This is a genomic window from Micromonospora sp. NPDC047187 (genome assembly GCF_040643355.1).
In the GTDB taxonomy this organism is placed as follows: Bacteria; Actinomycetota; Actinomycetes; order Mycobacteriales; family Micromonosporaceae; genus Micromonospora; species Micromonospora salmantinae.
In genome coordinates, this window is record NZ_JBEYUF010000003.1 from 55,093 (window position 1) to 111,486 (window position 56,394).

A 56,394-nucleotide genomic window follows, 5' to 3' on the forward strand; every position below is an offset into this window, starting at 1 on the left:
GGAGTGGGGCCGGCTGGCGGCAGCGACCGTCGGCTTGAGCCCGATACGGTCTGCGACACGACGACAGGCTGCAAGTTGGCGAAAGCGGCGACTGATGCAAAGAGTTCCACCGATCGAGGTGGCCGGCCGAATCATCGACGAGCCCCTGAACCCGTTCATCGCCTACTGTCAGCAGAATGGCGGCACCATCCGCAACTACGACTGGCTCGCTGGCACGAGTTCGGCCCTGACGCCCCAGCTGATCAAAGCGACTCGATCACCATGGATGGGCAGTCGGATCAGCCGTGAGCAGGAGCTGCACCTCCTCCGCCTCAGCGAGACCGCCCCCTGGTCGGATATCGCCGTCGACGCCCACCTGAAGGACGCCGACCCGCTAGGCCCCGATGATTTGTACGCCCGCGCGGAACGTCTGTTCCAACACTTCTCCCACCCTCCGGTGAGCGGCATCGCCGTTGCCAAGGTGAGCAAGTCGCTGTATCTCATGCGTCCTGCGCTGTTCCCCATCCTCGACAGTCGCCTCCTGAAGCTCTATCGACAGTCAGCCGAGCAGGCGCGACGAGACCTCGGATGGTTGCCTGAGAGCCAGACTTCGCCGCGGCGGGCTTACTGGGCGGCATACCGGCGGGACCTGGTCCAGGCCAGCGACAAGCTAACGGTCCTTCGTCAGGTTGCCGGCCAACACCCGGATCAGCTCGTCGCCGAGGCAGCCAACCGCCTCACCGACGTACGCATCATCGATGTTCTCGCGTGGTCCCTCGACCAGCCACGGTTCGCGTAGGAGCGCTCACTCATCACTGGTGACACCGTCGGACAGGTGGACGCGCGCGGCGGGGACGCCGAGGATACGCAGACGTGACCGCGCAGCGGCCATCATCCCGGGGGGTCCGCAGACGTATATCTCCCGGTCGTGACGGTGATGGCGGAGGGCGATGGTCAGGGCGTTGCCCCGCTCGGCCGGCTCGGCGCAGGGGTCGTCGGAGAGGGCCGGCACGATGGTCAGCCAGTCGTGGGCGCACTGCAGCTTGTCGAGGGCGATCGCGTCGTACAGGTCGGTGAAGGTTCGCGCGCCGACGATCAGCGTCACCCGCCGACCGTCGGGTGCGGCGGCGACCTGCTCGACCAGGGCGCGCAGCGGCGCCAGGCCGGTGCCACCGGCGACAAGGAGCAGACCGCTCGTGCTCGCCGAATCGAGGGTCAGCCCGGTGTCGGCGGGTGGGCCGAGCCAGAGCAGCTCGCCGGGGCGTACCTCGTGGACCAGGCGGTGGGAGACGGTGCCGGCGGCTACGGCGCGGACGTGCAGCTCGACGGTGCCGTCCGCGCGTGGGGCGTTGGCCGGTGAGAGCCAGCGCCAGTGCCCAGGGAAGCTCGGCGTGCAGACCGGGACGGCCTGACCTGGCTGGAAGGGCAGGCGCCGCCAGGGACGTACCGTCAGGATGGCGATGTCGGGCGATGGCCGATCGTGGCCGATCACCTCGACGTGCCACCAGGCCCGGCCGTCGCCGGCCTGCGCGGCGGCGCGGCGGATGGCGTGCGTGGCGCGGCACAGGGCGCGTTCGGCGGCGATGGTGAGCTGCGGCGTCCACAGTGGGCGCGCGTGACGGGCAACGGTGGCGAGCAGCGCGTCGCCGATGGTGGTGGCGTGCGGAAGCAGGTCGAAGTGACGGTACGCGTGGCCGAGCACCCGGAGCAGCGCAGCCTGATTCGCCGGATTATCGCCGCCGACCAGGAGGCGGCCCAGCGCGGTGAAGAACAGCGGCGCGTCGCGCTGTGGGAGCAGCCCGGGTCGGCGGTCTTCGAGGGCGCACCAGAAGTCGGCGGCGGCCCGCACGTCGACCGACTCCCAGGCGGCGGCCAGGCCCGCACCAGCTGGATGGTCGTCGTTCACTGTGGGCATGCCGGCTCCAAGTCGTTGAGTCATGGGCTGGCACCGGGGCGGGCGGGAAGAGCTGCGCCGTTGAGGGCCGGCGCAACTCCGGGACAAGGCACCCGCCCCGGGCCATGCATTCAGCTTCGAGGCGAGGCCTATCTGGAACTACAGCGTCGGAGCAGCCGAAATGGCGCATCAAAGAGGCACGTGCGTACCCGCTCCGTGGCCACTTGGTTACTAGAGTGACGACAAGCGGAGGGAGCATCGATGTGGCCTTGAAGCGGCACCGGCTCTGCCATCGGCGGAAGGCACTCGGGTTCAGTCAAGAGAGGTTGGCCGAGATCCTCGGCGTCGAACGGTCCACCATCGTTCGGTGGGAGGGCGCCGAGACGGATCCCCAGCCATGGCATCGGAGCCGGATCGCCGACGCATTGCGAGTTACGCTCGAACAGCTTGACGAGATGCTCGTGGATGTGTCGGTGGCAACGCGCAGGGGGCGGATCATGGGAGAGGAAACCCGCGATTCCGCAGCCGGGGTGGTTCCCTCAGACCTCCTGGCCGGGCTACGTACGTTCCTGACCAGCTACATGCCTGACCGACCCGCTGGGCCGATCCGGCCACTCGTCGACGTGCGGCGCAGCGTCGGCAGAGTTCACAGCTTGTACCAGCGAGCAAGCTACAGCTCCGCAGCCCGACTACTGCCCGACGTACTTGCGCAGGCCACAGGTCTGGCAACGCACGCGCCCGAGAAGCAACGAGTCCGCGCGTTTCAGCTGCTTGCCGCTGCCTACATCGCGGCGTCGAAGCTCGCCGTCAAGGTCGGCGATGGTGAGAGCGCCTTGGTGACCGCCGACCGCGCGTCGACCGCCGCAGGGCTCGCCGACGATCGCGCACTGCAGGCAGTCGGCGCCTATCAGGCAGCATGCGGACTTCTTCGGTTGCCAGGACGGACGGACCAAACAGCCGAGATCTTGGAAGACAGCATTGGCCGGCTGTCGTCAGAGAGACGGCTGACTGATCCTGAACTCATCTCTGTCCAGGGAGCGCTGCTTCTCTTGGCCGCTGTGGTGGCAGCGGGCAATGGCGAGCAAAAGCGAGCCGGCGGCCTTCTCAGTCGAGCCGATGGGTTGGCCACAGCGTTGGGGTCGGATCGCAACCACCTCTGGACCGCCTTCGGCCCCACCAATGTCGCCATCCACGCGGTCTCTGCTGCGGTGCGGGCCGGCAACCCGGACCAAGCTACCGCTATTGCACTACAGCTCGACACCTCACGTCTGCCAACTGTGCTCGTCGGTCGACGGGCTCAGGTGCACGTCGACCTGGCGGCAGCTTCGATGATGGGCTCGGCGGATCGGTCCGCGGCGGTGCTGCACCTGCTCGAAGCCGAGAGGACGGCCGCTGAGGTGGTGAAGGCAAACGTTCAGGCTCGAGAACTCATACTCGGCCTGCTCGCCAAGGAGCGTCGCGCTGCGACGCCAGGGTTACGGCCATTGGCCGAGCGGGCTGGCCTGTTGGTATGAGTGAGCGCCCTGTGCTCGCGCTCGTCGTGTCGGCAGCGCCGCCTGTGCTGCGAATCGGTGAGCTGATCGACCTGCTGCTTGCCGATCGTTGGACAGTCTGCGTGACGGCGACGCCCACTGCCGCTACTTGGATCAACCTGGAGACTCTCGCTCGTCAGACGGGCTACCCGGTGCGAGTTGAGTGGCGGCTCCCCGACGATCCGGAGCCTCACCCGGCCGCTGACGCGACGGCGGTGGTTCCGGCCACCTTTAACGTGATCAACAAGTGGGCGCTTGGGATCAACGACACCCTGGCGCTCGGCATCCTCAACCAGGCACTCGGCTCCGGCCTGCCCGTGTGCGCCTTTCCAAACGTGAAAGCAGAACTGGCTGCCCATCCGGCATACCGGGCGAGCCTGCGTCAGCTCAGCGCCGCTGGCGTGACCTTCGACCCTCTTGGCACCGACCTCGACTGGTCACGGGTTACAAGAAGGATGGTCTGGCTGGCGCCGCCTACTGGGCTCGGATCCCGGCCGAGGCCGCCCGACGGAGCTGAGGGAGCGCAAGAGCCGTCCTCCTGACAGGCTGCCCCGCCGAACCGATGAGGATCATGATCTCTCTGTCGTCTACGATTGGCCCTCTCGAACTCCATAAGAGCCAGTAGGACCTAGGCCCTGGGGCCCATGGACCGCGATACCTGGGCAACTGCGACGGGTGAGCAGCAGATCTCCCTGATGCCCACCTCGACGAAGTCCTTGCCTCCACGAGCGCGTCTGTGATCTCCTGGTGCTGGTTGATGTCACGCGTACGAAGGGTTGGGCCGTGAAGCAGGGGCACTACGGCGTACCTCTCGAACGCAGCGACTACCTCAAGCTGGCTCCGAACGAGAACAGCTGCACCCCCGAGGATTTCCAGGACTGGCTGGACGGCTTCGGCAAGGGCAAGAGGCTCGCCGTGGATCTGTTCTCCGGCGCCGGCGGCCTGAGCTCGGGCATCGAGCGGGCGGGATGGACCACAGCAGCATCGGTCGACTTCGATGAACGTGCGCTGGAGACCCACCGGGCAAACTTCCCGGGCCTCAGCCTGAAGATGGATCTTGGCGACCCCGCTGAGCGCGACAGACTTGAAGACATCCTCAGGCCCGCCAAGATCGACCTTGTCGCGGGAGGCCCCCCCTGCCAACCGTTCAGCAGGGCCGGGCGCAACAAGATCCGAGATCTCGTCAAGAACCACGGCCGCGATCCCGAAGACCGCAGGAAAGAGCTGTGGAGCGCCTATCTAGACATGGTGAAGCGGATCGACCCGCGCGCCGTCCTTATGGAAAACGTCCCGGACATGGGGCTCCACGACGATTTCTTCGTTATCCGGACAATCGAGGAAGAGCTGGAGGAGCTCGGCTATGCAACACAGGCACGGCTGGTTGACGCCTGGCACTACGGCGTTCCGCAGCACCGGAAGCGCCTTATCCTTCTAGCCAGGAAGGACGTCGACGATTTCACCTGGCGGAAGCCCGACTCGAAGCGCACCTTTCTACTCGAAGCCATCGGCGATCTACCCGAGCTAGAGGTCGTCCCGACGGAGCGGATCGGCCAACGGGAACTGGAGTACCGAACGCCTCAAAACCTGTCCGACTTCGCAAGAAAGATGCGCCAGGGCGCGCCTCTCGGGCTGGTCTGGGACCACATGACTCGACGAGTCCGGCAAGACGATCACCGGATCTTCGAGGTCATGAACTCCGACACCAAGTACTCGGACCTCCAAGACATCCTGGCCGAGGACGAGCGGGAATACCAGCGTTACAGCGCCGAAAAATACACGGACAAGTACAAAAAGCTGGCGTGGAACGAACTCAGTCGAACAATTACCGCCCACATCGCCAAGGACGGCTACTGGTACATCCACCCCGAGCAGCTTCGGACGCTTACCGTACGGGAGGCGGCGCGCGTCCAGACGTTCCCCGACCACTTCCGGTTTGCCGGCACCCGGAGTGACGCCTTCCGTCAAATCGGGAACGCCGTACCCCCGCTGCTAGGCGAGGCCGCTGCGGAAGTATTAAAGCCCGCGGATAAGAATACCGCCGACACTGCCGGACTCCAGCCCCATTGGCGGAAGGTCAGGAGGGGTCTCACAAACTGGGCGAAGCAAAGACTGTCCAGCGGGGACTGGTATCAACTTCCTGGCGAGGACGCCACACCGCTGCATGCCGCACTTGTGGCTGTTGTCGCCAGCGCGAAGATCAAACCTGCCGCCATGGCTGAGTTTATGTTCGTCGCTAGATCCTCGAAGACACTCACCGCGACACTGTTCAAGAAGCTAGTCGACGTGGCACCCACGGCGACCGTTCGATCCCGCGTGGACCGCTTGGCGCCACTGATAGAGAGCCCCGCTGACTGGCAGTGGAGAAATCGATTCGACGTACCCACCAAGCTTGCCATGAAGCCAGCCGAGGCGGCCCTCTACCGATTGTTAGTCGGCGAAGATCTCATGCTGATAAGCCAAGGCACGTTGCGAGTCGCAGCTCGAGTGAATGGTGTCAAAACAGATCACGCTAATCGCCTAAGCGAGGGCCGCGTGAACTTGGTAAAGCTCGTGGGCGCGGGCCAGGATGCACCTCTACGCATGGGGGCGATCCGCCTGATTGGCATGGACCTCTGCAGGGAGGACCAGCCCTTGTGTTCACAGTGCCCACTCATGGCTCACTGCGCGAGGCGGAAGAAACTGCCGGACGACCTACTAACTCTGGCTGTGATTCAGGCATAACCATGCAAGACATCACTCCGCATGGTCCGAACTCACAAGCTTTGCCACCCGCTCCGCCGCTCCCTCGGCGTCGCGCCGGATCTCGCACTCCCAAATCCTAACTACGCTCCATCCGGCGGCCGTCACCTGCTCCGTATTGCGATGGTCCCGTTTCCTGTTGGTATTGATTTTTTCCTGCCAACGGGCCGCGTTGGGTCCTCGGAACTCCCGCGGAGCATGGTCGGGGCAGCCATGCCAGAAGCACCCATCCACGAAGATCGCAATACGATGTCGGGGCAGCACAAGATCGGCCGTGCACTGAGGCGTTACTCTTCGCTGGAGGCGAAACCTGAGGCCGAGTCGGTGCACTGCCTTCCTGAGGGTGACCTCGGGCTTGGTATCCCTCACCCGCCGGCCACGAAGATGGGCCCCCTCCGCAGTGGCGACCCACTGCCGACTCTGCTTCTTGGCACCTCCGGCCATGATCACACCCCAGTATCAAAAGACCAACACTAGCAAGTGGCTATCTGTCGGGATTGAAACCCAGCCGTATTGCCTCGTTGCGGGCATGTAGCGCCTGAACGGCCTGCGTCTCAGGAATCTCTTGCTCCAATTCGAGTCGCCTCCCGATGAACTGGGCCATCTGTCGCTGCCAGGGTTCGAGGTTGCGGGTCTCTTTAGCCCAGCGGTCGATCGCGTACCACTGGTCGGCAGGAATCAGAGATGCCTCCTCGCTCGCGCCCTCTTCATCACCGGTGCCGCCAGCAAGTGCCGCCTCGTCCAGTGGACGGTCCAGCAATTCAAGCATCAGTGCCGGGGGTACCTTCCAGGGAACCCTAGAAACGGCATCCCAGCACGCAACCTTCTTGGCCCATTCGCCAACATGACCCCCCTCGACAGGATTGAGGACGGTACGCATAACCCGGGGAGACAGGTCATGAAGCGCGGTCTCCAGTGCTGGCGAGATGCCCTGCTCTCTCCAGATCCGATCAAGGTCGATGCGGCGGTCAGACGCTAAAGACAGGCGAGCCAAGGTATAGGTGGTAACAATACTCTTGTTGCTGCCTGCCTTGTGACTGTTAGCGATCCGATCCGCCGCCTTGAAAAGGATGGCCATGGCGATCACCCACCGACAGTACTGGACGTCGACGCGAGGCGGCGCCTTGTCCACTCGTATCATAAACTCAACAAAGTTCTTTTGGCCTCCTCGGCTCACAAGGTAGGGCAGCTGGCTCCACGAGTGAAGGAATTTGGCGAGGTCGGCCTTATTGAACTTCTGCTTCGTCGGGTTCAGCATTTTGAACTGTCGTTGCCTTGCCGGAGTGCGGGCCTTAGCAAACTCGTCCGTGTACTGGCCTCGCGCGCGTTCGTAAAACCAGTGCGTTTCCTGACCGCTGCCATCGGCGGCCGGAGCCCACAAGGATCGAGTGATCCGTTGCACGTCCACGTGGTAGTCGTGGTTGGAACTGAAATCGACCTGGGTCACTCGATTCTGCGTGTTGGAGTATTCCGAAATCTTTGGAACGATCTCTGCAAGCCGCTGGGGTGCGACTTCCGTCAGCTTCATCTGCACCCGGACGTGGGACAAATCAGCCCTATCGCGGCTCATGGCGTAGTGAAGTGATGCAGTCGTCTGGCCGCCGTTTACGATCTGGAGGCCGTGCACACCAGTGATGTGGCTGGGCTCGCCGTCCGGGCCCTTCAAGAATTCGACCTGCGAGGCGGTCGCGGTGATCCCGTTGTTATAGGCCAGGAACCGGCCCGGGGCGTTCAGCAAGGTTTCACGGATACCCCGGTTGACAGCACCACGGGTCTGGAGGAAGGAACGAACGTTAAGTTCGAGGAGCCGGGTGCCGTACTCGGCATACAGCTCGGCAAGCATTTCCCCTGGAATGACTGCCAGGACCACCGAATGGTCTTCCTCTGAGCTGGGGGCGGAGACGCAGGGCAGCGGTGGGTTGAAGGGCACCATTATGGGTTCACCGAGGGCGCCAGACGTTGCATGACGGTGCAGCCGAGCCAGGTCCCACACCTCGCGTGTTACCGGAAGGCCCTCAAAGTTGGACCCTGGAAACTCGTTTGCGGTACACATTCTGTTACTGAGCAAGAAGAGACGGATCCGCTGCACCTCGGTGAAGGCCTTCTCTACCGCTGCGCACATGTCGTACACGTCAAATGACTCATCGATGTGCTGCTGGAGCCCGTCCCGGCACCGCTGCACGAACACCAGAAGCCGCTTAAAAGACGTCACGATCTGAGTCTTCGTGAGCTTGGAATCCAGGGGTTCCAGCTGAAAGTCCGTCACGAACAGGTCCAGGGACTCGCCCGACTCGCCGATGCCGTAACCGTGAACCTCGTGGCCATGCATCTTGTGGTAGGCAGTGAAGGTGTTGGAAACGACGCCAGCCTGCTCCAAATCGTCGAAAACCCGGCGAGTGAACGCCTCCGGGGTAGTCGTCCCTTCAGCCTCAGCAGTGGTTTGAGTCTCGGCGACGAGGCTCCGGGAAAACTCAGCCAGGTCGAGCTCAGCCATGAAATTCCCCGATCAGGCCCTTCACCTCGTCGGTCGTAGCGCGGTACGCGTCCAGACCCGATGTGCTCACCTGGTAGCTGCAATCTGCCACGCCCTCTGGCAGATCCGACTCGACCAGCCGGGGGAAACCTCCCCGTACATGCCAGAGCAGAAGGTCGCGAAGGGTATAGCGGGGCTCTTCGTAAAGGTCAGCCCGCCCAGGAAGGTAGCCGGCCTGAATGAGCAGTCCGTCGAACCGTGCCCTGGCGGCAGGGCTCGTGAGCTGCTGCCGAATGCCCTCCACTCTCCGGTTGAGGCTCTCTCCCGAACCACCGCGCCGTTCGTCGAGACTCGCGAGCACCAAGAACAGTGCCGGTATTCCAGTTGCGTCCAGCTGTCGTTCGCTGGCTATTCGTATGCTTCTGGGACGCTTTGCGCTACTTGCCTTAGCCTCAATGGCCAAATCAAACAGCTGAAAGTCCTGGTTGGTTCCCGTAGGCCCGGTCCACGCCCCGACCGCCTCGGACTGGCTCAGACAGGTCAGAAGGACATCGCCCAGCACCAAGAGCTCCCCGTAGAGCCCCCGCCGCGCTTCGGCGCTCAGCCCATCCCTGCCAACCGTGCGCAGTAGATCTTGCCACCTCTCGAACCTGTCCACGACGGCTGCCACTGCTGCCGCAGCGGCTGGCGCGGACTTGGCAGTCCCGGCAACGTCAGTGACCAGAGGGTTGAAGACCTCGCGGAGCGCGTCCGCGGTCAAGATGACCTGCAGCTCGTATTCAAGCCGGGACACAGCACTGAGGTTCATTTCGATTCCGGCAGCTGCGGGAAGCCGACCCACCGATCGGACGATGGGGTCGACAGACCTAGCGTCTGTTCTAAATACAAGCATGCGCTTCCGGCCAGGGTGGGTGACGGAAATGAAGATATCCACAGGCGACTCAGGGTGCAGACGGAGGCTAGACCGACCCGGGGCATCCTGAGGGCTTTCTAGCTCGCGCCACTCATCCTCGGTAATTATCACGCTTCGTCCTCCTCGTCGATGGGATAAATGTCCTCCTGGAGCCAGACGGTGTTGGCGACATACTCGGTCTTTGACTGGTATTTCGAATGCGGAAAGCTCACCTGAAAACCGACCAGGGGAGGAGTAAGGCTCCCTTCGGCGGACGCTGGCAATTCGATGGGGTAGAGCAGCAGGAGGCCCTGGTCGGCTCGCCGCTGCCACCGGATGTGCGGGCCCGCCGGCGTCTTCGGAGCCGAAGCCTTCTCTTTTTGCTTGGCCGCATCCTTTGCAGCCGCTCTCGCTGCGGCTACCTGCAATTCGTCAAGGTCGATCATCTCGTCCGGCGGGCTGAGCACTCGGCGGATTGTGTACCTGCCCTCGACGTTGAAGTCCTTGTTCAATGCTTGCCGGGTCACAAGACCGACGGTGTGGCCGGCGACATCCCGCGGCGCCCTCGATGTCGTACTGCCGACGAGGCAAACCGTCCAATTGCTCAACTCGCCGACCTTGGCACACTGCTCCACGTACTTGGCGATGAGCCTTGGCCGAACACGCTGAGCCTTCCGGTCGGGTTGATAAGCATTGAGGAACTCAGAGACGATCTCGGGGGACACTCCTCTCCACTGAACACTGCCTCCCTGCTTCCCAGGGACCGGCTCCGCGAAGTCGTCTAGTCGGCGGACGAGAGTTTCGAGAGCCGCGAAGTTGTTCTCTAGGGCCTTTTTCGCGAGGTCAAAGATCACCGTTTCAGGCCCCTCCCCCGAGTAACTCAAGAGGATCTTTGTACCTTTCCGCATCTTGTTAGCCGCCGTCACTGCGAGTCCGAGCGAAGAAGACCGAACCTTCAGCCCGAACTCCTTTGGAGTGAGCTTAAGAGTAGCCATTTCCTCAATTTCCCTACGGAGTTCGTCAGCCGCAGCAGTAACTTCCACGTAAGCGTCTTTAAGCGCGGCCGTGGTGTAGAGACGGCACAAGTCCTCGTGACGCGGGCGATATCCGAACCACCTCCCCATTTGGAGAAGGGTGTCATATGTCTTCGACACTCTGAGGTAGTAGCTGACGGTTAGGCCATCCAGGGTGAGCCCTCGGGAGAGCTTCTGTCCACCAACCGCGATTACAGACAGGCCGTTCCGACGGTTCTCGTAGTAGTCGAGCGCGTCTTTGGAGGTACCGTTCACTGTCTTGACCTGGATCTTCCTCAAGGCAGGAAGTAGTTGTTCGGACACCTGTTCCCACTTGAGGCGCGGCGCTTCGTCAACCGTAAAACTGTCGGTGGTGGCAACGAAATCCCCCTCCCACAGCGCACGGAGTTGGGCACGGAGAGCAGGGCCTTTACCATAACGGTCTCGGAGCGTCTCCACCATGAGCCGCAGGTGGTCGTCAACTTGGTCGCGCACCAGGCTTTGCACGGCGGTGAAGCTAGTAACGTGCACCAGCATTGAATTGTGGACCTTGACTTGCCCGCGCCCGCGACGGGCCGCGCAGGCGAGCACGAATGAGGAGATCGCACTCCTCAGGGACTCTGGAAGCTTCTCACCTGGGCTGTCACCGGGCTTATGCTTGGCGGGAAGCCAGCTGTCCGCGTCGCTTACACGGCGCACGAGTGGCAGCGGCTCTATGTCCTCCTCATTCTCGTCGTCGACGCGTAGCCCAAAGACCCGCTCCGGGCCAAGGTAGTTCGACGGCGCGCGGAGATTCCGAATAAAGCTGTATGGAAAAAGGTCCTCTCCAGCAGTGCTGTGGGTGGCGTCCGGGTCAATGTAGATGTTTGCGAAGGGGGTAGCCGTGTACCCGACGTACGCGGCCTTGTCGAAGCTCTTCATGAGCGATCGAATCGCATCGTTAGTCTTTGTCGGGTCTGCCTCGGGGTCGCGAACGGTGTTAATCGAGGCATTGTCGGCCTCGTCATCGATTATGAAGAGAGGAAGATCAGTCACGACCTTCTCGCCGTTTTCGCCCTCAGTCCCATGCACATCTGTTACCCAGTTGCGCAGGTACTCGAGGATCTTATAGTGCTTTTTGACCACGAGAACAACAGGAAAGCTCCCCAGGGGGAAGTTGATGGCCTTTGCTGTCGCACGACCGAAGTCGCCCTTTTCTGCGCTGCTCGTTGGAGATGCGATATCAAGCTTCTTTGCTAGGGGCATCGCACCGGCGCCAATCGCACGCGATCGGCCGTCCTCGTTTGAACGGTTCTGATGCTGGGTATCAAAACCTAGGAGTCCTTCGTCGATGCGCAGTTGTGTTTGGCTTCGGAGGTCGTTGTGGATGCCGGCAAGGACTACAATGAACCGGTATCCCGCGTCCACAGCCTTCGCAGCGAGTCCGATGTACTGTCCGGTCTTGCCCGACTGCACTTGGCCGATCACGAGACCCTGCCTCCGCCACGGGCCGGACCTGCGCGGATCCTCAAGTTGGCTCAGCACTTCGTCCGAGCTCTGGTCTAGCCGTCTGACGACCCACGGTGGAAGGTTAACGACATCTTCGAGGTACCGCCGATAGCGCTCCCAGAAGTCCCAGGCGCGGTCGTTTTTGGCCTCGGGCAGCCAGGGTTCATGCCCCTTAGGGTCTACAAGCGCCAGGGACCGCTCTTGGAAGACCGCGGTCATGGCCTCGATCTCTTTGGTTAACTGGCCCCGGTCAAGGTCCTCCCCCTGTGCGCTCAACATCTCAAAGATCGCGTTGACGGCGTTCTGCACCTGTTCCGGATTCGGCTGGCGGTCCTGAGGCAGGAACCCCAAAACCAGGCGGGTGGCCTTTGCCATTGGCTCGTCGTAAATGGTGCTCACGTGGGACCTCCAGCGGGACGTAGACGGCTTCGAGCAAGCTGGGAAAGCGATGACAACCACTCGGGCCTATGCGCTCCAGAACCCCTGGATCTGGTCGAAAGGGGGCATGGTCCGCAACCTTTCACGTGCCGCGGTGGGTGAGCGGCCCCCCGAGACGAGTGACTCGTAGATTCGCTCTGCGACCTCGGTCGTCGCATCATCGGCGGGTCCTGGTCCACCGAAAGGCTCCGGGTCATCGCTGGTGTCCGTCTCATGCATCACACGCAAGGCAGCAACGGGCACCGTCTCCTCCAGCAGGCGGATCAATGCGCGGATTTCTGCAGTGTTGTTGCTACCAGGTCTCAGGACCGCTTGGACCAGGGGATGACTACGGTTGATCCTGCAAGTGACCCTCCCATCCGCTCGACGAATATTCCACGCATATGAAAGAGGGTCGCCGTGAGTGCGGGCAGCGACTCCCCCGCGGTGCCGCAGCACGTCTGCTGCTGTTGCACGAGCCTGTCTTGCGACCCGGTACAGGTGCTGTCGAAGACCGACGGGTGGGACGACACTCGACTTCCTAACGTCAACGCTCCACTCAACGTCCGTTCCAACCGGAATGTCGACGGCGATGCGCGCTAGGTTGTACTTCTCCTCGCGGCGCATTCCTCTGTGCCCTAACCAGTCGCCCGCGAGGATCAGACGGTTTCGCCGATAGACGTAGAAGCCCTGCTGGTCAAGCCAGCCCTGCGGCCCCGCAGCTCCCTCATATTCCTCGGGGGTGAGCCGGTAGGCGCTGGGAAGAATGAATGCCTCGACCCGCACCGTACTGCCACCCAGAGGTAGGTTTTCAGTGGGAAGGCGCTGCACCGAAGGGTGCTTGCTCATGAAGGGATCCCATGGTTCCACTGCGCTTCCGGACACTCGCAAATTCCGGCGTTGCCCTTGTCCCCCGGCAAGAAACCGGGCGAAGACCATTCCGAGGTGCGACTCCGCACGGGCCGCCTCGGCATAGAACTGCTTCTGGGTACGCTCGTCGTCCGCGCTGACCTCGCCGCGATGGTATCCGTTCAGCCGACGCCAGAGCACGATTGTTCCGCGGTCAGCGTTACTCCGGAGTCTGCCCAATATAGCGGTTGTTTCGTCGTCGGCCCCGTGAAGCAACCGCCACTCGCCAGACTCCTCGACGACATCGAGGTCCCAGGTCCGCATGTTCCAATTGCCGGCGGTAGCAGTCGCTACCGAGAGCTGACGCGACTGCGAGAACGAGGCCGATTTCAGACCCACGCCGAAGCGACCCAGGTCAGTGGACGAGCGAAACGTAGAGGGCCCTCGGGCCGCCACCGTCATAGCCGTTACGAGTTCCGGGAGGCTCATGCCCCTGCCATCGTCCGCGACTGCGATCCAGGAATCCCGTCCCGCCCACGTAAACTCTACGTCGATGTTTCGAGCGCCAGCCGAGACACTGTTGTCGATGAGATCCGCCACGGCGGCCGGCAGCGAGTACCCCAGTGAGCTGAGCGAAGCAACCATGCCTGCAGGCTCTGGGGCTGCGATGTCGTACGTCATGGACTGTTCCGGCCCGCTTCCCTTACAGGGTCCGTACACGATTGCGGCCGCGGCGCGACCCAGAGGGACCGAGCGAGCACCCGCAGAGGTCAGAAGGCCCTCCAACCCACGGCTTATGCATACGCGCAACTCCTTGCCGCGACCGATGGTAGCGGAAGTGTCGGCCAGACGCCTTAGTGCTTTCGGGCAACGTCCATTTGAGAATGTTTGATAATTTGTGCCCGTTGTCGGCTTGGCAGTGGGTTAGAGGTGTGTTGCTTGCGCAGTTGCGCCGAGGGCGTTGGTGGGGTGAGGCCAAGCTAGGACGGTTCCGGGTCGAACTCGAACTTGTAGTCCAGCTTCACGCCAGGGGGTGCAGGGCTAGTTCCAGGATCTAGAGGACCGGCACAGCGGCAGCGACCTGGAAACGAGCCACGTCCGACTGGGCCTTGCAGACAGAACGTGCTGACTTCCCCTATCGTTAGCCATGCCCTCTCGCAGCTGGCGCACGCTCTCGGTCAGGCTCCTAGGCGGTCCAGGGAGCTTCGCACGCTTCGGTCGCCCCGGGCTCCCGCCATTTGGTGCTCGCTCTGGTCCTCCCAACCCTAATCGATCACTCATAGCGGTCGATGCTACGACCCGACGGGCGGGACCCTCGCCCAGAACATCTGACCGCAGGCCTAGGTTCAGTTGCGAATGAAAGGCGGCAATGGTCGCTGAAGCCGCGACAACTGCCCAGCACAGGAAAATTCTCCGGGCTCGGGATGCTGGCTGCCTCCATGTCCCTGGTGGCAGAGGATGGCAGGTCACGAGGAATCTGGGCTTTCCTCTCGGCCCGGACGGCGCCACTGCGTTGCCGACGTCGTTGCCCACCTAACCAGAGGGCCGAACCAATCGCAGCGAGCATTGCTGGGGTGGTGAGAAGCAGCTAAGCGGCGTTGTAGACCACGGCGATGCTAATGAATGCACTGCAAACGGTCGAATGAGAAGGATCCGGTCATCAACGACCGTAATGATTAAATCCACACTTAAGCATCCACGGCGTCTGCGTTTGATGGGGCAGCGCGAGGATCGCCGTTCCGGTAGAAATCTCTGCTATGAGTCGAGCATGGAGTTTTCTGACCGTCGACGAAGCCGACCGGCAGTTCGGCGGCAACCTCGGATACGGCGACAGCCTGGGCAGCCGGTACGTTTGGGATAGCACAGTGCCGCTCCACAGATCTGTCCAGCCAGGAGACCTTGCGGTGCTGCGTGACGGCAACTTCGTGCTGGGCGCGGGCTGGATTGACGGGATCGAAAGCGAGCGTCGGTCCAAGGTCAGGCGGCGATGCCCTACCTGCCGGAGCACAGCATTCAAGCCCCGCAAAAAGACCATGCCCGTATTCAAGTGTTCTCCCTGCCAAACGGCTTTCGACACACCGCTCGAGGAGAAAATCGAGGTCACTGTTCACGTTGCTGACTATGCACGTACCTGGCGGTCAGCCACCGAAATCCCGGCCCACGCACTCGTCCCAGCATACTTCACCCGTTCGGCGCAGCAGTCTATCCGCGAGCTCGATCTAGGCATCGTAAATGCTCTACTTGCCGACTCGCTCGATGTATCGCTGGGTTGGTGGATTAGGGCCACTGACCCCGATATTCCCGGAGGCCACCGTAGGTCGATCGGGCGCGTCCGCATCGGTCAGGAGAAGTTTCGAAAGTCGCTGCGCAATCGATTCGGTGACCGGTGCCTAATTACGGGGCCACAACCCGCCGCCGCTATCGAAGCAGCACACCTTTACCGCTATTCCGACACGGGCCACCACGACACTGAGGGCGGCATATTGCTCCGCCGCGATCTGCACTCCCTCTTTGACCGTTTCCTGTTGGCGATCCATCCCGAAAGCTGGACGGTGCAACTATCGCCCTCGTTGGTCGCCTACTCGGACTTGGCCCTGCTCGACGGCAGAGTTCTGGCGATTCCGCCGCAGGTCCGGCCGCGAGCGGAGTACATTAAGGCCCATCTGGCTTGGGCGAAGGAACTCTGGACCATCGGCCCACATGCGCCTTAAGCCTTGGTTCTGATCGATGAAGCCGCGGGAGGCAGTCCGACGAGGACTCGAGGCCCTCTGAATACGCTGCGGATGCGGGCAAGATCGACCGGACGAACGCCCAACACCCTCGCGTCGTAGCGCAGGCGCGCCGCGTTTTGGCCGGAGTACCACCCGACGTACTTCGCCGCGTTCGTCCGCGACCCGGACGGCAACAAAGCCGAGGCGGTCTGCCACGCTCCGACTGACCGAGCGTTAGGTTGAGAGCCATGGAACAGCGCATCAGCCTGATCACTCTGGGAGTCGCGGACGTAGCCCGCGCGAAGGCGTTCTACCAGCAGCTCGGCTGGCAGGGCCAGGAGGTCGAGGAGACGGTCTTCTTCCAGGCCGGCGGCTTGGCCGTCGTCCTGTGGGGCCGCGACAAGCTAGCCGACGACGCCGGCATCGAAGAGCTGGGCACCTGCGCGATGACCCTCGCCCAGAACGTCCGCTCGCGGGCCGAGGTCGACGAGGTGATTGCCACGGCAGCAGCCGCTGGTGCCACGGTGACCAAGCCGGCCCGGGAGACCTTCTACGGCGGCTACGCCGGCTACTTCGCCGACCCGGACGGTCACCTCTGGGAGATCGCCTGGAACCCGGGCTTCACCCTCGCGGAGGACGGCTCCCTGACCGTCCCCGATTTCAGCTCCACGAACTGAGCCGCGCAGGAAAGAAGACGCTGCTCAGGGCGCCGGAGACGGGCAGAGCAGCGGGTCCAGCAACGGCAGTTGAAGAGGATCCAGGCAGATCGCCAGCAGTCCCGGGTCCGGCGAAGGCGTCGCCGTAACAGGCGGGGTCGGCGTCGGCGAGGCCGACGCGGCAGGCGGCGTCGGCACGGCCGACGCGGGCGGGTCCGTGGTGGGGACCGGACCAGGCGTCGGCACCGAGCTGGCCGACGGGTTCGGGACGACGGCTGGCGGCGAAGCCGGCGGCAGGGCCACCACGACAGCCGATTCCGCCGCTGTGGAGACAGCCGACGCCCGCGCAGCCGGGACATAGGGCGGGCTCCAAACGGCACTGTCGGCCGAGCCGACTCGCGACCTGGGCGCCACCGGCCCGACGGGACCCATCGGAACGAGGGGCGCCCCGGCCCTCGGCAGGTCCAAGGCGACGATCTCCGCCGAGGGCACCGGCCCGCGAGGGCCCCATGCGCCAGGCCCCAAAACGCCCGGGCCGAGCGTCACGAACACCACGGCCGCGGCGGCGGCAGCGCCGAGCGCCCGCCGGTCGGGGCGTACCGCCGTCATCGGTGCGTCGTCGGGGTGCACCAACAGAAGAGGTGCAGGCGGGGCGGCCCGGTGCGCGGCCAGCAGCGCGTCGACCTGCGCGACAACGGCGTCGCGATCGTCGGCAGCCGCGACTGTGAGATAGAAGCGGAAGTTCACCACGGCGTTCGCCGGGACCAGCAGCCCCTGCAGTCGACAGCGGTCGGGCAGCAGGGTGACCGGCACGTCGGGGTGGTGGGCGGGGCCGACCAGGTCCGCGTACCGCCACTGGCGGCGGTGCTCACGGCCACGAAAGGCGACCCGTCGACTGGTCACGACGGCCATGCCGGTGTCGACGACACGCAGGCCCGCCGGCAGCGCCTCGGAAGAAGTCTCAGCAAAGTCACACAAGCCCGGGGTGGGCAGGCCGGGCTTGTGCCGCGCCTCGGCCTCGACGAGCGTGGCGACGGGGAGGACGCGGAAGACGAGTTCGTCGCCGTCGAGGTCCACCGGTAGGCCGGTGCGGGGCTGCGTACACCCGAGGAAGCTGGCGGCTTCGATGCGCAGCCTGACCAGGTGGTCGTTGCGGCGCAGCCAGGCGTCGGTGGCGTCGCGGTACGCGCGCCGACGCCGCTCGTTTTCGCGCTCGGCCCAGGCGATCCGCCAGGGGGCGCAGGCCACAGAGGTCACGGTCACACGCGGTACAACCGCTCACGTACGTGACAGGGAACGCGACCAGGATCGATGTGTCCCCTTGTGCCCGGAAGGAGAGAGTTGCAGCAGATCAGCCGGCTCGCCGCCGGTACGGCTGCGGGCCGTGGGTCGGGAACCGCGACTGGGTACGCGGTGGGTACGCCTCGCAGTGCTCGGCCCAGTGTTCGGCGGCGGTGGCGAGGGCGTCCGCGGAGACGGTGAGGATCAGCGGGTAGATCGCTGTGGACGGGCGGCGCATCCACGGTGGTAGTGACTCGGCGGAGAACTCCACGATCAGCTCCAGCCGGCGGCGGCGCAGCACCCGGCTACGCAGGGCCAGGTTGGGTTCGGTGAAGCTGACCATCGCCGGTGGCGCGCTCAGCCCGAGGGCGGCGGTGGCCTGCCCGTGCAGCCAGCCGCCGAGCGCGCGGGCCTCCTCGACCATGAGGCTCGGGTAGTGGTGCGACCAGGTCTGGCCGTCGGCGGTGCGGGCGTCCACCTCGATGAGCAGCCAGTCGTGCCAGCCGGGCGTGGCCCCGTCGGGGTCGTCGGGCGGGTCGATGCCGGGCTGGTAGCCGACGGGGCGTACCCGCACCCGAGCGCCATCGTCAGACCGGATCTCCACTCGATCATTCTGACCGAGCGAAGCGGACTTTAGCCCCCGAATCGGTCACTTTGTGATGGTTCGCCGTACGCCCTGGTGCTCGGCGCAGGCGTTGGACCGGCCCCCGGCCAGGCTCACCGAACCGTCGCGGCACTGCACGAGGTAACCGCGTCCGGCCCAGAACTGCGGTACGCAGTCGAACCAGTCGCACACCTCGGCGGCCGGCTTGCGGATCCGCGTTCCGCCACAGAAGCCGTACCCCAGTGGGTTCTCCGGTGCCCCGCAGCGCGGGCCCTGGGTGGCGCTGGTCGACGGGCGTGGTGACTTCGTCGGCTTCGGCGGCGGGGTCTTCAGCGCGAGCGCCGGGCCGGCCGGGCGGATCAGCGCCGGTGCCACACTGGTGGGGGCCGGGGTGGCGGCGGAGGCGACCTCCGCGCCACGGGTCGGGTCGGACGGGTCCGACTCGATCAGCGCCGCCGGCACCAGCAGCGCGATGGCCGCCGCCACCGCGATGGTCCTGCGGCCACCCGGTACCCGCGCGGAGAACCGGGCCTGCGCCGGGGTGTTCACGGCCGGCCGGAACGGCTTGAGCTGGGCGTGTTCGGCGATCAGCTCGTCGACTTGGGCGATCACCGCGGCGCGCTGTTCGATCGCGTCGGCGAAGGCCAGGGTGAGCTTGAACCGGAAGTCCGGCGCGGCGTCGGTGGGCAGCAACAACCCGGAGGTACCCCGCCGGTCCAGCACCTGGATCACTGTGACCGGGGCCGCCGGGTCGTGGGCCAGGCCGGTTATCCGGCCGTACGCCCAGTCGCGCCGGCCCCGCCCGCCGAGCAGCACGAGTCGACGGCTGGTGATCACGGCCATACCGGCGTCGGTGACGCGTACGCCGTCCGGGCGGCGCGGGCGCAGCGGCCCGGTTCGCGGAGCGACGGTGAGGTCCGGCGCCGGCAGCACTGTGGTGTGCCGTACCTCGACCAGTTGCGCGGCGGGTAGCGCCCAGAGCACCACCTCGTCGGCGGCCAACTCCAACGCCAGCCCGGCGCCGGCGGCTGCCGAGCCCCGGAAGTCGGCGGCCAGGGCGCGCAGCCGCCGCAACTCGTCGTCGCGTCGCTGCCACGCCGCCTCAGCGCCGCGGTACGTGCTGACCCGCCGCACGTTCTGCCGGTGCGCCCACCGGTACCGCCAGGTGGAACCCGTCGAATCAGTCTTCGCCACGCCGACTCCTTCGCCGCGCTGGCCACCAATCTGGGGGTGTCACGAGGTTTAACAGGTCCGGCGCGGCGCCCGGACACGCCGAAACGGGCGAACTACCCGATCGGCGGAGCAACCCACACGATAGGGGGATACTGGTGCCGACGTTCATGTTCTCCGAGGGGGTGACGGTCGTGCCGCACGTCACGCTGCCCGGGGTCGTGATCGGGGTCGACATCGGCACCACCAGCACGAAGGCGGTCGCGTACGACACCGACGGACGGCAGCTCGGCAGTCACCTGGTCGGCTACCCGCTGAACAACCCGCAACCCGGCTACGCCGAGCAGGATCCGCAGCTCATCCTCGAAGCGGTGCTCAAGTCGATCAGCATGGTCGTGGCCGAGCTGGTCCAGCCGGTGGCCGGGCTGTCGTTCGGCTCCGCAATGCACAGCCTGATCGGGTTGGACCGGGACGGCAATCCGCTCACCCCGTCGGTGACGTGGGCCGACTCGCGGTCCACCCGGCAGGCCGAGCGGTTGCGGGCGGTGCCGTCGGGGCTGGCCCTGCACCGGCGTACCGGCACGCCGATGCACCCGATGTCGCCGCTACCCAAGCTGCTGTGGTTCGCCGAGCAGGAGCCGAAACTCTTCGAGCGGGTGTCGCACTGGGTGAGCATCAAGGACTGGGTGCTGCTGCGGCTCTGCGGCGCACTGGTCACCGACCACTCGATCGCCTCGGCCACCGGCCTGCTCGACATCCACGAGCTGAAGTGGGACCGGGAGGCGCTGACCATCGCCGGCATCACCCAGGAACAGCTCCCGCAGCTCGTCGCCACCACCGCCGTGCTGCCCAACCTGACCCCGCAGGTCGCTGCCGAGACCGGCCTGCCGGAGCGCACCCCGGTGGTGGTCGGCGCGGGCGACGGACCGCTGGCGAACCTGGGCCTGGGCGCGGTGCACCCCGGCATGGTGGCCTGCTCGATCGGCACCAGCGGCGCGATGCGGGTGATGGTCGAGCGGCCCGGCGTGGACCCGCTCGGTGGGGTGTTCTGCTACGCGCTGACCGAGCATCGCTGGGCAGTCGGTGGCGCGATCAACAACGGCGGCATCGTGCTCAAGTGGGCCGGCGCGGCGCTCGCCCCGGACCTGGGCGAGCACTCCGAGGAGGACCTGGTCGCCCTGGCGGCCCGCGCGCCTGTCGGTTCGGGTGGGCTCATCATGCTGCCGTACCTGCACAGCGAACGGGCACCGCACTGGAGCGCCCTGCCGCGCGGCGCGTACGTGGGATTGACCCACGCACACCGCCGTGAGCACCTGGTGCGGGCCGCGTTGGAGGGCGTCTGCCAACAGTTGGCGCTGGTGCTCAGCTCGGTGCGCGCGGCCGGCAACGAGGTCCGCGAGGTCCGGGCCGGTGGCGGCTTCGCCCGCAGCGGGCTGTGGCGGCAGATGCTCGCCGACGTGCTCGGCCTGCCGGTGAGTTTCCCGGCCGCGCACGAGGGGTCGAGCTTCGGGGCGGCGCTGCTCGGCATGGAGGCGCTGGGGCTGATCCCCAGCATCGACGTCGCCGCCGATCTGGTGCGGATCGAGGAGACGGTCCGCCCCGACCCGGCCGCCTCCGCCACCTACGCGGCGCTGCTGCCGCTCTTCGCCGAGCTGTACGAGGCCCTCACGCCCACCTTCGCCTCGATCCGCCGGATGGCGCCCGGCCTGCCCACCGGCCCCGAACCACAGGCGTGAGCGGTGCTGGCTCGCCGCCGGGTCAGGGCGCTTCGACGCCGGCGATCAGGTAGCGCTGCACGTCGGCGTCGAGGATGGCAACCTCCTGCGCGTCGTCCGGCCCGGAGCCACGGAACGCTGCCAACTGCTCCGGTGACTCCCAGCGTTCGTAGACGTGGATCCGGCCGGGCTCCAACGGGTCGGCCGCCAGCAGGAAGTCGAGGCAGCCGGCGGTGGCGCGCGCCCGCGCGATGACCTGCTCGCAGTCGGACAGGTACGCCTCGCGGGTGGCCGGTTCGACCTGCAGACTGCCGGCGATGATCAGCAAGGGGTCCTCCGGGCTAGTGGCTGACCTTTGCTCTGCACCCGCCCGCGCGCCACGCACGGTCCGTAACTGGCGCATGGGCGGGTGCAGAGCAAAGCGTGAATACCTGTGCGTCACAGTTATACCTGTGGGTCGTCGCGCTCGGGGGGACATTGCCGCCCGGACGGGTGACGCCGGTCCCGTCGGTCTCACCAGCCTCCAACGCTTCATATCGTGCAAACGTGAGAAAAAGCGACAAGAGGCGCTCATCTTCCCTGCTGGGGAACTCTGCCCGCGTACCCCTGAAGGCGCTGACGACGGCGGTCGCGCTCGCGGTGCTCGCGACGACCGGGCCGGCCACCGCGGACGGCCCGGGCCGTGCGCCCGTCGCGGACCCGGCGCAGACGACCGAGCCGGGGTACGGAGTTGAGCCCGGCGACGGTCTGAGCCACGAGCCCGGGGTGGACCCGACGCCGGAGCGCCCGCCGACCAGCGAGGTGTCCTGGCTGTCGTTTCCCGGCGGGGTGTTCGCTGTGGACTCGCTCGGGCGCACAGTGCGCTACCGCGCCTGCGACGGCGACACCGGCCGGGTCGCCGATCCGACCATGCGGGTCGCCGCCGGGGTGGCCAGCGGGGCGGCCGTGGTCGGAGGGACGGCCTACCGCTACCGGGTGCCGCTGGTCGGGCGCAGCGAGGGCACGTTGGAGGTGATCCAGCGGAACCGACCGCCGACGACGCTGACCGGCGTGGTGGTCACCAGCCCGCAGCCGCCCACCGACCCGGTCGCCGGGGCCCGGCTGTTCCCGCTCAGCGGGCAGCTCGCCCGGGTGGTCGCCGACGCGAGCCTCAACCCGGCCGGGGTCACCGTCCGCGACCTGTCCGGCCGCTACGGCGACCAGCAGATCGCCGTCAACGGATCGCTGCGCCCCAAGGCGGCCAGCGTCATCAAGCTGTGGATCCTCGTCGAGCTGCTGCGTCGGGTCGACTGTGGACAGGTCCTCCTCGACGACGGGGTGCTGGTGACCCCCCAGGACGTGGTCGGCGGCACCGGTCAGTTGCAGTTCGAGACGTTCCCGCAGGTGGTCACAGTGCGCCGGCTCGCCCAGTACCTGATCAAATACAGCGACAACGTGGCAGCGAACGTGCTGATCACCTACCTGGGTGGGTTCGCCCCGGTCAACGCGCTGATCGACTCGATGAACCAACGCTCCACCATCCTGGCCCGCCGGATGCTCGACAGCGCGGCGGCGCAACGCGGCGAGGAGAACTACACCAGCCCGGACGACGTGGTGTCACTGCTCGGCGCGGTCTGGGACGGCGAGATCCTCACCCCCGCCTCCCGCGACCTGATGATCGGCTTCATGCGGGAGCAGACCCTGAACACGAAGATCCCGGCGGCGTTGCCACCGGGCGTGCCGGTGGCCCACAAGACCGGTGACCTGCCGGACGCCTCGCACGACGTCGGCTACTACCTGATCCCCGGCACCGAGACCGCCGTCGCGTTCCTCACCGCCGGACCCATGGCCACCGGCGACGAGACGGTCCGGCGGATGGCCCGCACCGTCTACGACTTCCTGGTCACCCCGGTCGACGGGGCGGTCGAGGAGTGAGCCGACCTCAGGCGCCGGGAATGTTCGCCGGCGGGTCCTCCCCCACCAGATCGGCCGCCGGCGGGTCCGCCGACACCGGCAGCCCGAAGTCCGAGTACGTCAGGTCGAGCTGGGCGGTCTGCGACTGCTCGCTGGCCAACTCGATGCGGTAGCGGACCAGCCGGCCCTGCTCGTCCACCGCAGCGGTGAACGGCACTGCAGCGGCCCGGTCGCCGAGCACGTTGCCGACGCCGCTGCCCAGCACCGCGCCGCTCTGGCGCAGGTCCAGCGTGCCCGCGTACTCCCGCTCGGCGGTCAGCCGGACCCCCTCCGGCGCGCCCAGCGTGCTGGCCAGTCGGGTGTTGTCCAAGCCCTGCTTAGCCGCCGGGGCGCCCGGGGCGCCGACGTGCCACCAGGTCTTGCCGTCCCAGACCGGGACGCGGCGGTCCGGGGCGGTGACCCGCACGTACACGTCCGGTCCGGTGGTCAACCGTTCGATCTTCACCACACCGGAGGGCACCTTCAGCGAGGTGGTCTCCAGACCACGCTTCGCCTTCGGGTCCCAGAGCAGCACAGTGGCGTCCCCGTCCGCGCCGCCGGTGCCGACTGTCAGCTTGTACGGCTGCTCGTCGGCCTTCGCGGCGGCGGCCTTCAGCACACCGACCGGGTCGGCCGGGCCCGCCGACGCCGCCGGGCGACCCGCGTCCGGGTCGTCGTCGCCGGCGGCGACAAGCGCCCACGCCCCGGCGCCGACCGCCACCACGAGCACGGCGCCAGCGGCGATCAGCTTCGGTTTCTGCACTTTCATCTCCCCCGGGCGGTGCGGTCCGGCCAGACTAGCCGGACCGCACCTCGTCACGCCCGGCTGATCGCGTTGGCGTGGATCGCCTCGTGCAGATAGGCGGCCAGCCCCGACGCGATGTTCTCGTAGTACGCGGTGAACCGCTCGTCGGCCAGGTACATGTCGGCCAACCCGGTCTGCATCTCGTACGAGCACTCGTAGAACCAGCGGCCGATGAGTTGCCGGTGCTCCTCGGCCAGCTCCATCGCCTCCGGGCTGTCCGCCGGCGCGCCCGAGGCCATCAGCGCGACGATCCGCCGGCCCCAGTCCTCGTTCTCCGCCTTGTTGCGCAGCCAGTCTTCCTTGCTGTAGCGGGCGACCCGCCGGTTCGACTCCCGGTACGCGTCGGTGTCGCCCCACCGCTGCTCCGCCTCGGCCTGGTGCTCCTCCGGATCGAAGTCACCGAAGACCTCGAACCGCTCCTCCGGCGTGAGTTGAATGCCCATCTTGCTCGCCTCCATCGCGAACTCGATCGCCGCGACCATCTCCTGCAACCGCTTGAGCCGCACCGTCAGCAGCTCGTGCTGCCGGCGCAGGTGCGCGGCCGGATCGGCCGCCGGGTCGTCGATGATCGCGGTGATCTCCTCAAGCGGGAAACCAAGCTCCCGGTAGTACAGGACGAGTTGCAGCCGTTGCAGGTCCGCGTCGTCGTAGCGGCGGTAACCGGCCGAGGTGCGCCCGCTGGGCGAGAGCAACCCGATCTCGTCGTAGTGGTGCAGCGTCCGCACCGTCACGCCGGCCACCTTCGCGACCTGACCCACCGTGTACGCCATGGTCCCCCTCCCTTCCGGGAACCAGGCTCCTGCCTGCCGTTACGTGAGAGTCAACTCCGATTCTGGCCCACCATGGCGGGGGCGTCCGGCCGCCCGTACAGATAGCCCTGGCCTCGTGGGCAGCCGATCGCGGTGATCGCCTCATGCTGACGCTCGGTCTCCACCCCCTCGGCGACCACCGCCAGGTCGAACGCGCCGGCCAGGCGGGTGACCATCTCCACCGTGGCGTACGCCCGGTCGTCGGTGCCCAGCCGGGCCACGAACGACCTGTCGATCTTCAGCTCGGTGGCCGGAATGCGGTGCAGGTAGCTCAGCGACGAGTAGCCGGTGCCGAAATCGTCGATGGCGATCCGGATGCCCAACTCTCGGAGTTGGTGCAGCCGCTCCAGCACCGCCTCGGTGCCCTCGATCAGCGCCGACTCGGTCAACTCCAGTGTCAACGCCCGTGGTGCCAGCCCGGCGGCGCTGGTCGCCGCGGTGACCGTGGCGATCAGGTCCGGCCGACGCAGGTGCGCGGCGGCGATGTTCACGGCGACTGTCGCCTCCGGCACCCGGCCCCGCCAGGTCGCGGCGGCCCGGCACGCCTCGTGGATCACCCAGCGGTCGATCGGCAGGATCAGCCCGGTCTCCTCGGCCAGCGGCAGGAACCTCGCCGGCGGCAACATCCCCAGCCGCGGGTGCCGCCAGCGCACCAGCGCCTCGGCGCTGCGTACCGCGCCGGTGCTCAGGTCGACGATGGGTTGGAACTCCAGGTGCAGTTGGTCCTCGTCGACAGCGCGGCGCAGGTCGGCGATCAACTCGGCGCGGGAGACGGCCGACTCACGCAACGCCGCAGTGCACGTGCGGTACGCGGACTTCCCGGCCGCCTTGGCCGCGTACATGGCGATGTCGGCGTCGCGCAGCAGGTCGCTGTGGGAGGCGTGCTGCGGGCCGTACTCGGCGATACCGATGCTCGCCGACGGGTGCACCCCGACGTCCTCCTCGTCGTCGGAGGGCCGCAACGCGTCCAGCAGTCGCTCGGCGAGCAGCTCGGGTGACACCGGCCGGTCGCCGTCGACCAGCACGGCGAACTCGTCACCGCCGAGCCGGGCGATGGTGCCGTCGCCGTTCACGGCAGTGTGCATCCGGGCCGCGAGCCCGGTCAGCAGGGTGTCACCGGTGGCATGCCCGAACCGGTCGTTCACCTGCTTGAACCCGTCCAGGTCGAGCAGCAGCACCGCCACCGGCCGCCCGTCGCGCAGGGCCAGGCGCAGCCGCCGGTTGAACAACAGCCGGTTGGGCAGCCCGGTGAGCTGGTCGCCGTACGCGAGCCGGCGCAGCCGGGCCACCAGCCGGAGGTTCTCGTTGGCGGCCAGCCCCTGCCGGACGGCGAGGGCGGCCAGCAGCACCATCATGGTCACGAACACCAGCTGCGGGGTCTGCCCGGTGGGCCGGCGGGCCAGCACCACAGCGATGATCGCCCCACCCACCGGCAGGTACGGCAGCGCCACCCGCCACCAGGGCGGCAGCGGCGACTCGGCGGTGTCGTCGGTGCCGTCGCAGTCGGGTGGCGGCGGGTTGCGGGCGGCCAGGCCGATCAGCAGGTAGCTCAACGGCCAGCACAGGTCGATCGGGTGACCGGCGGTGTAGTCGGCGCGGGCGACCAGCGACACGTAGACGACGTCGGCGACGACCCGCAGGGTGAGGCTCGCCGCCAGGACGGTCATCGGCCGCCACATCGGCCGGGCCGGCCCGGAGACCGCGACCAGGATGGTGAGCTGCATCAGGTCGAACATCGGGAAGAGCAGCCCCAGCGTCCGCGCCGGATCGGCCAGCTCGGCGGCGGCGACCCCCCGGAAGACCAGCACCCACCCGATCGGCACCAGGGCCAGGGCGACGATCACCCCGTCCAGCAACGTACGGGCCCGACCGACCGCTGTCCTCGGTGCGGACGGCGAGCTGAGCAGCGCGGCCGTGCCGGTGAGGATGCCGGCGGTGAAGACCACCCCGACCACCGGCGTGTGCGGCAGGTCGCCGCCGACGAGCCGCTGCACCGTCCAGATGGCCCGACCGATGGCGGCGAGCGCCATGGTGAGGGCGAGCAGCGTCCAGAACCGGCGCAGCGGCGCCGGATGTCGACGGGCCACCCCGACGCACGCGAGCGTCGCCCAACCGGCGACCAGCATCGCGCCGATGTCGCTGACCAGCGCGGCGCCGGGCAACGCGGCGACCAACCAGCCCGCCTCCAGCAGGATGACCGCAGCCGCGACGAACGCGCCGGCGGGGTTGAGCGTCCCCGCAGCCTGCTTTCCGTCCTGTCGGGACACGGTCGCTCCGGCTCTTTCGTCGTGCGTGCACCCTCGGCGGCGCCGGTCCACGGCAAACCCCGAAAGCCTAACCAGCGCTCAGAAACGCCGCCAGAGCCGAACGTGCACCCCGCTGCGGCTCCGGCCTCGGGTCAGCGGCCCGCGGATCGGTTCCAGGGTGAACGGGGCAGTGCGGTGCCGGCCAGCGGACGGCGTGCGCGGCGGCGTCTGCGCCGGCCAGGGGTGCAGGGCGGGCGGGCAACGGTGTGCACGGCCACGTCGGCCGAGGACGTCGGTCGGCCGATCAGCCAGCAGAGGAAGCGTTCCATCGTCGGATCAGCCGACCGGGAGGCGCTCGGCGTCGGACTTGGAGATCTCGTACTCGGCACCGCAGAACGTGCACTGCTGCGCGTACCGGGTGCGGATCGGAACGAGGGGAATGAAGAAGAGTGTGAATTTCGTCGAGCGGCGAGTGATCACCTGCGCGGCCTGGTTGCCGCAGTGGCGGCAGACCTGCTGCACGACACCGGACCGGTCGACCTTGGTACGCAGACCAAAGATGAAGAACATCGCCCGCCAGTACCCACTCGACAGCGAAAAGTCACCAGATCCCGCCGACGAATCACCGAGACCCCAGCCCGCACACAAGATCGTGTTCGATCCAGGATGTGGTGGCCTCCGGGGCGAACGAGGCCACCACATCGGTGATCGAGCACGATCAAGGCGAAACCGTCAGTTGGCCGGCGCGGGCTCCAGGCCGGGGATCTCCTCGGAGATCCAGATCGGCTGCCAGTTCGGCACCTCGTGGAAGCGGCGCAGCTCGTACAGCCCGGCAACCGACCCGCTCCAGGCCCCGTACGGCGGGTTGGCCTCGTCGAAGCCGCTCTGCACGAAGGTCAGCGTGGTCCGGCCACCGGACTCGGCCAGCTCCCAGCTCGTCACGCCGGTCGGCCCCCAGTCGACGGACATCCGCCGACCGGGCTCCAGGTCGACGACCTTGGCCGCGTAACCGGTCTCGAAGCCGCCCATGGCGTACCTGCCGCCGACCCAGGGCTCGATGCCGATCGGGTATCCGAACCAGGCACTGGCCTGCTCGGAGTCGGTCAGCGACTCCCACACCTTGTCGGCGGGGGCGGCGATGACCAGCTCGCCCCGCAGGTCGGCGGAGGTGAAGTCGGTGCGGGGAAGCAGTGGCTTGCCCTCCACGTGGGCGGCCAGGTTGGCGATGGACAGCGCCCAGTACGTCTGGAGCACGCCCCGGATGGTGGAGCCGCTCATCGCCTCGGCGAAGTCGAAGTGGCTCTGGATCAGCGTCAGCACGGTGCTGTCGGTGCCCTCGGCGGTCAACTGGAACTCGGTGGTGGTCTCCACGCCGTCGAGCAGCCAGCCGAAGCGCAGCGTGTCGTCGTCGGCGTGCAGCAGCCGCTGGTGCGGGGCGTCGCCCTCGGGCGTGTAGCGGCCCCAGAACTCGTACCGCTGGGGCAGCTCGACCTCGGCGTGCTCGGCCAGCCAGACACGCAGCTCGGCCGGGTCGGTCAGGGCCTGGCGGACGCGCCCGACGGGCGCGGAGAGACGGGCCTGGACCTTCATCGGCTCACTCATTGTCGTTCCCTTTCGGATAGCAGGCGACGGCCAGCTTGAAGGCATCTCCTTCGCTGCCGCCGTAGCGGGTGAACAGGTCCTGAAGTGCGGTTTGCAGGTCGTGCAGGAACTGCTGGCGCTGCTCGGCCGGCACCCGGATCTCGCCGGAGACCCCGATCGAGGGCAGCTCGGGTGCCGCCCGGTCCAGGCCGGCGATGTCGGCCTGGACCTCCTCCATCAGGTCGAGCAGGTAGCCCAGGCTCAGCTCGTCGCGGGCCCGGCGCAGGCCGATCCGGCCGACGAGCCGCGGGGAGAGCCAGTAGGAGCGGGCGGCGGCCTGGTAGATGCCTTCGGTGATGCCGCGGACCTTGCGTTCGTTGACCAGCTCGACGAGGCCGGCCGCGACGAGTTGCTTGACGTGGTAGTAGACGCGCTGTGGCGTCTGGTCGAGTCGGGCCGCGACCTCGGTGCAGGTGCGCGGCTCGGCCAGTTGCCGCAGCACCTCGACGCGCTGCGGCTTGAGCAGGACTTCGGCCTGCTCGATCTGCTCCAGGTACAGGACGTCTCTCATGGCAAAATCAGTTTGTACGTACAAAACTTCTTTGTCAATCGCTTCGCGAGAAGCCGCGCCGACTTTTTTCGACGCGGCTTCAGGCGGCGGTCAGCAGGTGATCAGGGCAACCAGTCCGGCCGAAGCGGGTAGCCGCTCACGCCGTTCGGGCCGTTGTGGGTGGCCAACACCTGGTGCAACTGGATGCCGTTGCGTTCGAACGCCATCCGCGACCCGGCCATGTAGAGCCCCCACACCCGGGCGGTGCCCGCGCCCACCTCCGAGACGCAGAAGTCCCAGTGCTCGACCAGGTTGCGACACCAGGCGGCCAGCGTCAGCGCGTAGTGCTGGCGCAGGTTCTCCTCGTGGTGCACCTCGAACCCGGCGTCGTGCACCTCGCTGATCAACCGGCCCGGACCGGCCAGCTCACCGTCCGGGAAGACGTACCGGTCGATGAACGCGCCCGAGCGGTGCGGCGCCCGGTTGTCCGCGCGGGTGATGCAGTGGTTGAGCAGTCGCCCGCCCTGCCGCAGCCGACTGCGAAGCGACCCGAAGTAGGCCGGGTAGTTGCGCACGCCGATGTGCTCGGTCAACCCGATCGAGGAGATGGCGTCGAACTGCTCGGCCGGCGCGTCCCGGTAGTCGAGGTAGCGCACCTCCGCCAGCTCGGTCAACCCCTCCCGCTCGATAGCCGCCTGCGCCCACTGCGCCTGCGCCTTCGACAGGGTCACCCCGAGGGCCTTGACGCCGTACTCGCGGGCGGCGTGGCGCACCATGCCACCCCAGCCGCACCCGACATCCAGCAGCCGCATCCCTTTCTTCAGCGCCAGCTTGCCGGCGACCAGGTCGTACTTCGCCGCCTGGGCCTGCTCCAGCGTGTCGTCCGGAGACCGGAAGACCGCGCAGGTGTACGTCATCGACGGGCCGAGCACCTTCTCGTAGAAGGCGTTCGAGACGTCGTAGTGGTGCGAGATGGCGGTGCTGTCACGCACCCGCGAGTGCCGCAGCCCGTTCATCACCCGCTTCCAGCGGGGCTGCGCCTCCTGCGGCGGTGCCGGCGGCGGCATCAGCCGCTCCCAGCCCAGCCCACGGACCAGCGCCAGCCCCTCGGCCAGCGACGGTGGGCGTAACCGCAGCTCGTCCTTGAGCACCCGCAACGCCTCGTACGGGTCACCCGGGTGCACGCCCTGCAACGCCAGGTCACCACTGACGTACGCCCGGGCCATGCCCAGGTCGCCGGGTGCGGTGAGCAGGTACGACAGCCCACGCTCGGAATGGATCGCCAGGGTGATGCCGGCGTCGGACGGGCCGACGGCGCTGCCGTCGTACCCGGTGATCCGCACCGGCAACGGCCCCGTGGTGACCGCGCGGATGACGTCCGCGACGGTCGGACCCGTGTGCCGGCCCCCCGCCGGCGGGGTGGCGGGGACGCTCGCCGCCCCCTGATCTCTGTCGGTCAGGCTCATGCTCGTGCTACCGCCTTTTCGTACAGTCCCGTCAGCCGGTGGTCCGGGTCGTAGCGGTCTTTCACCGCGCGCCACGTGTCGCCGCCGTAGAGGCGATCGAAGGCGTCCCGGTCGTAGTACGCGTCGGAATAGAGCGACTTGTGCCCGCCCGACTCCGACACCCTGCGTTCGATCGTGCGGTTGACGTCGCCGTCGGCGCCGCCCGGCGCGATCGGCACGCTCCCCCAGAACCCGATGTTGACGTAGTCCTGCCCGGGCCGCAGCGGATACAGCGGCCAGGACCGCGCCGATCCGGGCCCCGCCGGCTCACGCAGTCGCAACGGACACAGCCACACCGGGTTCATCCCCACCGCGCCGGCGAACCAGCGCAGGAAGTCGGCAGTACGGTCCAGCGGGATCTCCACGTCCTGCACGACCCGCTCCCGGGCCGGTTGCCCGCGCAGCCGGTCGATCCGGGCCGCCACCTGGTGGCGGTGCTCCAGCCGGACCAGTCGGTGGTAGAAGTCGCTGCGCCGGTAACGCGCAGGCCAGAGCCTGCGCACGACCGGGTGCTGCGCGCCGAACGCCGACGAGCACCAGAACCAGTCGGTGTCCCAGCGCCACAGATAGTCGTACGCGGTGAGCACGTCGCGGGTGCGCTGGCGCAGCGACCGGTAGTAGATGGCCTGACCGGTGTAGTCGCTGGGCGGGTCGGCCGCATCGGTGAACGTGGCGAAGACCAGGTACGCCTCGCCGGGGCTGAACATCACCCCGTCCATCGCGTCCACCGGTTCGCCGGCCCAGGATCGGGTGGCGGTCACCTCCGCTATCGCGTCGGTCAGCGCCTCCAGTTGGGTGAACCGGACGTTGCGCAACGCCACGTACCGGCCGACCGGTTGCAGCTCGATGCGCAGCCGGGTGGCGTACCCGAGGCTGCCCAGCGAGTTGGGGAACGCGGTGAACAGGTCGGCGTGCTCGCCGTCTGGTCGGGCGGTGATGATCTCGCCGGAGCCGGTGAGCACGTCCAACTCCTGGACGGACTCGTGCGGCAGGCCGTTGCGGAACGAGGTCGACTCGATCCCGAGGCCGGTCACCGCGCCGCCCAGCGTGATGGTGCGCAACTGCGGCACCACGAGCGGCATCAGCCCGTGCGGCAGCGTCGCGTCGACCAGGTCCTCATAGGTGCACATGCCCTGCACGTCGGCGGTACGGCCGGCCGGGTCGACCGACAGCACGCCGTTCAGGCCACTCACGTCGAGCCCCGGAGTCCGGGGAGCGGACCGGGGACGGAACAGGTTGGAGGTGCGTTTGGCCAGCCGGACAGGCTCGCCAGTGGGCACCGCGGCGTACGACCGCCGCAGCGTGTCCACCGCTTGATCATGGTCAATCGGTTGATCCACACGCTCAGCGCGCATGTGATCACCTTACGCTCGCCGTTTGGAAACCGTGGGATGTCGGCGGTGGCAGTTTCCCGTCCGGTGGCAGGCCTGACGGCTACCGTGGCGGGCATGCCATCGCCAGCGATCACCGCCCTGGACGCCGCCCAATTGCCGTATCGGCTGGTCAGCCACGGTGCGGTAGGCAGTCTCGCGGAGGCCGCCGCGGCCCGGGGCGTGGCCGTTCCCGACGTGGTCAAGACGATAGTGGTCCGGCGTGGTGAAGACGATCACCTGTTCGTGCTCACCCCCGGCGACCGGGTCATCTCCTGGCCCAAGCTGCGCGCCCTGCTCGGGGTGCACCGGCTCTCCATGCCGGACGCGGCGGGCGCCCTGGCCGCCACCGGTTACGAACGCGGCACCATCACCCCGTTCGGCGCGAGCAGGGCCTGGCCGGTGGTCGCCGACGAGCGACTGCGCGGCCGGGAGATCACCCTGGGCGCCGGTGAGCGCGGTCTCGCCGTCGCGATCGACGCCGACGCCGCGATCGCCGCCCTCGACGCCACAGTGGCCGACGTCACCGACCCGCAGCCCACCCGCTGAGCGCTGCCAGGGCGGCGGCGCGGCCTACTGTTGGGACATGCCGAAAGCCGTGTGGAACGACCTGGTCGTCGCCGAGAGCGACGACACCGTGCTGGTGGAGGGCAACCACTACTTCCCCCGCTCCGCCCTGCGCGACGACCTGATTCGCGAGTCCGCGACGCACACCGTCTGCCCGTGGAAGGGCACCGCCTCCTACTACTCCCTCGAACACGAGGGCAGCACCAGCAAGGACGCGGTCTGGTATTACCCGGAGCCCAAACCCGACGCCGAGATGGTGCGTGACCGGGTGGCGTTCTGGAAGGACGTCCGGGTCGTCGACTGACGGCGCCGACTGGCCGCGGCCGACGGCGGTGGGTGAGGATGGCCCGTATGTCCGCGCCCGAGGAACGCCCCGACCCCGCCGGCACCGTCTACGGCGGTCACCGGGCACCGCGCTCCGGGCCGCTGGCCGACCCGTTGCTGCGGGTCGCGGCGGCCGTCGGGGCCGTCGGCGTACTCCTGGGGGTCGTCTTCGCCACCGGGCTGCTCGACGGTGACGACGAGCCGCCGGTGCCGGCGTCGGTCGGTACGCCGTCCAACGCGGCGCAGCCCAGCGAGCCGGCCGGCGAGCCGAGCCCGACCGCACCGGCCGAGCCGTCACCGACCCCGTCGGCCAGCACGCCAGCCGCCCCGCCCACCGGGCCCCGGGTGCTGCGCGCCGCCTCGGGCCTCTGCCTGGGGCTCGACGGTGACGGCAAGGAGGCCGAGGCCGAGTTGGCAGTGTGCACCGGCACCCCGGAGCAGCAGTGGGTGGTCAGCCCGGCCGGCGCGGGCGTGCTGTCGTTGACCAACGCCGCGTACGGGCAGTGCCTCGACGTCGAGGGTGGCAGCGGGGACGACGGCGCGCGGTTGCTCCAGTTCCCCTGCCACGGTGGGCCCAACCAGCAGTGGCGGTTCGGCGGGACCGGCACCAGCGCGGTGCTGCTCATCGCCGCGCACAGCAACAAGTGCGCCCAGGCAGACGACGACGCCGTCGAGGCCGGCGACGACATCCGGCAGCGACAGTGCGACGGCCGGCCGGCCCAGCAGTGGACCCTCGGCTGACCGTCCGAGCCGCTCAGCCCCGGTAGCTCCAGGCCCGCGGTGCGGTAGCGGCGACCAGCACGGCCTCCGGCACTCCTCGGCCCGGTCGGCGGCGCAGCAGCAACGACAGCCCGGCGGCGCCGATCGACAGCGCGCCCGCCACGTACCAGGCCATCGCGTAGTCGCCCAGCCGGTCCCGGACCAGCCCCGCGCCGGTCGCGGCGACCGCCGCGCCGAGCTGGTGCGCGGCGAACACCCAGCCGAACACCACAGCTCCGGCGCCACCGAAGTACTCCCGGCACAGCGCCACCGTCGGCGGCACGGTGGCCACCCAGTCCAGGCCGTAGAAGACGATGAACACCAGCATGCTCGGCTCGGCGGTGCCGGAGAACAGGCTCGGCAGCACCAGCAGGGACAACCCGCGCAGCGCGTAGTACATGCCGAGCAGCAGCCGGCTGTCCACCCGGTCGGTGAGCCAGCCGGAGGCGATGGTGCCGACGATGTCGAAGAGCCCCACCAGGGCGAGCAACCCGGCCGCTGTGGTCTGGGCCATGCCGTGGTCGTGGGCGGCCGGCACGAAGTGCGTACCGACCAGGCCGTTTGTGGTCGCCCCGCAGATCGCGAAGCCTCCGGCCAGCAGCCAGAACGGTCGGGTCCGGGCCGCGGTGGCCAGCGCGCCGAGCGCCCGGGTCGCCGCGCCGCCGGTCGCCGGCGGCGCCGCGACGACCTCGGTCGCCCCGTAGGCGGGCAGGCCGAGATCCGCCGGGTGCTCGCGCAGCAGCCACACCACCAGGGGTACGACCGCCAGCGCCGCCACGGCCACCACGAGTGCGGCGCTACGCCAGCCGTGGTCGCGTACCAGGATGGCGATCAGTGGCAGGAACACCAGTTGTCCTGCCGCCCCGCCGGCGGTCAGCACTCCGGTGACCAGGCCCCGTCGGTGCACGAACCAACGGCCGGTGACGGTGGCCACGAACGCCAGCGCCATCGAGCCGGTGCCCAGTCCCACCAGCACACCCCAGCAGAGCAGGAGCTGCCAGCTGGCGGTCATGAAGACCGTCAACCCGCTGCCCGCGGCGACCAGCAGCAACGCCACCGAGACCACCCGGCGGATGCCGAACCGGTCCATCAGGGCTGCCGCGAACGGCGCGGTGAGCCCGTAGAGCAGCAGGTTGACCGAGACGGCCGTGGAGATCGTGGCCAGGGGCCAGCCGAACTCCTCGTGCAGCGGGTGCAGCAGCACCGACGGGGTGGCGCGGAAGCCGGCCGCGCCGACCAGCGCCACGAAGGCGACGGCGGCGACCAGCCAGGCGGGATGCAGACGGCGGTTCTTGGTCACGGGGACAAGTCTGAGCCGGGCCACCCACCTCGACGAGTGGCCGGAAAGCCATCATGCGCAATAATCGGGCCATGAGCGCTGGCCCGCACCGGATCGCCGTACTCGCCCTGCACCAGGTGGTTGGCCTGGACCTCGGCACCCCGTCCCAGGTCTTCAGCACGGCCCGGGCCGCCGACGGAACGCCCTTCTACGACGTCCGGGTGTGCACCCCGGGCCGGCGGCCGGTGCGCAGCACCGCCGGCTTCCAGGTGGTCCCCGACCATGGTCTGGAGCTGCTCGACACTGCGGAAACGGTGATCGTCCCGGGCATCCACGACGGCACCGCGTTGACAGCGGGCATCGTCGAGCCGGAGGTGACCGAGGCGCTGCGCGCGGCGTACGAGCGGGTCGCCCGGATCATGTCGATCTGCACCGGAGCGTTCGTGCTCGCCGCCGCCGGGCTCCTCGACGGGCGGCGGGCGACCACCCACTGGGCGTACGCCGAGCGGTTCCGCCGCCTGCACGCCCGGGTGGACCTCGATCCGGGCGTGCTCTTCATCGCCGACGACCGGGTGCTCACCTCGGCCGGAGTCGCCGCCGGCATCGACCTCTGCCTGCACGTCATTCGCCTCGACCACGGCAGCGAGGTGGCCAACCGGGCGGCCCGCCGCTGTGTGATGCCACCGTGGCGCGACGGCGGTCAGGCGCAGTACATCGAGCAGCCGGTGCCGAAGGCGACCGACACCAGCACGGCGGGAGCCCGGGAGTGGGCGCGGCAGCGGCTGCACGAGCCGATCGCGCTGCGCGACCTGGCCGAGCAGGCGCGGATGAGCGTGCGCACCTTCACCCGACGCTTCCGGTCGGAGACCGGCCTGAGCCCGGCCCAGTGGCTGCTGCAACAGCGCACCGACCACGCGAGACTGCTGCTGGAGACGACCGACCTCAGCGTCGACCAGATCGCCCACCGCTGCGGGTTCGGCACCACAGCCGCCCTACGCCAGCAACTCCACCAACGCATCGGCGTGGCCCCGTCCACCTACCGCCGAACCTTCCACCCCCGCCCCGAGCCGATCAAAACCTGACCCCCCCGCCCCGCCCAAGTCATCGCTCTCGTCGATCTTGCACTTTGGGTTGCCGAAAAGTAACTTAGGTCCATTTTGTCGGGACAGGAAGTGCAAGATCGACGAGGGCTGGGGCTGGGGCGAGGGCTGGGGCTGGGGCTCAGGGGGGTCGGCTTACGGGCGGAGCAGGTGTAACTGGGACTGGTGCTTCGGCAGGTGCACCCGGGTGTGCAGGTCCAGGGTGCGGGACCAGGGCAGTGGCTCGTCGACGACGAGGTCGAAGCCCTCGCGGAGGTGCGTCTCGACCGGGGTCTCCGCTGCCAGGCCGAGCTGGTCGACCAGCCCGCACAACCGGTCGCTGGTGCCGTGCAGCAGGGCGGTCAGGCCACGCAGACCACCCTGCTCGGCGGCGAGCGCGTCGAGCTGCGGGCGGTGCATGTCCTCCGCCAGCTCGTAGTAGGCGAACGGCGACCCGGCCAGCAACGCCTCGGTGGCCTGGATCATCAGCTCGTCGTTGGCGACCAGATGCGCGACGATCTGCTCGGCACTGAGCTGCCCCTCCGGAGCCGGACCGAACCCGCCTGCGTCGACCTCCGCGAACAGGGCACCGTAGGCCCGCCGCAATCCCCCGCTCTCCATCCCCCCAGTCAACCCGCCACGGCGGGAGTTAGCGGCGGGATTGGCGGGAGCGGAGGTAGTCGCTGACCACGTACTCGCCCAGGTCGTCGGTGTCCGGCGTGAACATGCGGCCCCGGCTGCGGCGGGCCACCGCGTCGACGAAGCGCCGCAGGCCCGGGTCGTCGCCGAGCATGAACAGGTTGAGCGTGGCGCCGTAGCGGCTCAACCGGTCCACCTCGCGGACCGTCGCCTCGATCGTCTCCGGAAGCGGCGGCCAGTGGAACAGCGCCTCCCCGTCGTCCGGGTCCAGGTGCGCGGTCGGCTCGCCGTCGGTGACCACCAGGACGATCGGCTCGGCGTCCGGGTGCCGGCGCAGGTGCCGGCCCGCCAACCGCAGCGCGTGCTGGAGGTTGGTGCCCTGCTCCATGTCCGGCTCCACGGCCGCCAACTCCTGCTGGGTGAGCGTCATCGCCTCCCGGCCGAAGCCCACGATCTGCAGGGCGTCCTGCGGGAAACGCGTCTCCATCAGGTGTGCCAGCGCCAGCGCCGTCTGCTTCATCGGCCCCCAACGACCCTGAGAGATCATCGAGTACGACAGGTCGACGCAGAGCACCACAGCGGCCGAGGCACGCCTCTCGGTCTCCACCACCTCGAAGTCGTCCACCGAGAGCTGCACCGGGACCGTCGGCCCGGCCCGACTGACCGCCCGGGTCAACGTCCGGACCACGTCCAACGGTTGCTCATCGCCGTACTGCCAGGGCCTGGACGCGCCGCTGACCTCGCCCGCCGCACCGGCCGAGCGCAAATCGTGCTGGCCGCGCGGCCCGGCGGTCAGCTCCGCGAAAACCTGCCGCAGGGCGGTCCCGCCGAGCCGGCGCAGCGCCTTCGGGCTCAGCGTGAGCCCCTCCGCGTCCCGGCTGACCCAACCCTGGTGGCGCAGTTCCCGCTCCAGATCGCGCAGCCGGCGAACGTCGTCGGCCGCGTCCCGGCCCAGCGTGCGCGCCACCGCGTCGACGTCCACGTCGTCGAGGGTCGCCCCCGGGTGTTCCTGGTCGAGCTGGTCCAGCAGGTCGTCCAGGTCGCCGATCTCACCCAGCGCGCCGGCCGCGTCGGCGTAGTCCAGCGGCTGGTCGCCGCGGACCCGCTCACCTCGCCCCCAGCGCAGATCGGGTCGCAGCGCCCGCAGGTTCGCGTCGAGCGCTGACAACTCCCCCGCGAGGCGGTCGCCGAGCGACTGCTGCATGAGGCCGGCCAGCTCGGCGCGCTGCCGCTCGGAGAGCGAGTTCATCAGCCGCTCACCGGCCGCCGCCCGGCGGGCCAGCACGTCGATCAACTCGTCGACGTTCTCCGGCTTCTCCGGGAAGAAGTCGCCATGTCGGCGCATGAACTCGGCGAACGCGTCGGTGGTGTCCTCCGCGCGACCGTGCCGGGCGAGCAGGTCGTTCAGGTCGCCCATCATCTCGGCGAGCCGCTGCTGGGCGGCCGGGTCGGCGGAGGCGCGCACCGCGTCGCGCAGCCCGGCGAAGCGCTGGCCGAGCACGTCGTCGCGGAGTTGGTCGAGGATCTGCTGGTACGAGCGGCGGGCGTCGTCGCTGGCCCACTGGTAGCCGGACAGCTCCTCCACGGCCCGCGCCGTCGAGCGCGGCAGATTGTCCAGCACCGCCTCGGCGAACCGCGCGGCGTCGTCGTCGCGACCCCGCAGCTCGTCCCGCTCGGCGGCGAGCGCCTGGTCGAGCAGGGCCTGGGCCCGGGTCACCGCCCCGTCCAGGTCGCCCCTGCGCAGCGCCTCCCGGCGCAGCCGCCGAGCCCGGGCGGCCAGGTCGTCCAGGCCACCCCGTCCCTGCGGGCCACGGCGCAGCAGGTCACGCAGCGCCTCCCGCAGGCTGCCGCCGGCCAGCACCTCGGCACCGACCGCGTCCACCGCCTCACGCACGTCGTACGGGGGTGCGAGCGGGTCGGGCCCGCCGTTCCACTGCCCGTAACGGAACCGGTTGCCGGCCACTGTCAGCCCCGGCCGCCGTAGACGGTGCGCCCCGAGTCGGTGACGTCCTTGCCGAGCCGGCGGGTCAGGTGCAGCCCTTCCAGCACGAACTCGACGGCGGCAGCGGCCTCCTCGGAAGTGGGCGCGTCGCCCAGGTCGAGCCGGTCCAGGACCTTCGCCAACCCGGGTACGGTGCCGACCTGGCGTAGCAGCTCGGTGGCGCTGACCAACTCGCCGGTCTCGATCGCGGCGCCGTCCTCGACCAGGGCGGTGAACCCGGACAGGTCCAGCCCGGCCAGGTGGGCCCGGAACGTCTCGGCGGTCGCGGTACGCAGCAGGTGCGCGAGGATCTCGATCTCCCGGCCCTCCTCGCCGCTCTCGAACTCGACCTTGCCGCGCAGCGTGCTGGTCACCGACACCGCGTCGCCGACGCGGGCAACGGCGGCCTCGGGGCGTCCGTCCGGGGTGTCGGAGGCGGCGAGCAGACCGGCGCGACGCAGCGCGGCACCGGCGACCGTCTCGGCGGCGGCGATGGCGAACCGGGCGGAGACACCGGAGCGCGGGTCCACCGACGGCGACTCCCGGACGGCGCGGGCGAAACGGGCCAGCACCTCCAGCACGTGCTCCGGCACCTCGGCGACCAGGTCGGCCTCCTGGCGGATCAGCGCCAGCTCCAACTCCAGGTCGACCGGGTAGTGGGTGCGGATCTCCGCGCCGAACCGGTCCTTGAGGGGGGTGATGATCCGGCCGCGGTTGGTGTAGTCCTCCGGGTTGGCGCTGGCCACCAGGAGCAGGTCCAGCGGCAGGCGCAGCTGGTAGCCGCGAACCTGGATGTCCCGCTCCTCCAGCACGTTGAGCAGCGCCACCTGGATCCGCTCGGCCAGGTCGGGCAGCTCGTTGACGGCGAAGATGCCCCGGTTGGTGCGCGGCACCAACCCGAAGTGGATGGTCTCCGGGTCACCGAGGGTACGACCCTGGGCGATGCGGATCGGGTCGACGTCGCCGATCAGGTCGCCGACGCTGGTGTCCGGGGTGGCCAACTTCTCGCCGTACCGCATCGAGCGGTGCAGCCAGCCGATCGGCAGGTCGTCACCGGCCTCGGCGACCTGGGCGCGGGACGCCGGGGTGAGCGGGTGCATCGGGTGCTCGTTGAGCACCGAGCCGGGCAGAACGGGGGTCCACTCGTCGAGCAACGCGCCCAGTGAGCGGATCAGCCGGGTCTTGCCCTGGCCGCGCTCGCCGAGCAGCACCATGTCGTGCCCGGCGAGCAGGGCCCGCTCGACCTCGGGCAGCACGCTGTCGTCGTAGCCGACGATGCCGGGGAATCGGGTCTCGCCGGAGCGCATCCGGGCGAGGAGGTTGTCGCGGAGTTCCTGCTTGACGGTGCGGTACTGGTGACCGGCCGCCCGTAGCGCGCCGAGCGTGCCGGGCAGGTCGGCCGGTGGAACCGGGATTACCGGGGTAGGCGCAGTCACCCGACCCACGCTAGCTCACATTCGCAGGGGTGCCCCGGGCATCGGGGGCACCCCTGGCCACCACCCTCAGCCCCGGTCGCAACGCCGGCAGGTGCCGCGGCGGCGCAGGTGGTACGCGTAGGTTGCAGTGCCGAGCGCCACGCCCCACACCGGCCAGAGCATCATCGGCGCCCCGGTGATGCTGAGCCCGCCGGTGAGTTCCCAGAACTTCGGGTTGCTGAGCAGCCCCAGCGAGGCCGCGGTCACGGAGATGGCGACCAGGGTGGCCGGCACCACGGCCAGCTTCACCGGCACCCGACGGCCGGCGAGGCCGAGCATCCAGCGCGGGAACCGCTCGCCCCAACGTTGCACCAGGCCGAGGGTGAGGATCGCGCCGGCGGTGGCGAAGGCGGCCAGCCCGAACCCGGCCCAGACCAGCCCGGTGTCCTGCATCTCGGTGAGGAACTTCCGGGAGATGCCGAGCGGGATGCCGGCCGCCCAGGCGAACCGGGTCAACGCGTACGTGAACGGGATGGCCGCGGCGATGCCCACTGCCCACCGGCCCCAGCGGCTGGCGGCGGCCGGGGTGGTCCACCGCTGGCCGGTGTCGGCGCGGCCGCAGCCGACGCAGGCCCCGGCGGTACGGCGCTGCCAGGCGAGCACCGCCCCGACCAGCAGCAGCCCGCCGGCCAGCGCCGCGAACCGGCCGAACAGCGCCCAGTTGAAGATGTCGGCGTAGTCGACCGGCGGCCACCCGAACGGCGCCCCGACGATCAGTATCGGCAGGTAGCCGAGGACGACCAGCACCCGGACGTCCGGCACGACCAGGACGAGCACGAACGCGACCGCCCAGCCGTAGCCGGCGAGCAGCGCCCGCAGCGGGCCTGGTGGGCGCGCCGCCGGGCGGCTCATCGCCAGGGCCGCCACCGCGGCGGTGAGGAGCACGCCGGCGAGGAGCGGGGTGGCCACCTCCACCGGCACCAGGCGGAGCAGGCTGACGTCGCCGCCCTGGGGGTCGTTCGGGCCGAACGGGTAGCCGGCGCCGGTGAGGGTGCCGATCAGGGCGAGCACGCCCCACAGGCCGAGCCAACCGGCGGCCAGTGGGGCCAGCCGGTCCGGCCAGCGGGAGTCGGTACGGGGTGGGGAAGCAGTGATCGTTGTCATGCTCTCAGCCTCGACGGTCGGCCGCCGGATTCCCTCCCGGCTAGCGGTGAACCCACTCCCCCGGCGGAGGGACCGATCAGCCCGACGGGGTGACGAAGCCGGACTCGTACGCGGCGATGACCGCCTGCGTACGGTCGCGGACGCCCAGCTTGGCCAGCACGTTGCCGACGTGCGTCTTGACCGTCTCCACCCCGACCACGAGGTGCGCGGCGATCTCCGGGTTGGACCGGCCGGTGGTCATCAACCGCAGCACCTCGGCCTCGCGTTCGGTGAGCCGGGCGGCGGTCAACCGGTCGCCACCCGTCGGCCCGTACGCGCCGACCAGTTGGCGGATCGCGGCCGGGAAGAGCAGTGACTCACCGGCCGCGACCACCCGGACCGCCTCCACCACCTCGGCGGGTCGGGCCCGTTTGAGCAGGAACCCCGAGGCGCCGGCGCGCAGCGCCTCGTAGACGTACTCGTCGTTGGCGAAGGTGGTGACCACCAGCACCCGGGGCGGGTCGGCGGAGGTGGCCAGCAGGTGCCGGGTGGCCTGGATGCCGTCGATGCCGGGCATCCGCACGTCCATCAGCACCACGTCGGGCCGGTGCCGGGCGACCAGCGGCGGCACCTCGGCGCCGTCGGCGGCCTCGGCGAGCACGTGCAGGTCGGGTTGGGCGTCGATGATGGCTCGCAGCCCCACCCGGATCAGCTCGTCGTCGTCGACGATCAGCACTCCGGTGGTCATGTCGTCTCCTCGTACGGCAGGCGGGCCCGGATCAGCCACCGGTCGCCGTCGGGGCCCACTGTGAGCCGGCCGCCGAGCAGCAGCACCCGCTCCCGCATGCCGTCCAGTCCTCGACCGCCCCGCCCCCGCTGGGCCCGGTCGGGGTGGCGCACCGCGTTGACCAGCTCCAACTCCAGCGCGTCGCTGTGCAGGTCCAGGCGTACCGTCACCGGCCCGTGGCCGTGCCTGGCCGCGTTGGTCAGTCCTTCCTGGACGATTCGGTAACCCTCCCGGGAGACCACAGCGGGCACCCGGGCCGGGTCGCCGGCGCGTTGCGCGTGCACGGTCAGGCCGGCCGCGCGGGCGTCGGTGACCAACCGGTCCAGGTCGGCGAGGGTACGCTGCGGCGCCACCACTGGCCGGTCGCGTCCGTTCTCCCGAAGCAGCCCGAGTACGTGGTCGAGGTCGTCCATCGCGGTCCGTCCGACGTCCTCGATGGCGGTGAGCGCTCGTCGGACGAATTCGGGGTCGGTGTCGAGGACCTCGCGGGCGGCTCCGGCCTGGAGGGTGGCCACTGTCAGCGCGTGGCCGACCGAGTCGTGCAGTTCCCGGGCCAGCCGGTTGCGTTCGGCGAGCCGGGCGGCTCGTGCTTCGAGGGCGGCGATCCGCTCCGCCTGGGCCGGGCCGAGCAGCACGGGTGCCATGGATCCGGCGAGCGCGCCGAGCCCGGCGACGGCGTAGCCGAGGCCGACCAGCAGGAGCACCCCGGTCACTGTCAGCCAGCCGCTGTCCTGCCCGTCCAATGGCCCGAACTGTTCCCGGCTGGTCAGCTCGGTGCCGACGCCGAACTGCTGGGCGATGAACGCCAGCGCCATCGGCAGGGCGCTGAACAGCGCGATCATCACCAGCGCCCCGATGATGAGGTGGGTGGCGATCCAGAGCGCGCTGCGCAGCCGGGTATCCCGGTCGCCGTGGTGTCCGGGCGCGGGTTCGGGCAGGTCGACACCGAGCAGCGCCCGGACGGCGGCGATCTCCAGGGCCCGGCTGCCGTCCAGCAGCAACGGGACCACGGCGATCAGTACGGCGATGACCAGCAGGGCGTAGACCAGTGGGCGCGGGATCGCCGAGTCGGCGAGCAGTTGGGCGAAGGTCACCGCGAGCAGCCCGTACGGCAGCGCCAGCACGCCGCCGAGCAGCAGGAACACGCCGCGTCGCCAGGTGGTGCCGGCGACCAGCGGGGCCAGCGCCGCTCGGGGGTTCACCTCGTCATTCTGCGGCCCGGACGGGTCTCGGCGACTCCCCCGTGCCGGGGAGATCTCAGCGGTGGTCGGCGACGTACTGCTGCGGGTCCTTGTCGCGGAACGGGAGGTTGCGGCCGTTCTTGTGCTCGCCGTAGAAGGTCAGCCAGCGTTGGCCCAGCTCGGCGCGGAGTTCGGTGCTGGCGTGCCGGCGGAAGTCGGGCAGCGCCTCGTCCTCCTCTTCGGCGAGGTGTTCGCTGTTCTCCCGGCGGGCGTTGCCGACCGCCTCCCACCACTGATCCGAGCCGACCGGGTGCAGTTTCGCCTCGGCGATGGCGTCACGGATCTTGTTGTGGTCGCCGATCGCGTCGGCGGTCTCGTCCTCGCCGTCGTCGCCGTGCTTGACCAGGTGCGGGTAGAGGATCGCCTCTTCCGCCTCGGCGTGGATGTCCAGGTGCAGGGCGAGGGCGTCCCAGATGGCGAGCATCTCCTGCTCGTCTCGGGCGTCGTCGAGGCGGGCGAAGCCACGCCGGAAGGCGGCGTGGTCGTCCAGGATCAGCGCGGTGATGTCGTCCACTGTGCTCACTTTCCGGTTGGTTTGCCGAACCGGGCACGCAGCATCGCCGGCATCGCGGCGAGTCCGGTGATCGGGCGGAAGCGTTTCGCCGCCTCGGCCAGCGCCGCGTACTCGTCGTCGGCGAGGTCGATGTCGGCGGCGGCGGCGTTGCGTTCCATCTGCTCGACCCCGGACGCCCCGGGGATGGCGAGCACGTTCGGGTGGCGCAGCAGGTAGGCCAGCGCGATCTGGCTGGGGGTGGCGTCGTGGGCGTCGGCGACCTGGCGCACTGTGTCGATCAGGGCCGCGCCGCGCTCCAGGTTCTCCGGCAGGAAGTACGGGTTGGCGCGCCGGACCGCGCCGGTCGGCGGGTTCTTGGCGTCGTAGCGGCCGGAGAGGAAGCCCTGCGCCAGCGGGCTGTACGCGATGACCACCCGACCGGCCTGCCGCGCGTACGGCAGCAGGTCCTGCTCGGGTGCGCGGTCCAGCATGCTGTAGCGGACCTGGTTGCTGAGCACCCGCCGGCCGAGTGCCGCTTCGGCGACCTGCCAGCGGCGCAGCCCGTAGTTGCTCACGCCGACCTCGCCGACCAGCCCGACGTCCTGCAGGGTCCGCATGCCGCGCATCGTGGTGTGGTCGGCGACCAGTGGGTTGGGCTGGTGCACCTGGTAGAGGTCGATGCTGGTGACGCCGAGCCGGGCCGCCGAGGCGACCGCCCGCTGCTGCACCACGGCGGCCACCGGCAGGACCGGCAGGATCTTGCTGGCGATCACGACCTTCGGCCGGTCGTCGCCGAGGGCCGCGCCGAGGATGCGTTCGCTGCGCCCGAAGCCGTAGATCTCCGCGCTGTCGAAGACCGTCACGCCCAGCTCGACGGCCCGCCGGACGATCTGCGCCGCCTGCCGCTCGAAGTCCGGGCCGTACCCCCATTCCCGGGAGCCGAACTGCCAGGTGCCCAACCCGATCTTGGACAGCGGTTTGGGGGTGTCGAGCGCAATGAAACGCATGGCGTCGAAACTACCCCGATGTCCCGGTTTCCACGCCCGATCCGCACCACGCTGGGCCGGAGCTAGGCTCATGATCGTGACTTACCTCGCCGCGGATGACCGCTACGACACCATGACCTACCGGCGCAGCGGACGCAGTGGCCTGCGGCTGCCTGCCGTCTCGCTCGGGCTGTGGCACAACTTCGGTCCGGACCGCCCGTTCGAACGGCAGCGCGACATCGTCCGCCGCGCCTTCGACCTGGGTGTCACCCACTTCGACCTGGCCAACAACTACGGCCCGCCGCCCGGTTCGGCGGAGGAGAACTTCGGCCGGATGCTCGCCACCGACCTGAAGCCGTACCGGGACGAGTTGGTCATCTCCAGCAAGGCCGGGTACCTGATGTGGCCCGGCCCGTACGGTGAGTGGGGCTCGCGCAAGAACCTGATCTCGTCGCTGGACCAGTCGCTGGGCCGGATGGGGCTGGACTACGTCGACATCTTCTACTCGCACCGGTTCGACCCGGACACCCCCCTTGAGGAGACGATGGGGGCGCTCGACGCCATCGTCCGCTCCGGCAAGGCGCTCTACGTCGGCATCTCGAACTACAACTCGGAGCAGACCACGCGCGCCGCCGCGATCCTGCGTGAGCTGGGTACGCCGCTGCTGATCAACCAGCTGTCGTACTCGATGCTCAACCGCTGGACCGAGTCCGACGGCCTGCTCGACACGCTGGAGCAGGTCGGTGCGGGCTGCATCGCGTACAGCCCGCTGGCCCAGGGCCTGCTGACCGACCGTTACCTGGGCGGCATTCCGGCCGACTCGCGGGTTCGCACCAGCGTCTTCCTCAACGAGAGCGACCTCAGCGAGGAGAAGATGGCCACCATCCGTGGGCTCGGCGCGGTCGCCGAGCGGCGCGGCCAGTCCCTCGCTCAGCTCGCGTTGGCCTGGGCGCTGCGTGACCCGCGGATGACCAGCCTGATCATCGGGGCGAGCAGCGTCGAGCAGTTGGAGACGAACATCGCCGCGCTGGACAACCTCGACTTCACGGCCGACGAGTTGACCGAGATCGAGCGCCACCTGGGCTGAACCCCGTCGGGTCCCCGGGCGGGTCGGATCACCAGATCCGGCGCCGCCCGGCCCGGTGGTTGCGCACCTCGCACTGCCGGCCCACCGGTGCGGCGGCGCTGCGACGTCGCCGTCCGGCACCGATCAGCAGCAGCGCCAGGACCAGCACGGCGGCGGCGCCGGCCAGCACCGGCCACCGGCCGCCGAGGTTGGTCACCGACGCCACCGGCACGCCCGGGTCGGCCGCCGCCGCCACCGCCGTCTCGGTGACGGCCGGCCCACTCGCTGCGGCACGCGGAGCAGCCGCCGCGCTCTTCGTCGCGCCGGCCTTCGCCGGGGTGCCGGTGGCCTTGGCACCGGTGGCCTTGGCACCACGGAACACCACGTCCGAGCAGGAGTAGTAGGTGTCCGGCGTGTTGGAGTTCTGCCAGATCGTGTAGATCAGGTGTCGCCCGCTGCGGCCCGCCGGCAGCCGGCCCGCCAACTGGTACGCCCCGGCCCGCACCGGCGGGTCGGTCAGCGTCAGAAACGGGCGCGACTCCAGATCCGCCCAGGTCAGCTTCTTACGGGGGTCGTAGGCCGGCGTGGTGACGTAGAGCCGGAAGGTGCCCCGGTGCTCGATGGTGGTCCGGTACCGGAAGGTGAACGTCGCGCCGGTGGTCAGCGTGGTGCTGGGCCAGTCGGTACGGGGCAGGTCCAGTCCCCGGTACGCGGACAGTCCGCCGCTGCACAGCTCACCGTCCGGAATCCGTTCCCGATCTCGCCCGTTGATCGTGGAAACTCGCACGTTGTCCCATTCGCGGACCGCCGCGCCGGCCTTGACCGCCGCCCGGCAGGCGCTGGTGGCCGCGTACCGGCCCTCGGGGCCACAGGCCGCCGCGCGACTGATCGGGTCGGTCGGGGCGCCGTGGGCGGCGGCGGGCGTGGCGGCCAGGGGCACTGTCGCGGCAGCGACCAGCACCGTGGCGAGAAGCCGGCGTACGGGCATGAGGATGACCTCCGCCCACTGGTACGGCCGGGAGACGGCAAAGGTTCGACGCTGACCGGCCGGGAATCCTGCGGGTGGGTGTGGCGTTTCGATACTCGGAACCGCTTGCACCGAGGAGGCAGACATGAAGGTACGTAGCTCGTTGCGTGCACTGAAGCAGAAGCCGGGTTCGGTGGTGGTCCGCCGTCGCGGCCGGGTAGTCGTGGTGAATCGCGCCAACCCGCAGTGGAAGAGCCGTCAGGGCTGACTCAGCCCTGACCGGACATCCAATCGCCAACGCCCTGACCGGGTCATCCGGTCGGGGCGTTTTGCGTGTGCTGGGGCAGTCCGGCGGATCGACTAGGGTGCTTCGAAAGATCGCCCCGATGAGGAGGAACCGGTGTTCATCTTGGAGCTGTCCTTCGGCGACGAACCCGACCGGCTCGCCGCCCGACCGGCGCACCGGGAGCGTCTCCAGGCCCTGCGCCAGGAGGGCCGTCTGGTCATGGCCGGGCCGTTCGCCGACGACTCCGGAGCACTGCTGATCTTCGACGTCCCGGACGCCGATGCGTTCGCCGCTGTCGTCGCCGAGGACCCCTATTACCGCACCCCCGGAGTGACGATCGCCAGCCAGCGGGAGTGGTCACCGATCGTTCGGTAGCCGCGGCTTCGACGGCGCAGCAAAACGCCCTGGTCGGATTGTCCCGACCAGGGCGTTTCTCAAGGGTGGAGCCGAGGGGACTCGAACCCCTGACCCCCACACTGCCAGTGTGGTGCGCTACCAGCTGCGCCACGGCCCCTTGCTGTCGTCCCGGTCGCCCGGGCACTGGGAAACTATACACAGACCGGCCCGCATGGTCATCTCGCGGGGTCCCCCGCCGGCCGGGTCAGTTGAGCGCCACGTCCGGCGGGAAGTGCGCGACGGCGGCCATCATCCCGCCCTGCCGGCGCAGCACCATCGGCCACAGGTCGTCGGGCCGGTCGACGAACGCGTCCCCGGGGAGCCCGTCCAGCACGAACCAGGACCCGTCGGCGATCTCCTGCTCCAACTGGCCGCTGCCCCAGCCGGAGTAGCCGGCGAAGACCCGGATGCCGCCGATGCTCTCCCGCAGCCGCTCCGGGTCGACCGAGAGGTCGATAGTGCCGACCGCCCCGGAAACCTGGTGGAAGCCCTTCACCCGGCGCATGGGGTGCCGCATCCGGGCGAGGCAGATGGCCGAGTCGGGCTGCACCGGGCCACCCTCGAAGAGCACCGCCGGGTGGCGGGCCAGGTCACTCCAGTCACCGAGCACCTCGGCCACCGGCACCTCGGTGGCCCGGTTCAGCACCACACCGAGCGCGCCGCCCGGCTCGTGGGCGACCAGCAGCACGACCGTACGGTCGAAGTTCGGGTCCTTGAGCGCCGGAGTCGCGACCAGCAGCCGCCCGGTCATCGACTCCATCGCTCGTCCGCCGATCGCCTGGCCCTCTCCCTGCATGCCACACACCCGTCAACCGTGAGCCCGCGCCGGGCACCGGTCATCGACCGGATCCGCCCACCGCATCGGGTTCAGCCGCCCTGTCAACGCCATGCCTGGCACCATAGCCTGCGTGCTGGGTGCTGGCTAAGGTCTGACCGGCGGGTGATCGGACAGTTAAGACGAAGGGCCGAGGCACCCGACGGCGGACCTCCCGGTGATCGACCGATCGGGACCACCGGCGGCCGAGAAACGCCCGAAACGTCCGTCACATCCCGATAGATTCGGCTGATCGGGAGGGCGAACGCGGTTGCCCCTGCCCGCGAGACGGAGGCGGGTGGCGATGGCAACTGTCCGGGACGCGACGTACGACGTGCTCCGCACCCTCGGCATGACCACTGTCTTCGGCAACCCCGGCTCCACCGAGGAGCCGTTCCTCCAGGACTTCCCCGCCGACTTCCACTACGTCCACGCGCTGCACGAGGCGACGGCCGTCGCGATGGCCGACGGCTACGCCCAGGCCAGCGGAGTGCCCGCCCACGTCAACCTGCACACCGCCCCGGGCACCGGCAACGGCATGGGCAACCTGGTCACCGCCTGGCACAACAAGACCCCGCTGATCGTCACCGCCGGCCAGCAGACCCGGGAGATGCTGCTCCTGGAACCCCGGCTGGCCAGCCGCCGACCCACCGAGCTTCCGCAGCCCTACGTGAAGTGGGCCTACGAGCCGGCCCGCGCGCAGGACATCCCCGCGGCGATGCTGCGGGCGTACGCGACTGCGGTGCAGCCACCGGCCGGGCCGGTCTTCCTCTCCCTGCCGATGGACGACTGGGCCCAGCCAGCCGACCCGCCGCCCGCGCCGCGAACGGTGGCCACCCGGTTCGCGCCGGACCCCCAGCGGTTGGAGGAGTTCGTCCGGGTGCTGGCCGGCAGCCGCAACCCGGCCCTCGTGTACGGGCCGGGGGTGGACCGCTCCGCGAGTTGGTCGACCGCTGTCGCGCTGGCGGAGCGGCTCGCCGCGCCGGTCTGGTCGGCTCCCGCCACCGAGCGGGCGGTGTTCCCCGAGGACCACCCGCACTTTCGCGGCGTGCTGCCGTACGCGATCGGTCCGCTCGCCGAGGCGCTGCGCGGGCACGACACGGTGCTGGTCGTCGGCGCCCCGGTGTTCCGCTACTACCCGTACGTGCCGGGCGGGCACCTGCCCGACGGCGCCCGACTGCTGCACATCACCGACGACCCCGACGAGGCCGCGCGAGCGCCGGTCGGTGACAGTCTGCTCAGCGACCCGGGGCTGGCCCTGGCCGCGCTGGTCGAAGGGGTGCCGCCGAGCGGCCGACCGGCACCGACGCGACGGGACGCACTGCCACCGCCGGAGGTCGGCACCCCGCTGAGCGCCGACGCCCTGTTCGCCGCGCTGGCCGCACACTGGCCGACCGACGGCGTGCTGGTCCAGGAGTCACCGTCCAATCTGTCCGCGCTGCGTCGTCAGCTACGGATCACCCGCCCGGCGTCGTACTTCACGATGGCCAGCGGCGGCCTCGGCTACGGCCTGCCGGCGGCGGTCGGCATCGCACTGGCCGAGCGGGACACCGGGCGCGGCCGCCCGGTGGTGGCGGTGATCGGCGACGGCTCCTTCCACTATTCGGTGCAGGCGCTCTGGACGGCCGCGCGCCTGGCACTGCCGGTGGTGGTCGTCGTCCCGGTCAACCAGCAGTACGCGATCCTCAAGGCGTTCGCCGAGCTGAAGCACACTCCCGGGGTGCCCGGCCTGGACCTGCCGGGGTTGGACGTCGTCGCGATCGCGGCCGGCTACGGCTGTGCCACGCAGGTGGTGGAGACCCCCGATCAGCTCGGCGCGGCGCTCTCCGCCGGGCTGCGCGCCGACCGGCCCACTGTGTTGCCGGTGCCGATCAGCACCGACGTGCCCAGCATCCTCTGAGCCGGGTCAGCGCGGTGCGATCGCCAGCGGGGCACCGGTGAAGACGTCCAGCACCGGCCGGCTGCCCAGCGGCGCCGCGAGGGTTACGGTGACCGGCTCCAGTTTCAGCAGGTCGATACATTCGCCGGTGGCCCGGGTGACGCCGCCACCGACCACCACGACGTCCGGCCGTTCCCACACCAAGGGCGTGATCCCGGTGTCGCACGCGCCGACGCCGAGGCGCACTGTCAGCCGGGCGTCGTCGACGGCGGCCAGGTTCTGGGCCGCCACCAACCCGTCCGGCAGCGGCCGGGCCGGCGTGGTCGGCTCGGGGACGGGGGTGACCGCCGTCGGCGCGACGGCGAGCCGGACCACCGGGGTGGCCAGCTCCTTGATGGTGAACAGCCAGGCCGGGACCTGTGCCACCCCCCGGCTCGTACGCACCGGCACGGCGCCGAACGTGACAGCGGTGACGGTGAGCGGGAGACAGGCGGTCTGGGTGGTGCTCGTGGCCCACCCGTCGGGCCCCGGTTCGACCGTGGGGCCGCCGGGGGTGGGCCGACCGGGCTGCTTCGGCCGCCCCGGGCAGGGCAGTGGGTCACCCTGGTCGAGCTGCCGGTACGCCTCGGCGGCGCTGACCAACGGCAGCCTCAACCGTCCGTCCGGGAACTGGATCTCGCCGCCGACCCGGGTGGGCGGTATTCCGACCTGCGCGCGGTACCACCCGGCCCGGAACGCCGTCTCGGTCTCGGGGGTGAAGCCCGGGTCACCGGTGAGCACTGTCGGCCCCTCCAACGGCACGTAGCCCGTACGCCAGTCGGGGCCGGGCCGCCACGCCTCGGCGACCTGAACGGCCCGCTGGTCGAACGCCTCCGTCCCGTGCGTCGGGCTGGGCGGGCCGCCGGCCGGACCGGAGTCGGTCGCGGCACAGCCCGTCACGAGCAGCAACGGGAGTACGAGCAGCAGGGCAGGCCGATTCATGTACGGTTCGACGCCTCCGCCGACCGGCCGGTTCCCGACCGGGCTCAGGTCTCGCCACCCAGATCCGTCTGGTACGCCTCCCACAGCAGGTCGGCGCCGCGCCGCCGATGCCGGGCCAACCGCCGCAGCAGGTGCCCGGCCCGGTGTCGCAGCTCATCGGGGTGCGCCTCGGGCCGCTCGGCGATCTGCTGGACCGCCAGGATCGCGGCGACGATCGCCACGTGCTCCCGGGTCAGCAGCCGCACCCCGTGGTCCAGTCGCGGCGACTGGGTGAGCAACTCCCGGTAGAGGCCGGTGGGGCCCTCGGTGGCCCGGACGTGCTCGGCGAAGCCCCGGCGCACCGGACGCAGCCGAAGGAGAACCTCTTCGCGCCAGCGCGGCTCGGTGCTGGCGACGGCGACGGCCCGGCCGAGGGCGTGCACGTCGCCGGCGAGGCCGGCCGGACGCGGCGCGCCGGGTAGACCGATGGAATGTGGATCGGCGGGGAGCCCCGCCGGATGCGCGACGCGCCCTCGGGCGACGACTGACGGCTGCTGGACCGGACCGGTGACCATTGGCACCTCCCGCGCGGCGGCGCTGCTACCCCATACCGCGATGGTGAGGCTGCCCGGCCCGCTCTGTCCAGGGCCCTGAACCGTCTCATCTGCCCCGTTGAACCCACTGACCCCACCAGCCACCCTGGTGAAGGCCCCCAGGGCCGCACGAGCCTCCTGGGACGGACGGCAGCCTCAGTCGGTCGACGGGCGCTCTGCCAGCCGGCGCAGGTGCTCGGCCACGGCGCGCGCGTCGCCGGCCCGCTCGTCGCCCGGTCGACCCGTCGTGATCGCCTCGGCCAGCGCCCGCAGCTCGGACGGCGGCAGGACGGGCAGCCCCATGCCGCGCAGCGGGATCGTGACCCTCCGGGCACTCCCCGGGTCGGTCGCGAGAATGGCCCGCACCTGCGGTTCGCCGGCCGGACCGTCGTCGCCCGCCTCGCGGTACGACACCGCGCCGGACTCGATCCGGGCGGTGACGAGGTCGACGGTGCGGGTGCGCAGCGCGCCGCGTACCCGCACCAGGCTGCCCTCCAGCCAGGCGGCCGTGCGGAGCACCCGCAGCACCAGGTAGAGGCCGAGCAGGACGAAGGGCAGGCCACACAGGCCGACGAACGGGCTGGGACCGGACTGGTTCGGGTCGGCGGAGTCGCGTAGCCCGGGCGGCAGCAGCCCCGGTGGCAGGTCGCGGGCCTCCTCATAGGAGGCGAACGCGTCACCCGGGCCGGTCAGTCGGCGCAACAGCCCGTCGGCGACGAGGGGCAGTGCCACGAACGCCGCGCCGACGGCGGTGAGCAGGACGCCGAACACCACCGCCACGACGCGCCGGCCGGGCGACGGGCCGACCGACAGGCGCAGCTCCTGGTTGGTCACAGGGGGCAGCGTAAGACCCCGCGAACAACGAAGCGCCCCGGCTGGTGGGCCGGGGCGCTTCGTTCGAGGTGGTGGAGGTGCCGGGAATCGAACCCGGGTCCTTCGCCGGTTTGTCAGGGCTTCTCCGAGCGCAGCTCGCTGTGCCTCTACTCGGCCCCACCGCTCACGCGAGCAAGTTGGTGTGACGGGCCCAGTCGCTGATTAATCTCGCCGCACGGACCCCGCGACCGGGTCCGATTGGCCAGCCTCCTAGCTGATGCCGGCTACTGGGACGAAGGCGTTCCCAGGCCGACAGACTTAGCTACTCGCCTCAGGCGGCGAGAGCGAAGTCAGCGCGATTTTGCTTGGCGCTTATAAGTTTCCGACGACCGATTCTCGAGACGACGTCGGCTTCCTCGGCTCGCTTCCCCTGTCGCTGCGTACGAAGTCGAAACCAGTCACCCCCTCGACAGGCCGCCGATGTGGCGGCACTGACAAGACTAACGCCTGCCGCAACAGCTTTCATCCCGAGCCCCGGGCCGGCACGCCGACCCGGACAAACGGGATTAACTAGTCGTCCATGCCCTTGCCGCGCCGACCGGACACCCGGGCGATCTCCCGGTCCGCGTCCCGCTTGGCGAGGTCCTGACGCTTGTCGTACGACTTCTTGCCCTTGGCCAGGGCGATCTCGACCTTGGCCCAGCCGTCCGAGAAGTAGACCTGCAACGGGACGACGGTGAAACCGCCCTCACGGGTCTTGCCGAGGAGCTTGTCGATCTCGCCCCGGTTGAGCAGCAGCTTGCGGGTACGCCGGGGCTCATGGTTGGTCCAGGTGCCCTGGGTGTACTCCGGGATGTGCATCGCGTGCAGGAACAACTCGCCGTCACGTTCCTGCGCGAAGGCGTCGACAAGTGACGCTCGCCCGGCCCGCAGCGACTTGACCTCGGTGCCGGTCAGCGCCATGCCCGCCTCGTACGTGTCGAAGATGGCGTAGTCGTGACGCGCCTTCTTGTTGGAGGCGACCACCTTGCGCCCCTTTTCCCGTGGCATCGGTGCCACCCCCTCTCCTGGCGTCCGCGGCCGGGCTCGCCCCGGCCGGACAACCGATCATGCTACCTGAATGACAAGGACCCTCCCGCGCCGTTTATTTCCGGCTGCGGGAGGGTCCTCGGGAGACGACGGGACGACCCGTACGGCGCCTAGACCCGCAGGTAGAAGCGCAGGGTGATCCAGGCGGTGCCCGCGCTGACCAGACCACCGACGCCAGCCATCAGCGGGAAGATGAACAGGATGTCGCCCCAGGTGATCGGCGAGAGCAGGCCCTGCAACGCGCTCAACGACCCGTCGAAGAGCAGATACTTCGCCGCGACCAGGGCCACCAGACCGAGCAGTGAACCGATCAGGCCGGCCACCACGGCCTCCAGCACGAACGGCGCCTGGATGAACCAGTTGGACGCGCCGACCAGCTTCATGACCGCAACCTCACGCCGCTTGCTGTACGCGGCCACCTGAATGGTGTTCGCGACCAGCAGCAGGGCGGCGACCGCCATCACGATGGCGGCGGCCAGGGCGATGTTCTGGATCGCGGTGAGGATGTTGAAGATCTTGTCGAGCAGTCGACTCTGGTCGACGATCTCCTCGACACCCTCAGTGTCCTTGTACTGGTCGTAGACGCTCTTGTACTGCTCCGGGTTGTTCAGTGTGAGCCGGAACGACTCGGGCAGCTGGTCGGGCTTGACCGCGTTGACCAGGTCCGGCGCGTCCTGGTACATCGACTTGAAGCGCTCGTACGCCTGGGCCTTGTCGACGTAGATGACCTCCTTGACCAGGGGGTCGCTGTCGAGTTTGGTCTGCAGGTCGGTGCGCTGCTGCTCGCTCACCTCCTGCTCCATGAAGATCGAGACCTGGATGTTCTTGTAGTAGAGGTCCTTCATGTCGTCGACCTGGCGGTACATGAGACCGCTGGCGCCGAGCATGGTCAGCGAGACCGCCATCGTGATGATCATCGCGATGGACATGGTCACGTTGCGCCACAGTCCGACCAGTACCTCGGACAGGACGTATTTCACGCGCATCGGGATTTCCTCCGGGTCTCCGGCATGAGGTGTTCGTCGTCAGGCTGCGCAGGGGTGGAGCGCCGGCTCACCCGTAGACGCCGCGGGCCTGGTCACGCACGATGCGACCGCTCTCAATCTCAACGACGCGGCGGCGCATCTGGTTCACGATGTTGGAGTCGTGGGTGACCATCACGACGGTCGTGCCGGTGCGGTTGATCCGGTCCAGCAGGCGCATGATCTCAATCGAGGTGTCCGGGTCCAGGTTTCCGGTGGGCTCGTCCGCCAGCAGGATCAGCGGACGGTTCACGAACGCCCGGGCGACGGCGACCCGCTGCTGCTCACCACCGGAGAGCTCGTGCGGGTAGCGGTGCTCCTTGCCACCGAGCCCGACCAGCTCCAGCACCTCCGGCACGACCCGGCGGGCAACCGCCTTCGTCTTGCCGATCACCTCGAGGGCGAACGCCACGTTCTCGTAGGCGGTGCGGTTGGGCAGCAGCCGGAAGTCCTGGAAGACGCAGCCGATCGAGCGCCGGAAGTGGGGTCGCTTCCAGGAGCGCATCGACGTGACGTCCTTGCCGTTGACGACGACGCGCCCCTTGTTGGGGGCCACCTCGTGCAGCAGCATTTTGATGATCGTGGACTTGCCGGAGCCGGATGGACCGATGAAGAAGACGAACTCGCCCTTCTCGATCGAGACGGACACGTTGTCGAGCGAAGGCCGGGACGCCTTCGGGTACGTCTTCGTCACTTGCTCAAGCTGAATCACGGGTGGTGAGTCTACGCGGTGTAACAACTGAGCCAAGCCCCACGCCCCGCCGATCCGGCACGAGTCGTCGAATCAGGCTTCTACCTGGAGATCGACGACGCGCTCCGCCCGCGCACCGTCACGCACCGTCGCCAGCGATCTGCCGCTGCTTGCGCCAACGGATGCCCGCCTCGATGAAACCGTCCAACTCGCCGTCGAAGACCGCGCTCGGATTGCCGGTCTCATGCTCGGTTCGGAGATCCTTCACCATCTGATACGGGTGCAGGACGTAGGAGCGCATCTGGTCGCCCCACGAGCCGGCCGCGTTCTCCTTGAGCCCTTCGAGCTTGGCCTGCTCCTCCTGGCGCTTGCGCTCCAGCAGTCGGGCCTGGAGCACCCGCAGCGCTGAGGCCTTGTTCTGCAACTGGGACTTCTCGTTCTGGCAGGTCACCACGATGCCGGTCGGGATGTGCGTCAGGCGCACCGCCGAGTCGGTGGTGTTGACGCTCTGCCCACCCGGCCCGGAGGAGCGGTAGACGTCCACCCGAACCTCGTTCTCCGGGATGTCGATGTGGTCGGTCTGCTCGGTGACCGGCAGAACCTCGACGCCCGCGAAGCTTGTCTGCCGACGACCCTGGTTGTCGAACGGGCTGATCCGGACCAGCCGGTGCGTGCCCGACTCGACGCTCAGCGTGCCGTACGCGTAGGGCACCTTGACCGCGAAGGTGGCCGACTTCAGGCCCGCCTCCTCGGCGTACGAGGTCTCGTAGACCTCGGTCGGGTAGCCGTGCCGCTCCGCCCAGCGCAGGTACATCCGCAGCAGCATCTCGGCAAAGTCCGCGGCGTCCACGCCACCGGCGCCGGCCCGGATGGCGACCAGCGCCTCCCGCGAGTCGTACTCGCCGGAGAGCAGG

The 56,394-nt window shown here is 69.0% G+C and carries 52 protein-coding genes, 1 tRNA gene and 1 other RNA gene (1 of these 54 only partly in view); 16 read left to right on the forward strand and 38 right to left on the reverse strand.

The genetic code is table 11. The features are described 5' to 3' along the window. Positions 1 to 118: 118 nt before the first annotated feature. Entirely contained in the window at positions 119 to 778 is a 660-nt protein-coding gene (locus ABZ794_RS07570; protein WP_357514735.1) for a DUF6308 family protein, read from the forward strand. Positions 779 to 784: 6 nt separating this feature from the next. On the opposite strand, the gene ABZ794_RS07575 is transcribed toward ABZ794_RS07570, so the two are convergent. Further along, a complete protein-coding gene (locus ABZ794_RS07575) occupies positions 785 to 1,894 on the reverse strand; it encodes an FAD-binding oxidoreductase (protein WP_357514737.1) in 1,110 nt (369 codons plus the stop codon). Between the two features lie 104 nt (positions 1,895 to 1,998). Here ABZ794_RS07575 and ABZ794_RS07580 point away from each other — a divergent pair, with 104 nt between their 5' ends. The 3 genes from ABZ794_RS07580 (at position 1,999) to ABZ794_RS07590 (ending at position 6,126) form a co-directional block, all read left to right on the forward strand. Further along, a complete protein-coding gene (locus tag ABZ794_RS07580) occupies positions 1,999 to 3,387 on the forward strand; it encodes a helix-turn-helix transcriptional regulator (RefSeq protein WP_357514739.1) in 1,389 nt (462 codons plus the stop codon). Continuing rightward, positions 3,384 to 3,947, forward strand: coding sequence for a flavoprotein (locus tag ABZ794_RS07585; protein ID WP_357514741.1), 564 nt, complete (start codon positions 3,384 to 3,386; stop codon positions 3,945 to 3,947). The genes ABZ794_RS07580 and ABZ794_RS07585 overlap by 4 nt, the downstream gene beginning before the upstream one ends. Positions 3,948 to 4,188: 241 nt before the next feature. Continuing rightward, complete coding sequence (locus ABZ794_RS07590; protein ID WP_357514743.1) at positions 4,189 to 6,126, forward strand: DNA cytosine methyltransferase; 1,938 nt, start codon at positions 4,189 to 4,191, stop codon at positions 6,124 to 6,126. 12 nt (positions 6,127 to 6,138) lie between these two features. Here ABZ794_RS07590 and ABZ794_RS07595 read toward each other — a convergent pair whose 3' ends face one another. The 5 genes from ABZ794_RS07595 to ABZ794_RS07615 all read right to left on the reverse strand — a co-directional run bounded on the left by ABZ794_RS07595 (position 6,139) and on the right by ABZ794_RS07615 (position 13,957). Further along, the gene (locus ABZ794_RS07595; protein WP_357514745.1) at positions 6,139 to 6,588 is read right to left on the reverse strand and encodes a very short patch repair endonuclease; all 450 of its coding nucleotides are present in this window, start codon (positions 6,586 to 6,588) and stop codon (positions 6,139 to 6,141) included. A gap of 40 nt (positions 6,589 to 6,628) precedes the next feature. Continuing rightward, a complete protein-coding gene (locus ABZ794_RS07600; protein ID WP_357514747.1) occupies positions 6,629 to 8,638 on the reverse strand; it encodes an AIPR family protein in 2,010 nt (669 codons plus the stop codon). Beyond that, a complete protein-coding gene (locus ABZ794_RS07605; protein ID WP_357514749.1) occupies positions 8,631 to 9,641 on the reverse strand; it encodes a PD-(D/E)XK motif protein in 1,011 nt (336 codons plus the stop codon). The genes ABZ794_RS07600 and ABZ794_RS07605 overlap by 8 nt, the downstream gene beginning before the upstream one ends. Then, positions 9,638 to 12,409: a Z1 domain-containing protein gene (locus ABZ794_RS07610; protein ID WP_357514751.1), complete on the reverse strand. Its 2,772-nt coding sequence runs from the start codon at positions 12,407 to 12,409 to the stop codon at positions 9,638 to 9,640. Before ABZ794_RS07610 ends, ABZ794_RS07605 begins: the two co-directional genes overlap by 4 nt. A gap of 66 nt (positions 12,410 to 12,475) precedes the next feature. Continuing rightward, on the reverse strand, positions 12,476 to 13,957 hold the full coding sequence (locus tag ABZ794_RS07615; protein ID WP_357514753.1) for an ATP-binding protein: 1,482 nt from the start codon (positions 13,955 to 13,957) through the stop codon (positions 12,476 to 12,478). A 1,076-nt stretch (positions 13,958 to 15,033) separates the two neighbouring features. Between ABZ794_RS07615 and ABZ794_RS07620 the strand changes: the two genes are divergently transcribed. Next, a complete protein-coding gene (locus ABZ794_RS07620) occupies positions 15,034 to 15,987 on the forward strand; it encodes an HNH endonuclease signature motif containing protein (protein ID WP_357514755.1) in 954 nt (317 codons plus the stop codon). A gap of 248 nt (positions 15,988 to 16,235) precedes the next feature. After that, positions 16,236 to 16,664 (forward strand): VOC family protein, encoded by a 429-nt coding sequence (locus tag ABZ794_RS07625; RefSeq protein ID WP_357514757.1) that lies wholly within the window; start codon positions 16,236 to 16,238, stop codon positions 16,662 to 16,664. Between the two features lie 24 nt (positions 16,665 to 16,688). Here the strand turns inward: ABZ794_RS07625 and ABZ794_RS07630 are convergent, their stop codons facing one another. The 3 genes from ABZ794_RS07630 to ABZ794_RS07640 form a co-directional block, all read right to left on the reverse strand. Continuing rightward, positions 16,689 to 17,906, reverse strand: coding sequence for a hypothetical protein (locus ABZ794_RS07630; protein ID WP_357514759.1), 1,218 nt, complete (start codon positions 17,904 to 17,906; stop codon positions 16,689 to 16,691). 88 nt (positions 17,907 to 17,994) lie between these two features. Next, the gene (locus tag ABZ794_RS07635) at positions 17,995 to 18,528 is read right to left on the reverse strand and encodes a hypothetical protein (protein WP_357514761.1); all 534 of its coding nucleotides are present in this window, start codon (positions 18,526 to 18,528) and stop codon (positions 17,995 to 17,997) included. 45 nt (positions 18,529 to 18,573) lie between these two features. Beyond that, positions 18,574 to 19,722 carry a hypothetical protein gene (locus ABZ794_RS07640; RefSeq protein ID WP_210785943.1) on the reverse strand — a complete coding sequence of 383 codons (1,149 nt, stop codon included), beginning with the start codon at positions 19,720 to 19,722 and terminating at the stop codon, positions 18,574 to 18,576. A gap of 134 nt (positions 19,723 to 19,856) precedes the next feature. Here ABZ794_RS07640 and ABZ794_RS07645 point away from each other — a divergent pair, with 134 nt between their 5' ends. Continuing rightward, positions 19,857 to 21,434: a gluconokinase gene (locus tag ABZ794_RS07645; protein ID WP_357514764.1), complete on the forward strand. Its 1,578-nt coding sequence runs from the start codon at positions 19,857 to 19,859 to the stop codon at positions 21,432 to 21,434. 22 nt (positions 21,435 to 21,456) lie between these two features. Here ABZ794_RS07645 and ABZ794_RS07650 read toward each other — a convergent pair whose 3' ends face one another. Next, entirely contained in the window at positions 21,457 to 21,741 is a 285-nt protein-coding gene (locus tag ABZ794_RS07650; protein WP_091393855.1) for an antibiotic biosynthesis monooxygenase, read from the reverse strand. Between the two features lie 311 nt (positions 21,742 to 22,052). Here ABZ794_RS07650 and ABZ794_RS07655 point away from each other — a divergent pair, with 311 nt between their 5' ends. Further along, on the forward strand, positions 22,053 to 23,327 hold the full coding sequence (locus ABZ794_RS07655; protein ID WP_357514766.1) for a serine hydrolase: 1,275 nt from the start codon (positions 22,053 to 22,055) through the stop codon (positions 23,325 to 23,327). A gap of 7 nt (positions 23,328 to 23,334) precedes the next feature. Here the strand turns inward: ABZ794_RS07655 and ABZ794_RS07660 are convergent, their stop codons facing one another. The 8 genes from ABZ794_RS07660 to ABZ794_RS07695 all read right to left on the reverse strand — a co-directional run bounded on the left by ABZ794_RS07660 (position 23,335) and on the right by ABZ794_RS07695 (position 32,196). Then, the gene (locus ABZ794_RS07660) at positions 23,335 to 24,108 is read right to left on the reverse strand and encodes a hypothetical protein (RefSeq protein ID WP_357514768.1); all 774 of its coding nucleotides are present in this window, start codon (positions 24,106 to 24,108) and stop codon (positions 23,335 to 23,337) included. Between the two features lie 53 nt (positions 24,109 to 24,161). Continuing rightward, complete coding sequence (locus tag ABZ794_RS07665) at positions 24,162 to 24,920, reverse strand: MerR family transcriptional regulator (RefSeq protein ID WP_210785939.1); 759 nt, start codon at positions 24,918 to 24,920, stop codon at positions 24,162 to 24,164. A 50-nt stretch (positions 24,921 to 24,970) separates the two neighbouring features. Further along, positions 24,971 to 27,226, reverse strand: coding sequence for an EAL domain-containing protein (locus tag ABZ794_RS07670; RefSeq protein ID WP_210785938.1), 2,256 nt, complete (start codon positions 27,224 to 27,226; stop codon positions 24,971 to 24,973). 315 nt (positions 27,227 to 27,541) lie between these two features. Then, entirely contained in the window at positions 27,542 to 27,775 is a 234-nt protein-coding gene (locus ABZ794_RS07675) for a zinc-ribbon domain-containing protein (RefSeq protein WP_196921253.1), read from the reverse strand. Positions 27,776 to 27,937: 162 nt separating this feature from the next. Next, positions 27,938 to 28,807: an SRPBCC family protein gene (locus ABZ794_RS07680; RefSeq protein ID WP_210785937.1), complete on the reverse strand. Its 870-nt coding sequence runs from the start codon at positions 28,805 to 28,807 to the stop codon at positions 27,938 to 27,940. Next, complete coding sequence (locus ABZ794_RS07685) at positions 28,800 to 29,357, reverse strand: helix-turn-helix domain-containing protein (protein ID WP_030490876.1); 558 nt, start codon at positions 29,355 to 29,357, stop codon at positions 28,800 to 28,802. Before ABZ794_RS07685 ends, ABZ794_RS07680 begins: the two co-directional genes overlap by 8 nt. A 101-nt stretch (positions 29,358 to 29,458) precedes the next feature. Further along, positions 29,459 to 30,802, reverse strand: coding sequence for a class I SAM-dependent methyltransferase (locus tag ABZ794_RS07690; protein ID WP_210785936.1), 1,344 nt, complete (start codon positions 30,800 to 30,802; stop codon positions 29,459 to 29,461). Further along, complete coding sequence (locus ABZ794_RS07695; protein WP_357514771.1) at positions 30,799 to 32,196, reverse strand: FAD-binding oxidoreductase; 1,398 nt, start codon at positions 32,194 to 32,196, stop codon at positions 30,799 to 30,801. Before ABZ794_RS07695 ends, ABZ794_RS07690 begins: the two co-directional genes overlap by 4 nt. A gap of 93 nt (positions 32,197 to 32,289) precedes the next feature. Between ABZ794_RS07695 and ABZ794_RS07700 the strand changes: the two genes are divergently transcribed. The 3 genes from ABZ794_RS07700 to ABZ794_RS07710 are packed head-to-tail and all read left to right on the forward strand — an operon-like array spanning position 32,290 to position 33,843. Then, positions 32,290 to 32,760, forward strand: coding sequence for a YbaK/EbsC family protein (locus ABZ794_RS07700; RefSeq protein WP_210785934.1), 471 nt, complete (start codon positions 32,290 to 32,292; stop codon positions 32,758 to 32,760). A gap of 37 nt (positions 32,761 to 32,797) precedes the next feature. Further along, positions 32,798 to 33,082, forward strand: a complete 285-nt coding sequence (locus ABZ794_RS07705; RefSeq protein WP_112582349.1) for a DUF427 domain-containing protein — start codon at positions 32,798 to 32,800, stop codon at positions 33,080 to 33,082. Positions 33,083 to 33,129: 47 nt separating this feature from the next. Then, positions 33,130 to 33,843, forward strand: a complete 714-nt coding sequence (locus ABZ794_RS07710; RefSeq protein ID WP_238691116.1) for an RICIN domain-containing protein — start codon at positions 33,130 to 33,132, stop codon at positions 33,841 to 33,843. Positions 33,844 to 33,856: 13 nt separating this feature from the next. Here the strand turns inward: ABZ794_RS07710 and ABZ794_RS07715 are convergent, their stop codons facing one another. Beyond that, complete coding sequence (locus ABZ794_RS07715; RefSeq protein ID WP_357514773.1) at positions 33,857 to 35,161, reverse strand: MFS transporter; 1,305 nt, start codon at positions 35,159 to 35,161, stop codon at positions 33,857 to 33,859. A 53-nt stretch (positions 35,162 to 35,214) separates the two neighbouring features. Between ABZ794_RS07715 and ABZ794_RS07720 the strand changes: the two genes are divergently transcribed. Continuing rightward, the gene (locus tag ABZ794_RS07720; RefSeq protein ID WP_357514775.1) at positions 35,215 to 36,222 is read left to right on the forward strand and encodes a helix-turn-helix domain-containing protein; all 1,008 of its coding nucleotides are present in this window, start codon (positions 35,215 to 35,217) and stop codon (positions 36,220 to 36,222) included. Positions 36,223 to 36,375: 153 nt separating this feature from the next. Here ABZ794_RS07720 and ABZ794_RS07725 read toward each other — a convergent pair whose 3' ends face one another. The 8 genes from ABZ794_RS07725 to ABZ794_RS07760 all read right to left on the reverse strand — a co-directional run bounded on the left by ABZ794_RS07725 (position 36,376) and on the right by ABZ794_RS07760 (position 44,925). Continuing rightward, positions 36,376 to 36,840 (reverse strand): hypothetical protein, encoded by a 465-nt coding sequence (locus ABZ794_RS07725; protein ID WP_238691114.1) that lies wholly within the window; start codon positions 36,838 to 36,840, stop codon positions 36,376 to 36,378. Between the two features lie 28 nt (positions 36,841 to 36,868). After that, positions 36,869 to 38,821: a VWA domain-containing protein gene (locus ABZ794_RS07730; RefSeq protein ID WP_357514777.1), complete on the reverse strand. Its 1,953-nt coding sequence runs from the start codon at positions 38,819 to 38,821 to the stop codon at positions 36,869 to 36,871. A 2-nt stretch (positions 38,822 to 38,823) separates the two neighbouring features. Then, a complete protein-coding gene (locus ABZ794_RS07735) occupies positions 38,824 to 40,284 on the reverse strand; it encodes a sigma 54-interacting transcriptional regulator (RefSeq protein WP_210784530.1) in 1,461 nt (486 codons plus the stop codon). Positions 40,285 to 40,341: 57 nt separating this feature from the next. Beyond that, a complete protein-coding gene (locus ABZ794_RS07740) occupies positions 40,342 to 41,418 on the reverse strand; it encodes a hypothetical protein (protein ID WP_357514780.1) in 1,077 nt (358 codons plus the stop codon). A 76-nt stretch (positions 41,419 to 41,494) separates the two neighbouring features. After that, a complete protein-coding gene (locus tag ABZ794_RS07745) occupies positions 41,495 to 42,145 on the reverse strand; it encodes a response regulator transcription factor (RefSeq protein ID WP_210784528.1) in 651 nt (216 codons plus the stop codon). Further along, entirely contained in the window at positions 42,142 to 43,386 is a 1,245-nt protein-coding gene (locus ABZ794_RS07750) for a histidine kinase (protein WP_210784527.1), read from the reverse strand. Before ABZ794_RS07750 ends, ABZ794_RS07745 begins: the two co-directional genes overlap by 4 nt. 55 nt (positions 43,387 to 43,441) lie before the next feature. Beyond that, entirely contained in the window at positions 43,442 to 43,948 is a 507-nt protein-coding gene (locus tag ABZ794_RS07755; protein ID WP_238683507.1) for a hemerythrin domain-containing protein, read from the reverse strand. Continuing rightward, positions 43,945 to 44,925, reverse strand: a complete 981-nt coding sequence (locus ABZ794_RS07760) for an aldo/keto reductase (protein WP_357514783.1) — start codon at positions 44,923 to 44,925, stop codon at positions 43,945 to 43,947. Before ABZ794_RS07760 ends, ABZ794_RS07755 begins: the two co-directional genes overlap by 4 nt. A 70-nt stretch (positions 44,926 to 44,995) precedes the next feature. Between ABZ794_RS07760 and mgrA the strand changes: the two genes are divergently transcribed. Further along, entirely contained in the window at positions 44,996 to 45,991 is a 996-nt protein-coding gene (gene mgrA, locus ABZ794_RS07765; RefSeq protein ID WP_357514785.1) for an L-glyceraldehyde 3-phosphate reductase, read from the forward strand. Positions 45,992 to 46,019: 28 nt separating this feature from the next. Here the strand turns inward: mgrA and ABZ794_RS07770 are convergent, their stop codons facing one another. Further along, complete coding sequence (locus tag ABZ794_RS07770) at positions 46,020 to 46,958, reverse strand: lytic polysaccharide monooxygenase (RefSeq protein WP_210784523.1); 939 nt, start codon at positions 46,956 to 46,958, stop codon at positions 46,020 to 46,022. 124 nt (positions 46,959 to 47,082) lie between these two features. Here ABZ794_RS07770 and ABZ794_RS07775 point away from each other — a divergent pair, with 124 nt between their 5' ends. Further along, positions 47,083 to 47,205 carry a 50S ribosomal protein L36 gene (locus ABZ794_RS07775; RefSeq protein WP_030490864.1) on the forward strand — a complete coding sequence of 41 codons (123 nt, stop codon included), beginning with the start codon at positions 47,083 to 47,085 and terminating at the stop codon, positions 47,203 to 47,205. 132 nt (positions 47,206 to 47,337) lie between these two features. Beyond that, complete coding sequence (locus ABZ794_RS07780) at positions 47,338 to 47,598, forward strand: YciI family protein (RefSeq protein ID WP_357514788.1); 261 nt, start codon at positions 47,338 to 47,340, stop codon at positions 47,596 to 47,598. A gap of 66 nt (positions 47,599 to 47,664) precedes the next feature. Here the strand turns inward: ABZ794_RS07780 and ABZ794_RS07785 are convergent. Both ABZ794_RS07785 and ABZ794_RS07790 read right to left on the reverse strand, forming a co-directional pair. Continuing rightward, positions 47,665 to 47,737, reverse strand: a tRNA-Ala gene (locus ABZ794_RS07785). Between the two features lie 87 nt (positions 47,738 to 47,824). After that, positions 47,825 to 48,415 carry a YqgE/AlgH family protein gene (locus ABZ794_RS07790; RefSeq protein WP_112582369.1) on the reverse strand — a complete coding sequence of 197 codons (591 nt, stop codon included), beginning with the start codon at positions 48,413 to 48,415 and terminating at the stop codon, positions 47,825 to 47,827. Between the two features lie 322 nt (positions 48,416 to 48,737). Here ABZ794_RS07790 and mdlC point away from each other — a divergent pair, with 322 nt between their 5' ends. Further along, positions 48,738 to 50,333 carry a benzoylformate decarboxylase gene (gene mdlC, locus ABZ794_RS07795; protein ID WP_210784521.1) on the forward strand — a complete coding sequence of 532 codons (1,596 nt, stop codon included), beginning with the start codon at positions 48,738 to 48,740 and terminating at the stop codon, positions 50,331 to 50,333. 6 nt (positions 50,334 to 50,339) lie between these two features. On the opposite strand, the gene ABZ794_RS07800 is transcribed toward mdlC, so the two are convergent. The 8 genes from ABZ794_RS07800 to prfB form a co-directional block, all read right to left on the reverse strand. Continuing rightward, a complete protein-coding gene (locus tag ABZ794_RS07800; protein ID WP_357514790.1) occupies positions 50,340 to 51,293 on the reverse strand; it encodes a hypothetical protein in 954 nt (317 codons plus the stop codon). 44 nt (positions 51,294 to 51,337) lie between these two features. Further along, on the reverse strand, positions 51,338 to 51,847 hold the full coding sequence (locus tag ABZ794_RS07805; RefSeq protein ID WP_210784519.1) for a hypothetical protein: 510 nt from the start codon (positions 51,845 to 51,847) through the stop codon (positions 51,338 to 51,340). Positions 51,848 to 52,021: 174 nt separating this feature from the next. Beyond that, positions 52,022 to 52,699 carry a hypothetical protein gene (locus ABZ794_RS07810; protein ID WP_357514793.1) on the reverse strand — a complete coding sequence of 226 codons (678 nt, stop codon included), beginning with the start codon at positions 52,697 to 52,699 and terminating at the stop codon, positions 52,022 to 52,024. A gap of 69 nt (positions 52,700 to 52,768) precedes the next feature. Continuing rightward, positions 52,769 to 53,144, reverse strand: a transfer-messenger RNA (tmRNA) gene (gene ssrA / locus ABZ794_RS07815). Positions 53,145 to 53,248: 104 nt separating this feature from the next. Beyond that, positions 53,249 to 53,728, reverse strand: a complete 480-nt coding sequence (smpB, locus tag ABZ794_RS07820) for an SsrA-binding protein SmpB (RefSeq protein ID WP_210784517.1) — start codon at positions 53,726 to 53,728, stop codon at positions 53,249 to 53,251. A 149-nt stretch (positions 53,729 to 53,877) separates the two neighbouring features. Beyond that, positions 53,878 to 54,753 (reverse strand): permease-like cell division protein FtsX, encoded by an 876-nt coding sequence (ftsX, locus tag ABZ794_RS07825; RefSeq protein WP_210784516.1) that lies wholly within the window; start codon positions 54,751 to 54,753, stop codon positions 53,878 to 53,880. A 67-nt stretch (positions 54,754 to 54,820) separates the two neighbouring features. Beyond that, positions 54,821 to 55,501: a cell division ATP-binding protein FtsE gene (ftsE, locus tag ABZ794_RS07830; protein ID WP_030331491.1), complete on the reverse strand. Its 681-nt coding sequence runs from the start codon at positions 55,499 to 55,501 to the stop codon at positions 54,821 to 54,823. A 118-nt stretch (positions 55,502 to 55,619) separates the two neighbouring features. After that, positions 55,620 to 56,394, reverse strand: the 3' portion of a protein-coding gene (gene prfB, locus ABZ794_RS07835; protein ID WP_357514797.1) for a peptide chain release factor 2. Its footprint extends 347 nt past the window's final position; only the last 775 of its 1,122 coding nucleotides appear in the window; its start codon lies off the right edge, out of view; it ends in the stop codon at positions 55,620 to 55,622.

Coding starts and splice junctions, on each gene's coding strand:
- ABZ794_RS07585 (WP_357514741.1), top strand. CDS start 3,384: ATGAGTGAGCGCCCTGTGCTCGCGCTCGTCGTGTCGGCAGCGCCGCCT.
- ABZ794_RS07575 (WP_357514737.1), bottom strand. CDS start 1,894: ATGCCCACAGTGAACGACGACCATCCAGCTGGTGCGGGCCTGGCCGCC.
- ABZ794_RS07740 (WP_357514780.1), bottom strand. CDS start 41,418: ATGACAACGATCACTGCTTCCCCACCCCGTACCGACTCCCGCTGGCCG.
- ABZ794_RS07745 (WP_210784528.1), bottom strand. CDS start 42,145: ATGACCACCGGAGTGCTGATCGTCGACGACGACGAGCTGATCCGGGTG.
- ABZ794_RS07665 (WP_210785939.1), bottom strand. CDS start 24,920: ATGGCGTACACGGTGGGTCAGGTCGCGAAGGTGGCCGGCGTGACGGTG.
- ABZ794_RS07600 (WP_357514747.1), bottom strand. CDS start 8,638: ATGGCTGAGCTCGACCTGGCTGAGTTTTCCCGGAGCCTCGTCGCCGAG.
- ABZ794_RS07790 (WP_112582369.1), bottom strand. CDS start 48,415: ATGCAGGGAGAGGGCCAGGCGATCGGCGGACGAGCGATGGAGTCGATG.
- ABZ794_RS07675 (WP_196921253.1), bottom strand. CDS start 27,775: ATGTTCTTCATCTTTGGTCTGCGTACCAAGGTCGACCGGTCCGGTGTC.
- ABZ794_RS07620 (WP_357514755.1), top strand. CDS start 15,034: ATGAGTCGAGCATGGAGTTTTCTGACCGTCGACGAAGCCGACCGGCAG.
- ABZ794_RS07695 (WP_357514771.1), bottom strand. CDS start 32,196: ATGCGCGCTGAGCGTGTGGATCAACCGATTGACCATGATCAAGCGGTG.
- ABZ794_RS07625 (WP_357514757.1), top strand. CDS start 16,236: ATGGAACAGCGCATCAGCCTGATCACTCTGGGAGTCGCGGACGTAGCC.
- ftsX (WP_210784516.1), bottom strand. CDS start 54,753: ATGCGCGTGAAATACGTCCTGTCCGAGGTACTGGTCGGACTGTGGCGC.
- ABZ794_RS07800 (WP_357514790.1), bottom strand. CDS start 51,293: ATGAATCGGCCTGCCCTGCTGCTCGTACTCCCGTTGCTGCTCGTGACG.
- ABZ794_RS07760 (WP_357514783.1), bottom strand. CDS start 44,925: ATGCGTTTCATTGCGCTCGACACCCCCAAACCGCTGTCCAAGATCGGG.
- ABZ794_RS07775 (WP_030490864.1), top strand. CDS start 47,083: ATGAAGGTACGTAGCTCGTTGCGTGCACTGAAGCAGAAGCCGGGTTCG.
- ABZ794_RS07615 (WP_357514753.1), bottom strand. CDS start 13,957: ATGACGTACGACATCGCAGCCCCAGAGCCTGCAGGCATGGTTGCTTCG.
- ABZ794_RS07700 (WP_210785934.1), top strand. CDS start 32,290: ATGCCATCGCCAGCGATCACCGCCCTGGACGCCGCCCAATTGCCGTAT.
- ABZ794_RS07595 (WP_357514745.1), bottom strand. CDS start 6,588: ATGGCCGGAGGTGCCAAGAAGCAGAGTCGGCAGTGGGTCGCCACTGCG.
- mdlC (WP_210784521.1), top strand. CDS start 48,738: ATGGCAACTGTCCGGGACGCGACGTACGACGTGCTCCGCACCCTCGGC.
- ABZ794_RS07580 (WP_357514739.1), top strand. CDS start 1,999: ATGCATTCAGCTTCGAGGCGAGGCCTATCTGGAACTACAGCGTCGGAG.
- ABZ794_RS07770 (WP_210784523.1), bottom strand. CDS start 46,958: ATGCCCGTACGCCGGCTTCTCGCCACGGTGCTGGTCGCTGCCGCGACA.
- ABZ794_RS07705 (WP_112582349.1), top strand. CDS start 32,798: ATGCCGAAAGCCGTGTGGAACGACCTGGTCGTCGCCGAGAGCGACGAC.
- ABZ794_RS07720 (WP_357514775.1), top strand. CDS start 35,215: ATGCGCAATAATCGGGCCATGAGCGCTGGCCCGCACCGGATCGCCGTA.
- ABZ794_RS07685 (WP_030490876.1), bottom strand. CDS start 29,357: ATGAGAGACGTCCTGTACCTGGAGCAGATCGAGCAGGCCGAAGTCCTG.
- ABZ794_RS07725 (WP_238691114.1), bottom strand. CDS start 36,840: ATGGAGAGCGGGGGATTGCGGCGGGCCTACGGTGCCCTGTTCGCGGAG.
- ABZ794_RS07710 (WP_238691116.1), top strand. CDS start 33,130: ATGTCCGCGCCCGAGGAACGCCCCGACCCCGCCGGCACCGTCTACGGC.
- smpB (WP_210784517.1), bottom strand. CDS start 53,728: ATGCCACGGGAAAAGGGGCGCAAGGTGGTCGCCTCCAACAAGAAGGCG.
- ABZ794_RS07690 (WP_210785936.1), bottom strand. CDS start 30,802: ATGAGCCTGACCGACAGAGATCAGGGGGCGGCGAGCGTCCCCGCCACC.
- ABZ794_RS07680 (WP_210785937.1), bottom strand. CDS start 28,807: ATGAGTGAGCCGATGAAGGTCCAGGCCCGTCTCTCCGCGCCCGTCGGG.
- mgrA (WP_357514785.1), top strand. CDS start 44,996: ATGATCGTGACTTACCTCGCCGCGGATGACCGCTACGACACCATGACC.
- ABZ794_RS07805 (WP_210784519.1), bottom strand. CDS start 51,847: ATGGTCACCGGTCCGGTCCAGCAGCCGTCAGTCGTCGCCCGAGGGCGC.